The following is a 54,474-nucleotide window of genomic DNA, read 5'->3' on the forward strand; positions in this document are numbered from 1 at the left end:
CGCGGGCGCTGCGCAAGGGCACGCCCAACAAGATCATCGCCTACGAGCTGAACATGTGCGAGAGCACCGTGAAGGTGCACGTGCGCAACATCATGAAGAAGCTCAAGGCCAAGAACCGCACCGAGGTTGCCTACCTCACCAACCGATACTTCGGAATGGAAGACTAGGGGCGCGGCCCCCGACACCCTCTCCCGGCTCCGCGCGGAGCCGGGAAAGCCAGCCTTCGGCGAACGCCCCGGGCGGCGCCCTACACCGCATCCCCCTGCTCGACATCGAGCGAGAGGTGCGCCCGCAGGAGCACCTTGCGGTTCTCGTCCCGCACGACCGCGAGGTAGTCCTGGCGGTCCGAGGTGCTGCTCAGCCCTTGCGCGACGCGCGACACCACCCGCAGCAGTTTCTCGCGGGCCGCGGCCGCATCGGGCAGGTCGAAGCCTTCCGCGTCGCGCACGTGGCGCGTGCCGTCGTGCAGGTCGATGAAGAAGCGTGGCATTGCGCAGCGAACCCCCTGTGCCGTCGCCCCGTTCGGCCGGCGACAGCCGGCATGCCCGCGAATGCCCACCGCCCCCGCTCCCCCTTTCGACGGATCCGGACGCCGCCGCGCGGCCGCTTGCGCCTCGCGAATGAGGCGGTCGCAACGCGGCAGCCCGCGGGAGCGTTCCGGGCCCGATCGGCGATTCGGGAGCGCGCCGCCGCGCCGGATCGCGGGGCCCCGCGAGATGCGCGCGACGCGCCCCGACGTGTCACCGGCTCATGGATCCGGCCGGGGCTTGTCGGGGGCTGATCGCGAGCGATCCGCATTCGATGTGACCGTGAGCGAAGACCCGGAACGGCGGCGGTCTGGAACGTGGGCTCCGAGACGTTGATCCCGTGCCCGCAAAACCCAAGCCGGCCGCAAGCGGATCTGTTCATCCGGTGGGTCACCGGGCCGCGGAACCGGGATCGCAGCCGGGTCTGCCTCCAAACGGATATCCGCCCCACACGTGGTCCGCCCTGGATGCATGGCAGATATTGAATTTTGCATCTGGTATCCCAAGGGTGCGCTGCGATATATACCGCACTGCAAACGCTTTGGAGCCACCGCCGTGACCGTGATCCTCGCCTTCTCCGCCGTCGTTCTTGCTGCAGTTGCGAACGTCGCTCTCGTGATCGCGCTCGCCGATCGTTTCGACAACCGCGGCTTCCACATCGACGCGTCCGCCCCGGTCGCTGCCTGACAGCAGATCGCGGCCCACCGCTGAGGCGGTGGACTGTTCGGCCCGCCCGGCTCGCCGCGGCGGGCTTTTTCATGTCTCCGTTCCGGCTTCCTGCCGCTCGGCGAAGATCACGCCGCCTCGCGCCTCCCAATATCAATGTCGGTACGTGGGATCGTATCGGCGCCCGTCAGTCCGAGAGATCATTTCGGGATTCCAATCCGCGTGAACCGCCCTGAGCGATCTCCGGGAATGGGCTGTACGATCGGCTCGTGCGGGTGAGGCCGAGGCGCGTGCTGCGAAATCGAAGCTGAGCGAACTGACGCATCGCAGTCGCGCTTTTGTCTGTGTACGATGCAAGGCTTTCTCGGCCTAGCCTTCGCAATCGACCTCGATGCAGCGTCGAAACCCGCAGATCTTCTGTGCCTGAGTGCGGTGGGTTCAGCGAAAAGCCTCGTCCGACAATGAGGCTTCAATCAGGCTGGCGGAGGGAGCGGGATTCGAACCCGCGATACCGTTTCCGGTATACACACTTTCCAGGCGTGCGCCTTCAACCACTCGGCCACCCCTCCGTCCCGGGCGAGCCGGGCCGCGACGGAGCGGCGCTGCTGAGGCGCCGCGTTCGCGTCGGGTGGCGTGCTGTACGCGCGGTGCACGCGCTGTGCAAGGCGCCCGGCCCTCGCGGGGCCGAAAATTCGGGCTGCGGTGCCGTTCGGCGTTAGGATCGCGTCCCGCTACCGGCCGCATTGGCGGTGGTCGCGCGCCGTCGCGTGAGGGCGACGGCCAGGAGCGCGCCCACGACGGCGGCGCCGGCCTTGACGAGGAAGTCCGAGAGGCGGGCGTGCCGGGTCTCGGTGAGCATCTGCCCGAGTTCGAGCACGCCCGCGTAGGCGACGACGAGCGCGACGGCGAGGCGCCAGCGGCGCGGATAGGCGAGCGCCAGAAGGAGGCCGAGGAGGGCGTAGGCCGCCGCACGCTCGACGGTGGCGCCCGCCACCACGGGCCTCCACCCGATCGGGGCGAGCGTGACGAGCACCAGCCCGGCCGCGACGGACCAGGCGCTGAGACGGAGGATGCGCTGCATGCGCGGGTCCTCGCCCGCGCGCTCGGCCGGGTCAAGCGCGCTGCGTTTGCGCATCCGCGGAGGCCCGCGTCCGACCCTCTGAAAAACGGCGGCGGGCGAAAAAAGGGGTTGAGTCCGTTCCGGGAGCCGCCTATAGAACCGCCCATCGTCGGACGCCGCGCCGGACGACGACAGACACCGCGGAACGCCAGCGTCGCGGTGGAAAAGTGGGGCCTTAGCTCAGCTGGGAGAGCGCTTCCATGGCATGGAAGAGGTCATCGGTTCGATCCCGTTAGGCTCCACCATTTCCCTCCTTTGAGGGATGTTCGACCGCAGAGGGCCGCGTTCGGCTGCTGCGTCAGGCTTTACCCATCGCAACCTCAGAGATCTCGCTGCCGCTCGCGCGAAGACTTGAGCGCGCGCCGCCTGTGCTTGCGCCGGACAGGGCCGCCTGACTCGCTCGGGTGACCGCTCCGCTCCTGAGCGCGCATCTGCCGCCTTGCGTGCGCGGGTCCAAGCGGCGCAGAACGACGCGCGACGGCCGGGCGCGAGGCTCGGCCGATCGGAAGGCTGCGCCTGCCCATGTTCCGTCCGCCCGTCCCCGCCGCAGCGCCGCGCGTGCCTGGACGCCGGCGGCGGGCATCACTATGGCGGTGCGGTGCGCTGGCCTCGCGTCTGCGCCGGCCACGCGCGGGCGCGCTTTCGTGCTGGATGATGATACTGGTCCCGGTTCTCGCAGCGCCCGCTCAGGCCGAGGCGCCCCTCCGGAGGACCGCAGAGGGACCGGCCGCGATGATCGAGACCCTGCGCGCCCGCATCCTGGCCGGCCACAGCGCCACCGCGGTCCTGGAGGCCTGGTGCGCCGAGCAGGGCCTCGCCGACGATCCCCGCCTCGTGGCGCGGCGGCTGCCCGGGCCGGACAAGCCCCTCAGCGCGGCCCAGCGTGTTCGCCTCGCGATCGGGGCGGACGAGCCCGTGCGCTACCGGCGCGTGCGCCTGCTCTGCGGCCCGCACGTGCTGTCCGAGGCGGACAACTGGTACGTCCCGGCCCGGCTGACGCGGGAGATGAACGCCGCCCTGGAGGAGACCGACGCGCCCTTTGGGCGGGTCGTCCGCCCGCTGGCGCCGACCCGCCGCAACCTCGACCTGCGGATGCTCTGGCGGGCGACGCCCGGCGCCTGGCCGGCGCCCGGCGAGCCCCTGTTCGCGGTGGATGCCGTCCTCACCACCGCGGACGGCCTCCCCTTCTGCGAGGTCTCGGAGACCTACACGGGCGCGGCCTTGTCGAGCCGGGCGCCCTGAAACCGGGGCGGGGCCGCCCCGGCTTGCCGAGGGTGCGACCGCGGCGATATCCCGGACCCGGCGCCGAAGGCGCCCAGGGGTCGATACGGGAGGAACGAACATGACCGGGAAGGCAATCGCGGGCCGCCTGTGCGGCGCCGTCATGATGCTCGTCTGCGCCGGCGCCGCGCAGGCGCAGAAGGGGGGCGACCCCGCGGGCCTGTGGCTCACCGAGACGGGGGATTCCAAGGTGCGGCTCGCCCGCTGCGGCGCGGGCTATTGCGGCACCATCGCGAGCACCTCGGGCAAGGGCCTCGACAGCAACAACCCGGACCCGAACCTGCGTGGCCGCAGCGTGGTCGGCGTGCAGATCGTCAACGCGGCCCGGCAGACCGCCGACGGCTACGAGGGCACCCTCTACAACCCGAAGGACGGGAAGACCTATTCGGGCACCCTCAAGCTCACGGGCCCGGCGACGCTGGAGGTCGCGGGCTGCGTCATGAGCGTGTTCTGCAAGCGCCAGACCTGGAAGCGCACGAACTGAGCGCCCGCCGGCCCCCTTGAGGGGCCGGCATCCTAGGCCGCCGGCGGTCGGGCGCCGCCCGTCAGGCGGCCGCCTCCAGCGCCCCGACGATCGCGTCGAGGGCCGCCTGGGCGCCCTGCCCGTTCGGGCCGCCGGCCTGGGCCATGTCGCGGCGGCCGCCGCCGCCCTTGCCGCCGAGGTGCTCGGCGCCGGCCCGCACGAGGCCGACCGCGTCGTAGCGGCCGGTCAGGTCCTCGGTGACGCCGACCACGAGCCCGGCCTTGCCGTCGCCCGCCACACCCACGATGGCGACGATGCCGGACCCGAGGCGCTGCTTGCCCTCGTCGGCGAGGCTCTTGAGGTCGCGCATCTCGACGCCCTCGACGACGCGGGCCATCAGCTTCACGCCGTTCACCTCGCGGGCGCCGTCGCCGCCCGCCGCCGGGCCGCCCATGGCGAGCTTCTTCCGGGCGTCGGCGAGCTCCCGCTCCAGGCGGCGGCGGTCCTCCAGCAGGGTGGCGAGGCGCTCCGGCGCCTCGGAGACCGGCGCCTTGAGGAGACCCGCCAGGGCCCCCAGCGTCCGCGCCTCCTCGGCCCGGTGGCGGCGCGCGGCGTTCGCGGTCATCGCCTCAAGGCGCCGGACGCCCGACGCGACGGCGCTCTCGCCCACCACGGTGATGAGCCCGATGTCGCCCGTGCGGGCCGCATGGGTGCCGCCGCAGAGCTCGATCGAGAAGTTCGGCAGGCGCCCACCCTCGGTCTCGGCACCGGCCTCGTCCACGGGCCGGCCCATCGAGACGACGCGCACCTCCTCGCCGTACTTCTCGCCGAACAGCGCGCGGGCGCCGGACTCGATCGCCTCGTCCACCGCCATCAGCTTCGTCACGACGGGGGCGTTCTGCAGCAGCACCGCGTTGGCGATGTCCTCGACGCGGCGAATCTCCGCCTCGTCCATGGGCTTGGGGTGGCTGAAGTCGAAGCGCAGGCGGTCGGGCGAGACGAGCGAGCCCTTCTGCGCCACGTGGTCGCCGAGCACCTGGCGCAGGGCCTCGTGCAGCAGGTGGGTCGCCGAGTGGTTGGCCCGGATGGCACCGCGGCGGGCGTGGTCGACGCGCAGCTCCACCGCCTGGCCGACGGACAGGCGCCCCTCCGCGACGGTGACGTGATGCACGAACAGGTCGCCGAGCTTCTTCTCGGTCGCGGTCACCCGGGCCTTGAGGCCGGCGGCCGAGACCAGCCCGGTATCGCCGACCTGGCCGCCGGATTCCGCGTAGAACGGCGTCTGGTTGACGAGGGCGAGCCCGCTCTCGCCGGGCCCGAGCGCCTCGACCTCCGCGCCCTCGCGGATGAGGGCCGTGACGATGCCCTCGGCCGTCTCGGTCTCGTAGCCGAGGAACTCGGTGGCGCCGACTCGCTCCTTGATGCCGAACCACACGGTCTCGGTGGCGGCCTCGCCCGAGCCGGACCAGGCCGCGCGGGCGGCCTGCCGCTGGCGCTCCATCGCCGAGGCGAAGGCCGCGGTGTCGACGCCGATGCCCCGCGCTTTGAGGGCGTCCTGCGTCAGGTCGAGGGGGAAGCCGTAGGTGTCGTAGAGCGTGAAGGCGGTCTCGCCCGAGAGATTCTGGCCCGCCGCGAGGTCGCGGCTCTCCGCGTCGAGGATGGCGAGCCCCCGCTCCAGGGTGCGGCGGAAGCGGGTCTCCTCCAGGCGCAGGGTCTCCGAGATCAGGCTCTCGGCCCGCATCAGCTCCGGGTAGGCCTGGCCCATCTCGCGTACCAGCGTCGGCACGAGGCGGTACATCACGGGCTCGCGCGAGCCCAGAAGCTCCAGGTGGCGCATGGCGCGCCGCATGATGCGCCGCAGGACGTAGCCGCGGCCCTCGTTGCCGGGCAGCACCCCGTCCGCCACCAGGAAGGCGGCGGCGCGCAGGTGGTCGGCGATGACCCGGTAGGAGGCGACGCTGCCGGGCTCCGGCGGGCGGCCGACCGCGTGGCTGACCGCGTCGATCAGGGCGCGGAACAGGTCGGTCTCGTAGTTCGAGGTGACGCCCTGGAGGATCGCCGCCATGCGCTCGAGGCCCATGCCGGTGTCGATGGACGGCCGCGGCAGGACGAGGCGGTTGCCCGGCTCGACCTGCTCGTACTGCATGAAGACGAGGTTCCAGAACTCGAGGAAGCGGTCGCCGTCCTCGTCGGGGGAGCCGGGCGGGCCGCCCTGCAGCGCCGGCCCCTGGTCGATGAAGATCTCCGAGCAGGGGCCGCAGGGCCCGGTGTCGCCCATCTGCCAGAAGTTGTCGGAGGTGCCGATGCGGATGATCCGGTCGTCGCGGAAGCCCGCGATCTTGCGCCAGAGCTCGGCCGCCTCGTCGTCGTCGGCGTAGACCGTCACCAGCAGGCGGTCGGGCTTGAGGCCGAACTCCCGGGTGATCAGATTCCAGGCCAGCTCGATCGCCCGCGGCTTGAAGTAGTCGCCGAAGGAGAAATTCCCCAGCATCTCGAAGAAGGTGTGGTGGCGCGCCGTGTAACCGACGTTGTCGAGGTCGTTGTGCTTGCCGCCGGCGCGGACGCACTTCTGGGCCGTCGTCGCGGTGGTGTAGGGCCGCTTCTCGACCCCCGTGAAGACGTTCTTGAACTGCACCATGCCCGCGTTCGTGAACATCAGCGTCGGGTCGTTCTTGGGCACGAGCGAGGACGAGGGCAGCACCGCGTGGCCGGCCTGGGCGAAGTAGTCGAGGAAGGTCGACCGGATCTCGTTGACGCCGCTCATCGAAGGTGACTCGTCTGTCCTGGTCTCGGGTCGCCGCGCGCCCGCGTGCGGCGCGGCTTTAGAAAGCTCACGCCCTCTTAAGGAGCGGCGCGGCGCAAGTCACGGGTGGTTTCTCTGCGCACCCGCCCCGGCAGGTTACGCCACCGGGGCCGGGTCGACCCGGCCCCGGTAGGACAGCGCCTCGGCGAGGTGGAGCCGGCGGACCTGGGGCTCCCCGTCGAGGTCGGCGAGCGTGCGGGCGACGCGGAGCGTCCGGTGGAAGCCGCGGGCGCTGAGGCGCATGGTCTCGGCGGCGTGGCGGACGAGCGCCGTCCCGTCCGCGTCCGGCGCCGCGACCGCCTCGATCACCCCGGCCGGACAGGTGGCGTTGGTGGTGGCCGGCGGCAGGCCGCGGGCCTCGTAGCGCCTGGCCTGCGCGGTCCGCGCGGCGGCGACCCGGGCGGCGGCCTCGCGCGAGCCTTCGCGGGGCGGCGGCAGGATGAGGTCGGCGGCCGTCACCGCCGCCACCTCGACGCGCAGGTCGATCCGGTCGAGGAGCGGCCCCGAGATCCGCGCGCCGTACTGCGCCATGCAGCGGGCGTTCGGGCCGCGGCGGCAGGCGTAGCCCGGCTCCAGCGCCTGCCCGCAGCGGCAGGGGTTCATGGCCGCGACGAGCTGGAAGCGGGCCGGGTAGGTGATGCGGTGGTTGGCCCGCGCGATCATCACCGCGCCGGTCTCCAGGGGCTGCCGAAGGGAATCGAGCACCTGCGGCGTGAACTCCGGCAGCTCGTCGAGGAACAGCACGCCGCCATGCGCGAGCGACACCTCGCCCGGCCGCGCCCCGGCCCCGCCGCCGACGAGGGCCGCCATCGAGGTTGAGTGGTGCGGCGCCCGGAAGGGGCGCCGGTCGGACAGGGCGCCCTCCTTGAGGAGGCCCGCCACCGATTGGACCATGGAGACGTCGAGGAGTTCGCGCGGGGTCAGCGGGGGCAGGATGGAGGGCAGGCGCGCGGCGAGCATCGACTTGCCGGCGCCGGGGGGGCCGTTGAACAGCAGGTTGTGGGCGCCGGCCGCGGCGATCTCCAGGGCGCGCTTGGCCCCCTCCTGGCCCTTCACGTCGGCGAGGTCTGGCAGGGGCGCGCCGGGCGCGGCCACCGCCGGCACCGGCCGGGCCATCACCTGGCTGCCCTTGAAGTGGTTGGCGAGCTGCACGAGGGAGCGCGGGGCGAGCACGTCGAGGTCGCCGCCGGCCCAGGCCGCCTCGGGCCCGCTCGCGGCCGGGCAGATCAGCCCGAGCCCGCGCGCCTGCGCGGCCATGGCGGTGGGCAGCACGCCGCTCACCGGCGTGATCGAGCCGTCGAGGGCGAGCTCGCCGACCACGCAGTAGCCCGCGAGCGCGTCCGCCGGCACGGCCCCGATCGCCGCCATCACCCCGAGGGCGATCGGCAGGTCGTAGTGCGAGCCCTCCTTGGGCAGGTCGGCGGGCGCGAGGTTCACGGTGATGCGCTTGGCCGGGAGGGCGAGGCCGGAGGCGATCAGGGCGCCGCGCACGCGCTCGCGGGATTCGGCGACGGCCTTGTCGGGCAGGCCGACGACGCTGAACATCACTGCTCCGGGGATGATCTGCACCTGCACGTCGACGGCGCGCGCCTCGATCCCCTCGAAGGCGACGGTGGCGACCCGGGTGACCATGGGATGGGGATCCTCGCTAGGGCGGAAATCCTAGGCGCGGAACCTTGCCGGCACAACGGGAACCAGGGCGGACCTCGCCTGTTCATCGGCCGTCCCCTCAACCACGCCGAGAAGGAAGCCGCCATGCGCCTCACGATGCCCCTCGCCGCCCTCGCCCTCGCCCTGCCCCTGTCCGGCGCCGCCTACGCGGACGAGAAGCTTCCGCCGGACCAGCAGGCCAAGGTCGAGGCCATGCTCAAGCAGGAGGGCTTCACCAAGTGGAAGGAGATCGAGCTCGACGACGGCATGATCGAGGTGGACGACGCCGTCGACGCGCAGGGCAAGCAGTTCGACCTGAAGCTCGACCCGAAGACGCTCGCCATCGTCAAGCGCAAGGCCGAGTAGGCCCGCCGGGCCGGCTTGCGTTCGCGGGAGCGCCCGGCCATATAGGCCGCGGGAGGTTGGCGAGGGACGTTTCACTCGCCAACCGGGTCAGGTCCGGAAGGAAGCAGCCCTAACGAGACCGAGCGGGTCTTTGTCCAGCCTCCCACCTCCCGCGGCCTCCCCGGGCCCTGCATCACCGAACGCGGCTCACTCCGACGATCGCATGGACGCGACCTCCGGCACGCAGGACGACGAGCCGGGGTTTCCGGGCCTTTCGCAGCAGGCCGCCGCGGCGCCCTACCGGGTGCTCGCCCGCAAGTACCGCCCCCAGACCTTCGACGACCTGATCGGCCAGGGCGCCATGGTGCGCACCCTGGCGAACGCCTTCGCGGCCAAGCGCATCCCGCAGGCCTGGATGCTCACCGGCGTGCGCGGCGTCGGCAAGACCACCACCGCCCGGATCCTGGCGCGCGGCCTCAACTACGCCCGCGCGGGGGAGGCCGACGGCGGCCCCACCATCGCCATGCCGGAGCTCGGCCAGCACTGCCAGGCCATCATGGAATCCCGGCACATGGACGTGCTGGAGATGGATGCCGCCTCGCATACCGGCATCGACGACGTGCGCGGCATCATCGACGGCATCCGCTACGCCCCGGTCTCGGCCCGCTACAAGGTCTACATCGTCGACGAGGTCCACATGCTCTCCGAGAAGGCGTTCAACGCCTTCCTGAAGACGCTGGAGGAGCCGCCGCCCCACGCGAAGTTCGTGTTCGCGACGACCGAGATCCGCAAGGTGCCGGTCACCATCCTGTCCCGCTGCCAGCGCTTCGACCTGCGCCGGGTGGAGGCCGAGACCCTCTCCGCCCACCTGCGCCGGATCTGCGCGGCCGAGCGCGTCGAGGCCGAGGACGAGGCGCTCGCCGCGCTGACCCGCGCCGCCGAGGGCTCGGTGCGCGATGCGCTCTCGCTCCTCGACCAGGCCATCGCCCACGGAGCCGGCGCGGTCACCGCGGCGGGCGTGCGCGACATGCTCGGTCTCGCGGACCGGGCCCGGATCGTCGACCTGTTCGAGGCCGTGATGCGCGGGGACGTGCCCGCGAGCTTCTCGGAGCTGCGCAGCCAGTACGATTCGGGGGCCGACCCCTCGGTGGTCCTGTCCGATCTCGCGGGCTTCACCCACCTCGTCACACGCCTGAAGCTGGTGCCCGAGGCGGCCGCCGCGGACCCGACGCTCAGCGAGGTCGAGCGGACCCGGGGCACCGCGTTCGCCGGCCGGCTCGGCGTGCGCGCGCTCTCGCGAGCCTGGCAGATCCTGCTGAAGGCCATTCCCGAGGTCCAGGCCGCGACCCGGCCCCTCGCGGCCGCCGAGATGGCGCTCGTGCGCCTCGCCTACGCGTCCGACCTGCCGACCCCCGACGAGGCCCTGCGCCAGCTCCGCGGCGAGGCCCTGACCGCTGCGGCACCGGAGCCGCCGGCCCTCGCCCGCCCCCCGCTCCCGCCGGTTCCGAGCCTGGGTGCGGCCGAAGGAGAGCGGGCCGAGATTCCCCGCCCGGCCCTCGCCGTCGCGGCGCCGGCGCAAGCGAGGGCGGCCGCCTCGCCGGCTCTGGCGGCGGCTCCCGAGGCGTCTCGTGCGCCGTCCCTCGCTCCACCCCCGGCCGCCGTCCGTGCCGAACCGGCGGGCCCGCGGCTCGCGCGCTTCGAGGACGTCGTGGCCCTCGCCGATGCCCGCCGCGACATCGGGCTCAAGACCGCGCTGGAGCGCGAGGTCCACCTCGTGCGCTTCGAGGAGGGCCGCATCGAGTTCCGCCTCGCCGAGGGCGGCCGCGCTGCGCTGGCAAACGATCTCGCCCGGGCGCTCGACGCCTGGACGGGCCGGCGCTGGATCGTCGCGCTCTCGAAGGAGGCCGGCGCACCGACGCTGGAGAATCGTGCCCGCGCCGCCACCGAGAGCCGCCGGCAGGACGCCGCCGCCCACCCGCTGGTGCGGGAGGTGCTGACCCGGTTCCCCGGCGCGCAGATCGTCGACGTGCGCGACAAGGCGCCCGACGAGCCCACTCCGACCGCGGAGACCGAGATCCTCGGGGAGGCCGACGCCGCGCAGGTCGAGGCGGCCGAGGACGACGAGGCGTAGCGGCGGGGCGCCCGCATCGCTATCTCAGGGCCGACACGCGAACTCCTCGAGCCGGGACGGAACCGTCATGCGCGACATCATGGGCATCATGAAGCAGGCTCAGGCCATGCAGGAGAAGATGGCCAACCTGCAGAGCGAGCTCGACGCCGTCGAGGTCTCGGGCGCCTCGGGCGGCGGCGCCGTGCGGGTTACCATGACGGCCAAGGGCCTCGTGAAGGGTGTGGCCATCGACCCCGACCTGATGGTGGCCGACGAGCGCGAGATCCTCGAGGACCTGATCGTGGCGGCGATGAACGACGCCCGCGCCAAGGCCGAGCAGACCGCGCAGGAGCGGATGGCCGAGCTGACCAAGGGCCTGCCGCTGCCGCCCGGCATGAAGCTTCCCTTCTGAGGGCCGGCGGATCCGTTGTGGCCGCCGCTTTTCGCCCGTAAAGCTTGAGCGTGCCGCTCGATCCGCCTTCCATCCCCGTCCCGGCGACGGGCTTCCCCGCGACAGCCGCAACGACGCGGCGGGGGCTGACGCCCCTCGTCGTCGGCTTCCTCCTGCTGATCGGCATCGTCGCGGGCACCGGCGGCCTCGTCGCGATGCAGCGGCAGGGCATCGCGGATGTCCGGCGCAGCGTCGAGCTGCGGGGCGGCGTGACCAGCCTGTTCTCGGCCGTCCAGGACGCCGAGACCGGGCAGCGCGGCTACCTGCTCACCGACTCGGAGACCTACCTGCAGCCCTACGAGGAGGCGCTGGGGCGCATCGAGCGGGGCCTCCACACCATCGCGGACGCGGTTGCGGACGATCCCGACCGGACCGCCGAGGTGACGGCCCTCGGTGCGGCGATCGAGGCGAAGCTCGACGAGCTGCGCCGGACCATCGCGCTGAAGCGGACGGGCGATTCGGAGGGTGCGCGCGAGCTCGTGCGCGCCGGCGAGGGCAAGCGCCTGATGGACCTCGTGCGCGAGCGGGCGACGACGCTCCGCGCCGAGATCTCCCGGGCCCTGCGCGAGCGCCAGGAGCGCGCCGCCCGCATGGCGACCCGCGTGCAGCTGGCGGTGGCCGCCGCGGCGCTGCTGACGCTCGCGCTGGGGGCCTACACGATCCGGCAGGCCCGCGGGCGGAACCGCCGGCTCGCCGCCGCCAACGAGACCCTGGCGGCGACCCACCAGGCCCTCCTCGACACGGTGGCGGGGCGCGAGCGCCTGGAGGAGCGCCTGCGCCAGTCCCAGAAGATGGAGGCGCTGGGCCAGCTCACCGGGGGCCTCGCCCACGACTTCAACAACATGCTGGCGATCATCACCGGCAACCTCAGCCTGATCGAGCGCGCCCTCGCCCGGGGCGACGCGAAGGTGGAGCGCTACCTCGCGCAGGCGCTGGACGGGGCGGGCCGGGCCGCCGCCCTCACGCACCGCCTGCTCGCCTTCGCGCGCAACCAGCCGCTCAACCCGGAGCCGATCGACTGCAACCGGCTCGTGCCGAACCTCTCGGAGATCCTGCGCCGGACGCTCGGCGAGACCATCCGCGTGGAGACGGTCCTGTCCGGGGGGCTCTGGACGGCGCGGATCGATGCCAACCAGCTCGAGAACGCGCTCCTCAACCTCGCCGTCAACGCCCGGGACGCCATGCCCGAGGGGGGGCGCCTCACCATCGAGACCGCCAACACCCACCTCGACGACGACTACGCCGCGGAGCACGACGGGGTGCCGGCCGGGCAGTACGTCATGCTCGCCCTCACCGATACGGGTGCGGGGATGCGTCCGGAGATCGCCGCCCGCGCCTTCGACCCGTTCTTCACCACCAAGGCCCCCGGGTCCGGCACCGGCCTCGGCCTCAGCCAAGTCTACGGCTTCGTGCGCCAGTCCGGCGGCCACGTGAAGATTTACAGCGAGGTTGGCCAGGGCACGACGGTGAAGCTCTACCTGCCCCGCCACCGGGGCGAGCCCGCGCCCGCCGACGCGCCGGCCGGCGCGGGTGCGGCGCTGCCCCAGGGACGGCCCGAGGAGGTGATCCTCGTGGTCGAGGACGACGACGGCGTGCGGGTGATGGCGGCGAGCGCGCTCGCGGACCTCGGCTACACCGTGCTGCAGGCGAGCGGCGCGGCCGCCGGGCTCGCCGCGATCGAGGCGCATCCCGAGATCGCGCTCCTGTTCACCGACGTCGTGATGCCCGAGCGCAGCGGGCGCGACCTCGCCGACGCGGCGCGCCGCCTGCGGCCGGGCCTGCGCGTCCTCTACACAACCGGCTACACGCGTAACGCCATCGTCCACAACGGCATCGTCGATGCCGAGGTGCAGCTCATCGGCAAGCCCTACGGCGTCGAGCGGCTCGCCCGGAAAGTGCGCCAGGTCCTCGACGCGCCCGCCTGACCGGCTTGTCGATCCGAGCGCTCGACGGCCCTCCTCCCCGAACGGACATCCCCCGCACGACCTCATCCTGAGGCGGCCGCGCGAGCGGCCCTCGAAGGAGGGCTCCAGCTCTCGCGCGATCCCTGGAGGCCTCCTTCGAGGCCCCCTACGGGGGCACCTCAGGATGAGGTGTGAGGGTGGGATCGGCCGCCCAAAAAGGCCTTGAAGCGGCTCCCGCCTGCGGCCGCGCCTCACGGGAGGCGCGGCCCGCCGTGGTGGCGGCTCAGGCGGCGATCGCCTGGGCGGTCGGCTCGGCGGCCCGCACGTCGGCGTCGACGTGCGCCTCGAAGCGCTTGAAGTTCTCGCGGAACATCCCGACGAGCCGGGTCGCGGTCTCGGCGAACAGCGCCTTGTTGGCCCAGGTCGCGACGGGGTTGAGGACGTGCTGCTCGACGCCCGGCACCGAGACCGGCACCGCGAAGCCGAAATAGGGGTCGCGGCGGAACTCGGCCTGCGCGAGCGAGCCGTCGAGGGCCGCGGTCAGCAGGCGGCGCGTCACCCGGATCGGCATGCGCCGCCCCGTGCCGACGCCGCCCCCGGTCCAGCCGGTGTTGACGAGCCAGCAATCGGCGCCGTGCTCGGCGATGAGGTCGCGCAGCATGTTGCCGTAGGTGCTCGGGTGGCGCGGCATGAAGGGCGCGCCGAAGCAGGTCGAGAAGGTCGCCTCGGGCCCCGCGAGGCCCCGCTCGGTGCCGGCCACCTTGGCGGTGTAGCCCGAGAGGAAGTGGTACATCGCCTCGGCGCCCGTGAGCTTGGCGATCGGCGGCATCACCCCGAAGGCGTCGCAGGTGAGCATCACCACGGTCTTCGGGTGCCCGGCCCGGCCGGTCGCGCTCGCGTTGGCGATGAAGTCGAGCGGGTAGGCGCAGCGGGTGTTCTCGGTGAGCGAGGCGTCGTCGAAGTCGGGGATCCGGCTCTCGGGATCGATCACCACGTTCTCCATCACCGTGCCGAAGCGCTCGGTGGTGGCGTAAATCTCCGGCTCGGCGTTGCGCGAGAGGCGGATCGTCTTGGCGTAGCAGCCGCCCTCGAAGTTGAAGATCCCGTCCTTCGACCAGCCGTGCTCGTCGTCGCCGAGGAGCTTGCGCGAGGAATCGTTGGAGAGCGTGGTCTTGCCGGTGCCGGACAGCCCGAAGAACAGGGCCGAGCTGCCCTCGGCGTCGAGGGCGGCGTTGGCCGAGCAGTGCATCGGCATCACGCCGCGGCCGGGCAGGATGTAGTTCAGGTAGGTGAAGACGGATTTCTTCATCTCGCCCGCGTAGGCCGTGCCGCCGATCAGCACGATCTTCCGGCTGAAGTCGATCGCGATCACCGTCTTCGACCGGCAGCCGTGGCGGGCGGGCTCGGCCTGGAAGCTCGGCAGGTCGATGATGGTCATGTCCGGCACGTAGCCGGCGAGCTCGGCGCGCTCGGGCCGGATCAGCAGGTTGCGGATGAACAGGGAGTGCCAGGCGAACTCCGCGAAGACGCGGGCCTTCACGCGATGGGCCGGGTCGGCGCCGCCGTAGAGGTCCTGCGCGAACAGCTCGCGGCCCTCGGCGTGGGCGAGGAAGTCCTGGTAGAGGGTCTCGAACTGCTCGGGCGTGATCGCGCCGTTGTTCTCCCACCAGACCTGCCCCTCGGTCGAGGCGTCGCGCACCACGAACTTGTCCTTGGGCGAGCGGCCGGTGTGGCTGCCGGTGGTCGCGACGAGCGCGCCGCCGCGGGCGAGCCGGGCCTCGCCGCGGGCGAGGGATTCCTCGTAGAGGCGCGGCGCCTCGAGGTTCCAGTGGACGGCCTTCAGGTTGCGCAGGCCGATCGCCTCGGCCCCGTGGCCCGCGTTGTAGTCGCCGATGTTGCTCAAGACCGTCTCCTCCGGGCACCTGATCGCGCCGCTGCTGCCGTCCCTGGGATGCGTCCGCGCGGTCGTTCAGGTCCGCCGCGCGCAGGTTCTCCGCGTCCCTTCCACCCTTGGTTATGCGGCGAAGGACGAGCGTCAATTGGACTTGCGGTCGATGGGGAGACTCGGAACCGGCCTCTGTCAGGCTCCGCCGCGGGGTAAGCTCAGCCGAATGGGGGATCGCGCCGGACGTCTGCCTTCGCGGCGGCGCGTGCGCGCAGGCCGGCGCGCGGCGGCGCGGGCAGCCCTATCTAGGGGTGAGCCGTCCGCGGCGCTTCGCCCGCGCCCCGTTCCCCGCTATGGCGGACCGGTTGCCCCACACGAGCCCGCAGGAGCCCGATGCCCCAAGCCGTCGCCGGTCCCGAGATCGAGCGCCTGATCCAGCTCCTCGCCCGCATGCCGGGGCTCGGGCCCCGCTCGGCCCGGCGCGCGGCGCTCCAGCTCATCAAGAAGCGCGAGGCGCTGCTCGCGCCGCTGGCCGAGGCGATGCGCGTGGCGGCCGAGCGGATCGTGGTCTGCACGAGCTGCGGCAACCTCGATACGCAGGAGCCTTGCACGATCTGCCGCGACGCCGCCCGCGACCCCTCGGTGCTCGTCGTCGTCGAGGATGTCTCGGATCTCTGGGCGCTGGAGCGTTCGGGCGCCGTGCAGGCGCGCTACCACGTCCTCGGCGGCGTGCTCTCGGCGCTCGACGGCGTCAGGCCCGAGCACCTCAACATCGCCCGCCTCGTGGAGCGGGCGGGCGACCCGGCCGTCAAGGAGGTCATCCTGGCGCTGAACGCCACCGTCGACGGGCAGACGACCGCCCACTACGTCACCGAATCCCTGAAGCCCCTGGGCCTCCGGATCACCCGCCTCGCCCACGGCGTGCCGGTGGGCGGCGAGCTCGACTACCTCGACGAGGGCACGCTGACCGCGGCCATCCGCAGCCGGACGGTGTTCTGAGCGGGCCGGGCGACCATTTGACCCGCGCCCCCGCCGCATCCTATTGGCTGCCTCGCAGACCCGTGACCTAGACCCGCTCGCCCATGGCCATCCGCCCCCTCGTCATCCTCCCCGACGCGCGCCTGCGCCTCCCCTCCGAGCCGGTCGGCCCGGTGACCGCGGAGATCCGGACGCTCGCGGCGGACATGCTGGAGACCATGTACGACGCCCCCGGCGTCGGCCTCGCGGCGATTCAGATCGGCGTGGAGCGGCGGGTCGTCACCATCGACACCTCGAAGGACGATGCCGCCCGCACGCCCATCGTCTTCCTCGACCCCGAGATCGTCTGGGCCTCGGAGGAGAAGCGGGTCTACGACGAGGGCTGCCTCTCGATCCCCGACTACTACGCCGAGGTGGAGCGCCCCGACCGCGTGCGCGTGCGCTTCCGCGACCTCGACGGCCGGGAGCAGGAACTCGAGTGCGAGGGCCTCCTCGCCACCTGCATCCAGCACGAGATCGACCACCTCAACGGCGTGCTGTTCATCGATCACCTGTCGAAGCTCAAGCGCGACCGCGTCGTGAAGAAGTTCGCCAAGGCGGCCAAGCGCGGCGAAGCGGCCTGAGGGCGCCGCCGCGATGCGCGTCGTCTTCATGGGAACGCCCGATTTCGCGGTGCCGACGCTGGCCCGCCTCGCGGCGGACGGGCACGCGATCGCGGCGGTCTACACCCGCGCGCCCGCCAGGAGCGGCCGCGGCATGGCCCTGCGCCCCTCCCCCGTCCAGGCCGAGGCCGACCGGCTCGGCGTGCCGGTGCTGACGCCCGCGAGCCTCAGGGACGAGGCCGCCGCGGAGACCTTCCGCGGCCACGGGGCGGACGTGACGGTGGTCGTCGCCTACGGGATGCTGCTGCCCCGGCCGATCCTCGATGCGCCGCGCCACGGCTGCCTGAACCTGCACGGGTCTCTCCTGCCCCGCTGGCGCGGCGCCGCCCCGATCCAGCGGGCCGTTATGGCCGGCGACGCGGAGAGCGGCGTCGGCGTGATGCGCATGGAGGCGGGCCTCGACACCGGGCCTGTCGCCCTGGAGGCGCGGGTGCCGATCGTCCCCGGCATGACCGCCGGCGCGCTGCACGATGCCCTGATGCCGATCGGGGCCGAGCTGATGGCCCGGGCCCTGCGGGACCTCGCCTCCGGCACCCTCGCCTTCACGCCCCAGCCCGAGGCCGGCGTCGTCTACGCGCAGAAGATCACCAACGACGAGGCCCGGATCGACTGGGCCCGGCCGGCCCGGGCCGTGGCCAACCACGTCAACGGCCTCTCGCCCTTCCCCGGCGCCTTCTTCGAGGCCGATCTCGGCAAGGGCCTGGAGCGCGTGAAGGTGCTGCGGGCCGTGGACGTCCCGGAAGGCTCCGCCGTCCCCGGCACGCTCCTCGACGAAGCCGGCACGGTCGCCTGTGCGGAGGGCGCCGTGCGGCTCCTGGAGCTGCGCCGGGCCGGCCGGGGCGGCTCGGCGGACGGCCCGGAGTTCCTGCGGGGCGCCCGGCTCCGGCCCGGCACCCGCCTCGGCTGATGCCACGCTACCGGCTCGTCATCGAGTACGACGGCGGACCGTTCTGCGGCTGGCAGCGCCAGGCCGAGGATCCGACCGTGCAGGGCGCGATCGAGGATGCGGTGACCCGCTTCTCCGGTGAGGCGGCGCGCCTCACCTGCGCCGGGCGCACCGATGCGGGCGTGCACGCCACCCATCAGGTCGCCCATCTGGACCTCGCCAAGGCTTGGCGCGCCGACACGGTGCGAGACGCGCTGAACGCCCACCTGCGGCCGCGGCCGGTGGCGATCCTGTCGGCCGAGCAGGTCGGCCCGGATTTCGACGCCCGCCACTCCGCGATCCGGCGCCACTACCGCTACCGCATCCTCAACCGGCGCAGCCCCGCCGCCCTCACCCGCGCCGGGGTCTGGCACGTGCCCTGGCCCCTCGACGCCGAGCTGATGCACGCGGCGGCGCAGCGGCTCGTGGGGCGCCACGACTTCACGGCCTTCCGGGCCGCCGAGTGCCAGGCGAACAGCCCCGTCCGGACCCTGGAGCAGCTCGACGTCGCCCGGGCGCCGATGGGGTTCATGGACGAGATCGTGGTAGCGACTTCGGCCCGATCCTTCCTGCACCATCAGGTCCGCGCCATGGTCGGCACCCTGATGCTGGCGGGCAGCCGCCGCCTCGGGCCCGACGACGTGGCGGAGATCCTCGCGACCCGGGCCAAGCACCGCTGCGGCCCGCTGGCCCCGGCCTGCGGCCTGACCTTCGTGGGCGTCGACTACGGGTCTCTAGAATAAACTCTAGATTGACAAAGCCCGTACTACCACCACTCTAACTTCCGATTTTGCCCTGCGTCAGGGCATCTGAAGTTGCGAGGATGGCGGGATGACCGCGCCCTGGATATCAGCCGAGAACCTGAACTGGCTCCTCGCGACCCTCTGTCTCCTGGTGCCGGCGCTGGTCTTCATCGCCATCCGAGGCACCGTGAAGGTCCACCGCCAGGGCATCGTCCGCGACCTGGCGACGGTGTTCCAGGTCTCGAAGAAGGGGGAGGCCACCGACGGGGACGGCCCCATACCGTCCTTCGAGTTCGTGAAGTACAAGTACTTCCTCGGCCGGCCGCGGGACGGTCAGGAGCGAAACCAGGAAGATTTCTCCGCGATCGACTGGGCGAGCGGCCTGCTGCCCCTCGTGGTGGTCCTGATCCTGGCCGGATACCTCGTCTCCCGCAGCTTCGAGGCCGATCTCCTGAACTACCTTCTCGGCACCGCATGCGCTTCCGCGGATGACATCTGCGCGTGGCAACAGGTGCGCTCCGCCCTGTTCGTCTCGCTGCTCGCGGCCTTCGCGGGTGGCTACATCTTCATGATCCGCAGCTTCTTCCGGGCGATCAACAACTTCGATCTTGGGCCGGGCTCGTTCGTCGGCGCCGCCATCAATCTCATCGCCGGCGGCGCCCTGATGACGATCCTGGTCTTCGGCTTCGACATCGTCACCCACGCGACGCGCTCCGGCGGCTGGTTCGGAGGCCTGCTCCTCGCCCTCGGCTACGCGGTCGGACAGCTGCCCGAGAGCGCGAGCCGGATGGTGACGGACCGCAGCAGGCTCGCGCACGTCAAGCGCTACAATCCCAGGATCTACCGCGAGATCAGCGCCACGCCGGTCGATATCGTCGACGGGATCGACAGCGAGATCCGCGACCGGCTCGCCGATCATCACATCCGGTCGACCCAGAACCTGGCGACCGCCAACCCGCTCATGCTGTTCGTGGAGACGCCCTACGGCGTCTACCAGATCATGGATTGGGTCGCGCAGGCGCAGCTCTGCTGCTCCGTCGGGCCGGACAAGCTCCTGCTCCTCTGGCGCCTCGGCATCCGCACATTGTTCGACCTGGAGCGCGCCGCGCTCGACGACCGCTGCAGAAGCCCCGAGCTTCTGCGCGCGATCGGAGCGATCCTGTTCGCGGATGAAGTGCGAGCAGATGAAGCAGGGGCGACTACCAAGCACGCCCGCGACATCCACCCGGACATGGTGGTCGCGTCCATTCAGGTGAAGCTCGACGACCCGCACGTGCATCGTCTCAGGCAACTCTTCATCCTGGTCGGCGAGCGGCTCGGCAAGGCCAATCGGCGCTTCTCCGCGAGCCCACCGGGAGAAACACCGGGAGAGCGTGCGGAGGGCCCGCGGGGCGAGGCGTCGGACGAGCCGGCGGATCAGGCCGCCGCGGCCGAGGCGAAGTAGGTGTCCAGCACCCGGCGGTAGATCGCGGTCAGGCGTTCGAGGTCGGCCACGGCCACGCATTCGTCGACCTGATGCATGGTCTCGCCGACGAGGCCGAACTCGATCACCGGGCAGGCATCCTTGATGAATCGGGCATCCGAGGTGCCGCCGGTGGTGGAGAGAGTCGGGGAAAGCCCCGTCTCCGCCGCGATGGCGGCGCTGACGAGGTCCGTGAAGGCGTCGGGCCGCGTCAGGAAGGCGGGGGCGTTGGAGGGCTGCAGGTCCAGGGTGTAGCGCACGGCGTTGCCGGCGGCGCGCTCCAGTCGGCGGCGGATCTCGGCTCCGAGGCTTTCGGCGGTCCAACCCTCGTTGAAGCGGATGTTGAACACCGCGCGCGCATCGGCCGGGATCACGTTGCTGGCCGGGTTGCCGACGTCGATCGTCGTGAATTCGAGGTTAGAGGCGTCGAAGTGCTGGGTGCCGCCGTCGAGCGGCTCGACGCCGAGGGCGGTGGCGAGGCGCAGCATCCCGGGAATCGGGTTCTCGGCCCGGTGCGGGTAGGCGACGTGGCCCTGGCGGCCGTGGACGATGAGCCGGCCCGTCAGCGAGCCGCGCCGGCCGATCTTGATCATCTCGCCGAGGCGGCTCGGGTTCGTCGGCTCGCCGAGCAGGCAATGGTCGAAGCGCTCGCCGCGCGCCCGGGCCCAGTCGAGGAGCTTGACGGTGCCGTTGACGGCGGGCCCCTCCTCGTCGCCCGTGATCATGAAACCGATCGAGCCCCCGAAGGCGGGGCCGCGGGCCGCCAGGAAGCCGAGGGCGGCGGCCAGGAAGCACGCGATGCCGCCCTTCATGTCGACGGCGCCCCGGCCGTAGAGCAGGCCGTCCGCGACCGTGCCCGCGAAAGGTCCGTGCCGCCACGCCTCCGCATCGCCCGGCGGCACCACGTCCGTGTGCCCGGCAAACAGCAGGCAGGGGCCCTCCTCGCCGATGCGGGCGTAAAGGTTCTCGATGTCGGGCGTGCCGTCTTCCGAAAAGACCGGCCGCTCCACTGCGAAGCCCGCGCCCTCCAGGATGCCGGCGAGGTAGCCGAGCGCCCCCCCCTCCTCCGGCGTCACCGAGGGGCAGCGGATCAGGCCCTGCGCGAGGGCGAGCGGGGACGGGTCCTGCACGGCGGCAACCTTCGGGCGGCGGGCAACGCCGACCGCGCATAGGCGGCCGGGCCCCGATGTGCAAATCCTCACCTTCCGGGCCCGGCCGGAAGGGTCTATCTGCCGGGGCATGGCACTCACCGGCGACGAGATCGAACGCTACGCCCGCCACCTCGTCCTCCCCGAGGTGGGCGGCCCCGGCCAGGGGCGGCTGAAGGCGGCCCGGGTGCTGGTCGTCGGCGCGGGCGGCCTCGGGGCCCCCCTGATCCAGTACCTCGCGGCCGCCGGCCTCGGCACGATCGGGATCGTCGACGACGACGCCGTGTCCCTCTCGAACCTGCAGCGCCAGGTCATCCACGGGACGCCGGATATCGGCCGGCCGAAGGTCGCGAGCGCCGCCGACGCGGTGGCGCGGCTGAACCCGCACGTCGCGGTGGAGCGCCACCCGCACCGCCTCACGGAGGAGAATGCGCAGGCGCTGATCGGGGCCTACGACCTCGTCGCGGACGGCTCGGACAACTTCGCGACCCGCTACGCGGTCTCGGATGCCTGCTACCGCGCCGGGAGGCCGCTCGTCACGGCGGCGCTGGGGCGCTTCGACGGGACGCTGACGACGATCCGCGCCCACGAGGCCGGCCCGGACGGACGGCCGAACCCGACCTACCGCTGCCTGTTCCCCCACCCGCCGCCGCCCGGCACCGTGGCGCCCTGCGCCGAGGCCGGGGTGCTCGGCGCGCTCGCGGGCGTGATGGGCTCCCTGATGGCCCTCGAAGTCATCCGGGCGGTCACCGGGTTCGGCGAACCGCTCGTCGGGCGCCTCCTGATGGTCGACACCCGCTCGATGCGGTTCGAGACGCTGGCCTACGGCTGGGACCCGGCAAACCCGCTCAGCGGGACGGAGGGATCGCCCGACGCCTGATCCGGGCCGATACCGGGCGCGGGCGTCGTCAGACGGCGGACGCCGGGCCGCGGCACGAGGTCGGGCGGCTGCTTGAGGCCCGAGGCCCAGCCGAGCCGCCGGAAGGCGAGCAGCAGGCGCCACCCGAGGTCCGATTGGCCCGGCTCGATGCCGAGGCGCGCGGATTGCGGCCAGGCGTGGTGCGTGGCGTGCCATGCCTCGCCGAAGGTGATCAGGGCCGCGGCCGGCAGGTCGTGCCCCTGCACGGCCTCCCCCTCGACGATCCAGCCCTGAGGGCCGTCCCGATGGGTCAGGTGAACGACGAGCCAGTGCCCCGTCAGCGAGACCGCGATCCGCACCGGCACCCCCCAGACGAGCCAGGGCAGGCCGCCGACCGCGTAGAACAGCAGGGCCCAGGGGATCTGCTGGGCCATCCAGGTCGCCTCCAGCCAGCGGTAGAAGCGGTCCTCGGCCAGCCGCGGCTCGGGCACGAAGCGCGGCGGCCGCGCCAGCACCAGCCGCATGTGCATCTGCATCCAGGCGTCCCGCAGCAGCGGAAGGCGGTTGGCGTGCAGATCGTGGCACGCGGGCTGCCGCTGCGCCCAGTCGCGCATGTCGTGCAGCCGCACCATGCCGAGCGGTCCGGCCATGCCCACCAGCGTGCCGAGATAGACGAGGCCGTACTCGAGGCCGCGCCGCGCCTCGAAGCTCCGGTGCACCAGCAGCCTGTGCATGCCGAGCGAGTGGCCCGCGCAGAGCGTCACGGCGGTGGTGACGAGGAAGAGCAGGACGGCACCGGGCGAGACGAACCAGGGACCGAGCACGATGGCCGAGAGGGTCATGCCGCCGACCCAGAGACTCTTCGCCGGGGCCCATTCGACCAAGCCATCGAGGCCCGACGTCTCGGCATCGGCGATCATGCGCTCGGTCGAAGAGTGCTGCAACATCCCCTCCTGTTAATTAGCAAATTAACTAAATAACAGGAGGCGTTTGTCAAGGTTCGGATGGTCGCCTACACACCACACATGCAGCGCGTCTTCGAAGCCCTGGCCTCGGCTCCCCGCCGGAAGATCCTGGCGCTCCTCGCTCACGCCGAGCTCAGCGCCGGTGAGATCGCCGCGCGCTTCGACATGACCAAGCCGTCGATCTCGCAGCACCTCGCGGTGCTGGAAGCAGCCGGGCTCGTCGCGAGCGAGAAGCGGGGGCAGTTCGTCTATTACCGTCAGGTCAGCGAGAACCTGATCAGCACGCTGACCGGGTTCGTGCAGGAAGTCTGCCCGGTGTCGCGGCCGCTCCGCCGCGAGAGCGCCGCGCGCGGGATCGCGGATTCGCCGACCGCGCACTCGGTCAGGGGATCGGCGCCCGATCCAGGCAGCACTTCTTGAACTTCAGCCCCGAGCCGCACGGGCAGGGATCGTTGCGGCCGACATCCTTGAACGGGTTGCGCACGGGCTCGCCCGCGCCCTCCGCCGTCCAGGCGAGGTCCGCGATCGGATCGTCCAGGGTGCCGAGGCCGCGGGCCTCGCGGTCGCGCGGGTCGGCGGGCTTGCGGACGGCGCGCTGCAGGGTCTCCCGGAACCAGGCGGGGTCGCTGAACTCTCCGGTGAGGCGGCCGTCCCGGCGGGCGGCCTCCGCACGCGGTGCGAGGTCCTTCAGGCCGAGGAGCGCGATGGTCTCCTCCCAGCCGATCCAGGCCGATCCGCCCTCCACCGCCTTGCGGCCGTCGTCGAAGCGCACGAGCAGGGCGGCGACGGCCTCGCGCGGGATCCGGCCCTCGTGCGTGAGGTGGGTGAGCGCGGCGAAGACCGCGTTGCGGGCCTCGTCGTCCGCGCTGCTGTCGAGGAGGACGGCGAAGAGGGGCTCGACCTCGCCGTCGTAGAGGGCGGCCACCACCCGGTGCAGGGTGGCGGTGATGGCGTCGCCGAGGATGCCGTCGAGAGCCTCCGGGTCCTGGCGGAGCAGCCGGAGCACGGGCGGCAGCGCGCGCGTGTCCCGGGCTGCCGCCAGGACGTGGAGGCCCCAGAACAGCAGGTTCGCGTCCGCGTCCGACACCGCGTCCGGGTCGTCCGCGGCCGTGTCCAGCACGGCGAGCGTCGCCTCGGCGATGGTCGACGGGTCCGCGACCGCCCGCTCCAGGGCAGCCCGCGGCAGGTGCTCGGCCTGCCGGAGGATCGCGATCAGGTCCGCATCGCTCACGCCGGGTCAGCTCCGCAGGCCGGCACCGGTCTTGCGGGCGACCTCGGCGACGATCCGCGCGCTCACCGCCTCGATGTCGGCGTCGGTGAGGGTCCGGTCGGTTGGCTGCAGGCGCACCGCGATGGCCACCGACTTCGAGCCCTCCGGGATCCCGACGCCCTCGTAGAGATCGAAGACCTCGATGCCGGCGATGAGCTTGCGCTCGGCGGCCTGCGCGGCCTTCACGATCTCGCCCGCCGCGACGTCGCGCGCTACCACGAAGGCGAAGTCCCGCGAGACGGGCTGGAAGTCCGAGAGGGCGAGGGCCGGCTTGACCTTCGTGGGCTTGTGCTTCGGGAGCGGAAGGGCATCGAGCACGATCTCGAAGGCCACCAGCGTGCCCTTGAGGTCGAGGGCCTTCATCACCCGCGGATGCACCTCGCCGAAGGCGCCGACCGGGTTCTTCGGGCCGAACTGAAGGGTGCCGGAGCGGCCCGGATGCAGCCAGGCCGGGCCGCCGGCTGCGACCTGGAGGCCGCCCGTCGGCACGCCGAGGCTGGCGAGGAGCGCCAGCGCGTCCGCCTTGGCATCGAAGGCGTCAACGGTCGCCGACGACCCGTTCCAGTGCCGGCCGCCGCCGGCGAGCCCGGCGCTACCCCGCCGCACGGCGGCCGCCCGGATGGTCTGCCCCTCCGGCTCGTCGCTCGCAAAGCACTGGCCGACCTCGAACAGGGCGACGTCGGGCGCGCCCCGGTCGGCGTTGCGCTGCGCGGCCCGGAGGAGGCCCGGCACCAGGCTCGGGCGCATGTCGGAGAGGTCCGCCGCGATGGGGTTGGCGAGCGCGAGGTCCGCCCCGCCGCCGCCGAACAGCTCGGCGTCCGCGTGGGGGATGAAGGACCACGTGACGGCCTCGAGGAGGCCCCGGGTGGCGAGCGCCCGCTTGGCCGCCCGGGTCCGGCGCTGGATCACCGTCAGCACGGGCTTGGCCACCGCCGCGTCGAGGCGCGGCAGGGGCTTCGGCTCGATGCGATCGAGGCCGGCGATGCGGATGATCTCCTCGACGAGATCCGCCTTGCCCTCGATGTCGGGCCGCCAGGAGGGCGATCGGACCTGCACGCGGTCGCCGGTCCCGTCGATGTCGAAGCCGAGCGTCTCCAGCGTCGCCGTCATCTCGGCGCGGGAGAGCTCCAGCCCCGCCAGGCGGCGCACCTCGGTCCAGGGGAAGTCGATGACGTGTTCCGTCTCCGGCGGCTCGCCCGCGACGACCGCCTCGCTCGGGCTGCCGCCGCAGAGGTCGAGCACGAGGCGCGTGGCGAGGTCGAGCCCCGGCAGGGCGAAGGCGGGGTCGACGCCGCGCTCGAAGCGGTAGCGCGCGTCGGTGACGATGCCGAGGCGCCGGCCGGTCTGGGCGATGTTGCGCGGGTCCCAGAGGGCCGCCTCGATCAGGACGTCGGTGGTGTCCGCGTCGCAGCCGGAGGCCGCGCCGCCGATGATGCCGGCGAGCGACTCGACGCCGGCCTCGTCGGCGATCACCACCATCTCGTCGGTCAGCGCGTAGGTGCGCCCGTCGAGGGCCGCGAGCGATTCCCCGTCGCGGGCCCGGCGCACGACGAGGCCGCCCCGCACCTTGCCGGCGTCGAAGACGTGGAGCGGGCGGCCGCGATCGAAGGTGAGGTAGTTCGTGATATCCACGAGCGCGTTGATCGGGCGCAGGCCGATGGCACGCAGGCGCGCCTGCATCCAGGCGGGCGACAACCCGTTGCGCACGCCCCGGACGAGCCGAAGCGCGAAGAGCGGGCAGAGCGCGCGGTCCTCCGCCGGCAGGTCGATGGCGAGGCGCACCGGGCACGCCCCCTCCCCGCTCAGCGGCGGCAGCGGCAGGCTCTTCAGGGTGCCGATGCCGGTCGCGGCGAGGTCGCGGGCAATGCCGTGGATCGAGGTGCAATCCGGACGGTTCGGCGTCAGGTTGATCTCGACGACCGGGTCGTCGAGGCCCGCGTAGAGCGCGTAAGGCTGGCCCACCGGGGCGTCGGCGGGCAGGTCGAGGATGCCGTCGTGGTCGTCGCCGAGGCCGAGCTCGGCGCCCGAGCAGAGCATGCCGCGGCTCTCCACGCCCCGGATGGTGCCGACCGACAGGGTGATGTTCTTGCCCGGCACGTAGGTGCCGGGCGGGGCGAACACCGACAGCATCCCCGCGCGGGCGTTCGGGGCGCCGCAGACCACCTGCACGGGCTGCCCGTCGCCGGCATCGACGGAGCAGACGCGCAGCCGGTCGGCGTTGGGATGCTGCTCGGCCGTGAGCACCTTCGCGACCACGTAGGGCGCGAGCGCCGCCGCCTTGTCCTCGATGCCCTCGACCTCGAGCCCGATGCGGGTGAGCGTCTCGGCGACGGTGTCGAGGGACGCCTCGGTGTCGAGGTGGTCTCTGAGCCAGGAGAGGGTGAATTTCATTTTACAGTCCGGATCTTCAGGAGGGTCGCGTCCGCCCGATCAGGCGCGCGGCCAAGAGTTTGCGTTCCGAGACATCCAGGCGGCCTAGGAGCTGGATCGCGGATTCGGCTTGCTCGATCAGGTCTTCCGTCTCGCGTCGCGTGGTCCGGAACCCGGGATCGTAATCGGCGTCGTGACGAAGCTTCTGCAGGAGGCGGAAAATCTCGCCGAGCCGTCTGACGTCATCGCTCGTTCCGGCGGTCGTTCTCGCGATCTCGAAAACCCGTCTCGCTGCGGCGTGATCAAGGGAGCGGTAGATCAACCGAAACGGAGGCCAGGGTGCCCAGGCTCCGACGAGCTCGCGACCGCAGAACTCCGCAAGCGCATGGAACAGAGCATAGTAGGCGGTCGAGATTGCTCGCGCGAGGGACTCCTTGCGAGGCCTGCCGCCGTCCCGGCCAGCGAGTTCGCGCGCGATCGCGAGAAGCTCCTGATGCATCTACGCCGCTCCGGACCGCTCTTCCTCGGCGTAGCGCAGACGCAGGTACGGGAACCGGACTTCGCCGGCTTCGAGCAGGGCGTGACTGAGTTCGTGGAGGGCGTTGGAAGCAACCAGTCCACCTAGCGGATTGACGTTTGGTTTCATGAAAGCGTCGATGAACAGCGCTGTGGTCTCCAAGCCGTCCTCTTCCACCCGAACCTCGATGCGGTCGAGCCTACGACGCCCCAGCGACGGCGCAAGGATCCGATGAGCAATCTTTTCGATCTCGGCATTTGTCACGACGGAAGCTCCACACGCGACCCCGAAAAGCAGACCTTATGCTATCCCGTCAGCCCGCCCACCAGGCTCGGCACGTCGAGGGGCCGGAAGCCGTAATGGTCGAGCCAGCGCACGTCCGCCTCGAAGAACGGGCGCAGGTCCGGCATGCCGTACTTCAGCATGGCGATGCGGTCGATGCCGACCCCGAAGGCGAAACCCTGCACGCTGTCCGGGTCGAGGCCGCAATTGCGCAGGACGTTCGGATGCACCATGCCGCAGCCGAGGATCTCCAGCCAGTCCGTGCCCTCGCCGAAGCGGATCTCGCCGCCCTTGCGCGAGCACTGGATGTCGACCTCGGCGGAGGGCTCCGTGAAGGGGAAGAACGAGGGGCGGAAGCGCATCTTCACGCCCTCCACCTCGAAGAACGCCTTGCAGAACTCCTCCAGCACCCACTTCAGGTTGGCGATGTTGGCCGAACGGTCGATGACGAGGCCCTCGACCTGATGAAACATCGGCGTGTGGGTCTGGTCGGAATCGTGGCGGTAGGTCCGGCCCGGGATGATCACGCGGATCGGCGGCTCCTGCGCGCGCATCGTGCGGATCTGGACGGGCGAGGTGTGGGTGCGCAGCACCTTGCGCTGCCCGCGGCTGTCGGGCCGCAGGAAGAAGGTGTCGTGCATCTCGCGCGCCGGGTGCCCGGGCGGGAAGTTGAGCGCCGTGAAGTTCAGCTCGTCCGTCTCGACGTCCGGACCCTCCGCCACCGAGAAGCCCATGTCGGCGAAGATCGCGGTGATCTCGTCGATCACCTGGCTGATCGGGTGGATGCGCCCGCGCGCCTCCGGCGCCTCCCGGAGCGGCAGCGTGACGTCGACGCGCTCGGCGGCGAGCCTGGCCTCGAGGGCCGCCTCGCCCAGCGCCGCCCGCTTCTGCGCCAGGGCATCCTGCACCCGGTCGCGCAGCCCGTTGATGAGGGGCCCCCGCTCCTTGCGCTCCTCGGGCGACATCGCGCCGAGGGTCTTCAGCAGGTCGGAGATGGTGCCCTTCTTGCCGAGCGCGGCGACCCGCACGGTCTCCAGGGCCGGCTCGTCCGCGGCGGCCTCGACCTGGCCGAGGAGGTCGCGCTCGAGAATGGCGAGATCGGTCATCGCAGTCCCTCAGGCCGGCGAGCCCTTCGGAAACGCGGGCTCTGACATGACGAGGGCGCGGCGCATCTGCTGCGCCGCGCCCTCCGAACGGACGTCCCCGGTGGGCGCCGCGTGTGTCCGGAGGTCCTCAGGCCGCCTTGGCGGCCGGCAGGGCGGACTTCGCCTTCTCGACCACGGCCGCGAAGCTCGCAGGCTCGTGGATCGCGAGCTCCGAGAGGGCCTTGCGGTCCACCTCGATGCCGGACTTGGCGAGCCCGTCGATGAAGCGCGAGTAAGTCAGGCCGTGCTCGCGGACGGCGGCGTTGAGCCGCTGGATCCAGAGGGCGCGGAAGGTGCGCTTCTTGTTCTTGCGGTCGCGGTAGGCATACTGCATGCCCTTCTCGACCGCCTGCTTGGCGATGCGGATGGTGTTCTTGCGACGGCCATAATAGCCCTTCGCAGCCTTCAGGACCTTCTTGTGCTTCGCGTGACTGGTCACGCCGCGCTTGACGCGGGCCATGGGATATCTCCTGGATCAGAAAAAGCAGTGTCGGCGGGTGTGCGAAGACTTACCGCGCGTTGGGCAGGAAGTACTTCTTCACGTTGGCGGCATCGCCCTCGAACAGGGTGGTGGTGCCGCGCAGGTTGCGGATCTGCTTCGTCGTCCGCTTGATCATCCCGTGGCGCTTGCCGGCCTGGGCGTAGAGGACCTTGCCGGTCCCCGTGATCTTGAAGCGCTTCTTGGCGCCCGACTTGGTCTTCAGCTTGGGCATTTGGCTCTCCGCTGCGCATGCACCGACCGGCCGGGCCGGACCGGATGATGCGCTCGTTGGATGCTTCTGGGAGCAACAGAACCCGCCACGGCAGCCCTCACTGGCCGGGCGGTTCGACGCGGGCGGCTTATGACAGAAACGCCGGCCCGCTTCAATGCCCCCCGGACGCACTGGTGAAAGCGGCTGCGCGCGGCGTGCGCAGGCTGCACAGCGGACGGGCACCGGCCGCTGAAAGCTTAATCCCAGATGAACAAGACTGAAGAACGGGTTTTGCGGGGATATCTCGCCGGGCGCAGGGGTGAACCGTTACTTCGCCGGCTCTTCCGGAACCATAACCTTGGCTGTCCGTTTCGTTCATGTCCCACTCAGGCCGGGTCGGGTTAGATCCCCGAAACGTTGGACCTCACAGGAGACTTTTCGTGCGCATTGCCCAGATTGCCCCGCTCTCGGAGGCCGTGCCCCCGAAGTTCTACGGTGGCACCGAGCGCGTCGTGTCCTGGATCACCGAAGAGCTCGTCCGGCAGGGACACGACGTCACCCTCTTCGCGAGCGGCGATTCGGAGACCTCGGCGAAGCTCGCGGCCTGCACGCCCGAGGGCCTGCGCCTGCTCGGCTACCGGGACCACACGGCGAGCCACCTCGCGATGCTGCACAACGTGCACAAGCGGGCGCACGAGTTCGACATCCTCCACTTCCACATCGATCTTCTGCAGTATCCGATGTTCGAGGATCTCTACCACAAGTGCGTGACCACCATGCACGGTCGCCTCGACGTGCCGGATTTCATGCCGGTCTACCGTACCTTCACGGGGATGCCTCTGGTGTCGATCTCCGACAACCAGCGCGAGCCGATGCCGCCGAACGTCAACTGGGCGTCGACGATCCATCACGGCCTGCCCCGTGAGAACTGCCCCTACTATCCGGAGGCCAAGGGCGGCTACCTCGCCTTCCTGGGCCGGATCTCGCCGGAGAAGCGGCCCGACCGCGCCATCGAGATGGCGATCCGCTCGGGCACCCCGCTGAAGATCGCCGCCAAGGTCGACAAGGCCGACCAGGAGTACTGGGACGAGGTGATCGAGCCGATGATCCACCACCCGCTGGTGGAGTATATCGGCGAGATCAACGAGGAGCAGAAGAAGGACTTCCTCGGCAACGCCCTCGCGCTCGCCTTCCCGATCGACTGGCCGGAGCCCTTCGGCCTGGTGATGATCGAGGCGATGTCGGCCGGCACGCCGGTGATCGCGTTCCGCAACGGCTCCGTGCCCGAGGTGATCGCCGACGGCGTCAGCGGCGTCCTCTGCCGCGACATGGACGAGGCGGTGGCGGCCGTCGACACGGTGAAGCGGATGAGCCGCGCCGGCGTGCGCCGCCACTTCGAGAGCCAGTTCACCGCCGAATGCATGGTGAAGAAGTATGTCGCGGTCTACGAGCAGCTGCTGGCGTCTCACCACGAGGTGATCAAGCTCCCGGCCGCCGCCTTCGCCCCGCACTACGGCGAGCTGAACGGCTCGGGTCGTCCCTCGCTCTCGGCCGCCGCCATGCCGGCCTGAGGAGCTGCGGGCCGAGGGTCTCCGGCCCGAGGCTTGCAGGCCGTCGGGGACTGGGCGGACGGCGCGACGCCGTCTCGCAACCCTGGCGGGTCGTCGCAAGTTCGCCTAACTGAAACGGTCTGAAAGGGCCGCCGCGTCGCGCGACAGCGATCCGGCGGCCCTTTCGATTCGTGTCCTCGACGAATTCGTGCCCTCGAAGAACCGGAGAAGCGCAGCATGGCGGCGGACGACATGACGGCGAAGGCGCACGCCCACGGTGCGCAGGCGCGCCCGGTGCACGGGTTCCAGGATGCCGACGAGGTCCTCCCGCAGTACCACATCGAGGCCCAGACCTCGCTGGTGGAGCGCCCGCTGCGCTCGCTCAAGTTCGGCGAGGCCTTCGCGGTGCTCGACTCCTACGGCGACATCGGCGTGCTGCCGGGCCCGGAGGGTCTCTACTTCCAGGACACGCGCTACCTCTCGCGGCTGGAGTTCCTGATCGAGGACCAGCGGCCCCTCCTGCTCTCCTCCGTGATGCAGGACGACAACGGCGCGCTCAGCGTCGACATGACGACTCCCGACATCCGGATCGATGCGCAGGACGAGACCTCGATCCCCCGCGAGGTGATCGCCCTGGAGCGCACCAAGTTCCTGTTCCGCGGCGCCTGCTACGATCGCATCGGCCTGCGCTCCTACGATTCGCGCCACCGCGACCTGCGCATCACCCTGACCTTCGACGCGGATTTCCGCGACCTGTTCGAGGTGCGCGGCACGGACCGCAAGCAGCGCGGAAAGCGCAGCGTGCAGGTCGCCAGCGGCTCCGAGGTGCAGTTCCGCTACGTCGGCCTCGACGAGGTGGTGCGCACCACGAGCCTGCATTTCGGGCCGAAGCCGCATCAGCTCGAGCCGGGGCGCGCCGAGTTCCGGGTCTCCCTGCCGCCGGGCGGTCGCGCCTCGCTGTTCGTGCGGGTCGTCTGCGAATCGCACCGCGCCTTCACGAGCGCGCCGGCCGCCGAGAAGGTCGGGGAGGACGTGGCGATGCGCCTGTCGGCCGCCGCCGGCAGCACCGCGGAGCGCCCGCCCAAGGGACTGGCCGAGGGCGTCGTCTTCGCCCGCGCCTACCGGGACGCCCGCCGCGACCTGCGCCAGCTCACCGCCGGCATCACCACGATCATCTCCTCGAACGACCAGTTCAACGAGGCGGCCTGCCGGGCCACCGCCGACCTCTACATGCTGGCGAGCCGGACGCCCGAGGGCATCTACCCCTTCGCGGGCATCCCCTGGTACTCCACGGTGTTCGGGCGCGACGGCATCATCACCGCCATGATGGCGCTCTGGGTCGATCCGAACTTCGCCAAGGGCGTGCTGCGCTACCTCGCGCTCACCCAGGCCAAGGCCGTCGACCCGGCCGCCGACGCCCAGCCCGGCAAGGTGCTGCACGAGACGCGCCGCGGAGAGATGGCGATGCTCGGCGAGGTGCCGTTCCGCCACTACTACGGCACGATCGACGGCACGCCGCTCTTCGTGATGCTGGCCTGGGAGTACTACGCCGTCACGGGCGACCGGGACACCATCGCGCATATCTGGCCGGCGCTGGAGCTCGCCCTGGCCTGGATGAACGATTACGGCGACCGCGACGGGGACGGCTTCGTCGAGTACGCCCGCGACACCGACAAGGGGCTGGAGAACCAGGGCTGGAAGGACAGCCACGATTCGATCTTCCACACCAACGGGCAGCTCGCGAAGGGCCCGATCGCGCTGTGCGAAGTGCAGGGCTACGTCTACGCCGCCAAGAACGGCATGGCGAAGCTCGCCGCGATGCTCGGGCACGACCCCCTGGCCGAGCGCCTGACGCACGAGGCCCGCGCCCTGCGCGAAGCCTTCGACGCGGCCTTCTGGAACGAGGAGATCGGCACCTACGCCCTCGCCCTCGACGGCGAGAAGCAGCAATGCGCGGTGCGCTCGTCCAACGCCGGGCACGCGCTCTTTACCGGGATCGCGCTGCCGGAGCGCGCCGCGCAGGTCGCCGCCACGCTGCTCTCGAAGGACGGGTTCAACGGCTGGGGCGTGCGCACGATCGCCCGTGGCGAGGCGCGCTACAACCCGATGTCGTACCACAACGGCTCGATCTGGCCGCACGACAACGCCATCATCGCGCTGGGGCTCGCCCGCTACGACCTGAAGGCTGAGGCCTCGCGGATCTTCCAGGGCATGTTCGATACGGCCCTCTACCAGGACCAGAAGCGCCTGCCCGAGCTGTTCTGCGGCTTCATGCGCCGCCGCCAGCGCGGGCCCGTGGCCTACCCCGTCGCCTGCTCGCCGCAGGCCTGGGCCGCGGCGGCGCCCTTCGCCTTCCTGGCGGCCTGCCTCGGGCTGGAGATGGACCACGCCCGCAACCGCATCCGCTTCCGCAACCCGACCCTGCCGGCCTTCCTCGACGGCGTCTCGATCTTCAACCTGAAGCTCGGGTCGTCGCGGGTCGACCTGCGCCTGCACCGCCACGAGGACGACGTGACCGTCGCGGTGCTCCGGCGAAGGGGCGACGCGCAGGTGGCGCTGCTGAAGTAGGCGCTGGGCGCGACGGACCGGGCTCCCGCGCCTGCCCGGGTGTCCGCATCCGCGGGAGAGCGCCTAAAGGCCGAGCCGGCGGCGCCAGCCCAGGAGGCCGCGCGGGCCCTGGGTGGCGGCACGCAGGCGCTCGATCCGCTCGCCCGAGCGGGCGGCCAGCAGGTCGGTGTTGCAGCCGTGCTCAATCAGGTTGGCGTGCAGGAACGCCTGCACGCCCATCTCGCGCACCGAGCGCAGGGCGCCGTGGCGCCAGACGTGCAACTCCGAAAAGGTGTCGAGCAGCCATTCGAGGAAGCGGCGCGGGCTCCGGTCGAACGAGGCGATCTGGCACCAGGAGTTGAACTCCAGCATCACCAGCGGGGCGAACCGGTCGAGGGTCTCCCCCGCCCCGGCGAGCGCCTCCTGCTCGAAGCCCTCGATGTCCATCTTGATGAAGTCGAGGCGCGTCAGGCCGCGTTCCGCCACGAGACCGTCGATCCGCCGGAGCGGCACCGGCACGCCGGCGGAGCCGGCGAGGTCCGCGCCGGTCACCACGTAGCCGAAGGTCGAGTTGTCGAAGAACGACACGCTCCCGTCCTCGGCCCCGACCGCGCAGTGGATGGGGCGGATGATCGAGGCGCCGTGTTCGAAGACGTTCTGCCGGAGCGCCGCGAAGTTCCGCGGCGCCGCCTCGACGGCGTAGATGCGCCCACGCACCGCGACGTCGGCGGCGAGGAGCGCGGTCAGGCCGATATTGGCGCCGACATCGAGCGTCACCGAATCGGGATCGAGGACCGCCCGGCACAGCTGGCGGAAGTGGCGGACACCGCGGCCGCCGCTGGTGTAGCGCGTGAACATCCAGTCGCCGGCGGGCGCGTGGATCACCCGCATCCGCCCGCCGAGGGGCACGCGGCGCGTCAGGAAGGCGTCGGTCACGGCAGCACGCGATGGGTCTCTGCGCCGCCTCCGGACGAGGCGGCGCGGCTCTGATCCCGGGTCACCGCGCGGCGCTCAGCGCGGCGCGAGGATCATGATCATCTGCCGGCCTTCGAGCATCGGCTCGCTCTCGACCTTGGCGATCTCGGCGGTCTCCGACTTCACGCGCTCGAGCAGGCGCAGGCCGATATCCTGGTGGGCCATCTCGCGACCGCGGAAGCGCAGGGTCACCTTGACCTTGTCGCCCTCCTCGAAGAAGCGGTGCACGGCCTTCATCTTGACGTCGTAATCGTGCTTGTCGATGCCGGGGCGGAGCTTGATCTCCTTCACCTCGACGGTCTTCTGCCGCTTGCGCGCCTCGTTCTGCTTCTTCTGCTCGTTGAAGCGGAAGCGGCCGTAATCGAGGAACTTGCAGACCGGCGGCGTCGAGTTCGGCGCGATCTCGACGAGATCGAGGCCCGCTTCCTCGGCCATCTGGAGGGCGTCGAAGAAGGGCACGATGCCACGGTTCTGACCGGCATCGTCGATGAGCTGGACCTCGCGAACGCCGCGGATGTCGCGATTCGCGCGCGGCCCGTCCTTCTGCGGGGCCGGCATGGCTCTCATAGGTCTACGAATGGCTGTAATCTCCTGAAGCAACGACGAAACGGCAGCCCGAGGCAGCGCCCTACGCGCTGTCCTGACCGCCGAACGCTCCGGCCTATCCCGGATGCCGCACCTTGGCCGAACCGTGCGACAAGTCAACACGCGTCGGGCCTCTCGGTTCGGGCACCACCCTGACGGACGCGGCGAAGCAGGACCCTGAGATGTGGCCGGACGGCCCCTCCGGCAAGGGCGGCGCGCCGTCCCCGCCCTTCAACGGGCTGAACGTGCGGCCAGGAGGTCGCGGTAGACGTCCAGCGTGTCGGAGGCCATGCGCTCGAGCGAGAAATGGGCCTCCACGTGGGCGCGGCAGCGCCGGCCCAGCGCATCGCGGGCGCTCGCCCCGAGGGTGAGCGCCTCGGTGAGGGCCGCGGCGAGCGCCGCCGCATCGCCGGCCGGCACCCGCCACCCGGTCCGCTGGGCCGCCGGCACGTCCGGCGGGCTCAGGACGGTCTCGGGCACGGCGCCCAAATCCGACACCACGACCGGGGTGCCGAGCGCCTGCGCTTCGACGGCGGAGCGCCCGAAGGCCTCGGGCTCGACGGAGGGGACGGCGACCACGGACGCGGCCCGGAAGGCCGCCGGCATGTCCGTGCAGTGGCCGACGCGGCGCACGATGCCGTCGAGCCCGCGGGCGGCGACCAGCGCGTCGAGCTCGCGCTCGTAGGCCGCCCGGCCCTGCGGGTCGCCGGCCAGCACGATGGCGAGGTCGCCGACGCCGCGCTCGCGCATCTGCGCCGCCGCCTCGATCAGGATGCGCTGCCCCTTCCAGGCCGTGAGGCGGGCGGCGAGCAGCACCACGCGCTCGTGGGGCGCGACGCCCCAGGCGCGGCGCAGCGCCTCGACGCGCCCGGAGCCCACCGCGAGGGGACTGAACGCGGACAGGTCCGTGCCGCGGTGGATCACCCGCACCCGGTCCCCCGCCTGATCGGCGTGGAGCGAGCGGATCAGGTCCGCCGTGTAGTGGGAGTTGGCGATGACCACGTCGCCGCGGGCCATCACCGAGTTGTAGAGCACCTTCACGCCGGTCCGGCCCGAGTAGCTGCCGTGATAGGTCGTCACGAAGGGCAGGCCGAGCCGGCGGGCCGCGCCCAGCGCCACCCAGGCCGGCGCCCGCGAGCGGGCATGGATGATCCGCACGCCCTCGCGCCGGCACAGGGTCGCGAGGCGGCCGACGTTGAGCGCCATGCGCAGCGGGTTCTTCGAGGCGGCGGGGAACGGCACCCAGGCCCCCCCCTTCGCCTGCAGCTCGCCGACGAGCCGCCCGCCCTCCGTCGCCACCAGCGCGCGCGCGCCGGCCGCGGCGAGGGCCGCCGCGACGTCCACCGTCGTTCGCTCCGCGCCGCCGGCATCGAGCTCGGGGATGATCTGGAGAATCGTGGCACCGCTCAGCGGCCCCACCTCCGCGGGAAAGCCCACCGCGGGCCGCGCGTCGCCGTTCATCGCGAAGCCCTCCGCTGCCCGTGCGGCCGGGCCTGTGCGGGCTCGCCGTGCCCCTTCGAATGTCCGATCATGGCCCCAGGATCGATGCCGCGCTTTACGGACGGGTAAACGAAACCTGAGCGCGGCGCGTTCAAGTCGAGGCAACGCGGCGACCGGCGAGGCGCATCATGACGGACGGACAGGGCGAGGGCCCGGACTTCATCGAGGTCGGGCACGGGGCGGAGGGCCGGCGCATCGCCGTGCGGATCCGGGACGGTGCGGGTCCGGCCGTGGTCTGGCTCGGCGGCTTCCGGTCCGACATGAACGCCACCAAGGCGTTGGCGGTCGACGAATGGGCCGCCGCCGCGGGGCGTCGCTGCGTGCGCTTCGACTATGCGGGGCACGGCGCCTCGGAGGGCGACTTCGCGTCGTCCACGATATCCACATGGCTGCAGGACGCGGAGGCGGTGCTGGACGCCTTCGCGGGCGAGCGCCCGATCCTCGTCGGGTCCTCGATGGGCGGCTGGGTCGCCTGCCTCGCCGCGCGCAACCGGCTCGGCCGCGGGCAGGCACCGGCCGGCGGGCTCGTGCTGATCGCGCCGGCCCTCGACTTCACCGAGGCGCTGATGTGGGATGCGTTTCCGGAGGAGGTCCGCGAGACCCTGCGGCGCGACGGCGTCTGGATGCGCCCCACCGCCTACGCGCCGGAGCCTGACCCGATCACCCTGGCGCTGATCGAGGACGGGCGCCGCAACCTGCTGCTCGGGCAGCCCTTCGATCCCGGCTGTCCGGTGCACATCCTGCAGGGCATGCGGGACGCCGACGTTCCGCCGAACCATGCCCTGCGGATCGTCGGCCGCCTGCCCGCCGCCGGGACGGTCCTCACCCTCATCGCCGATGGGGACCACCGCCTGTCGCGCCCGCAGGACATCGCCCGGCTGGTGGCCGCGGTGGCGGAGATGGGCTGACGCGCGAACGGCGCCCCTGGAGGCGCCGCCGGAGAGATCACACCGCCGACCGATCAGTGCAGGCTGACGGTGTGGAGATCGTGGGCCATGGCGTTCGCCACGATCACGTCGCGCGAGTCCGCGAGCAGGATCGGCGCGCCGCTCGCCGAGAGCAGGGCGAACAGGTCGAGGCCCGGGCTCAGGTCCGGCGCCTGCGGGAAGAGCCGCTTGACGTCGTCGGAGCGGATCGGACGCACGTAGGCGAGATGTCCCTCGCCCAGAGCCGCGAGATCCGCGGGGTTGAAATCGGCCGGGTCGAGATCGGCCGGCGTCAGGGGGCTCGTGTTCAATTCGGTCATCAGTGCCCTCCTTCGAGGCAGAGCGTGGGGTCGGCGGAGTGTCCCGTGGCGACGGCCGACTGGGGAAAAACGGACGGCCTCAGTCCCGGGCCGCGATGGCGATCTTCCGGATGATCCGCTCCGGCTCCGGCCGGGCGAGATCGATCGACAGCAGGCCGTTCGACAGGTCCGCGCCGAGCACCTCCATCCCGTCCGCGAGCAGGAAGGCCCGCTGGAACTGGCGCGCCGCGATGCCGCGGTGGAGGAACTGCCGCTCGCGCTCCTCGACCTGGCGGCCGCGGACCACGAGCTGGTTCTCCTCCAGCATCACGTCGAGCTGGTCGCGGGTGAAGCCCGCCACCGCGAGGGTGATGCGGAGCCGCTCGGGCTCCTGCTCGGTGCGCTGCAGCCGCTCGATGTTGTAGGGCGGATACCCGTCGTTCGCGGCCTTCGAGACGCGGTCGAGCGCCTGCTCGATCTCGTCGAAGCCCAGCAGGAACGGATGTCCGAACGGAGATGGACGCGTCATCGTCTGTGTCGTCCCCTTGCGAAGCCCCGAGCGTCAGGCACTTCGTGCAGGTACCGGATGGGTCGGGACCCGCCTGCGGCAGCATCCCGTGCCGGCGTCCCGCGCCGGCTCACCGGATATGGATGGCGGCCCCGACCCCATCAAGGGCCGGCTCCAGCCGCCGTGCGGGCGCGACCCGCGGCACAAACGACCGGTTCTGGGGCACAGGCATCTCCGGGTAGATCCAGCAACTGAGGCGGGATGATTAGGCAATAGTCCCCGGCCCCCGCTCACATCTTCGAGTAACAGTTTGGAACTGCTCTGAAATTCAGGGCAGCCCTTGATTGTCGGGCAGGTCCCGGGATACTCCGGCGCCACGTCCTGCTGCCGCGGTGAGACCGGCCGGCGCCGCTGCGCCTGGCTGGTTCGGCACGTCCGGATTGCCCGGACAAGGCGGATCGCCCGGACAAGGGACGTGGACACGAGACGTGGACATCACGCACGCGGACGGTTCGCGAGCCGTCCGGGCGAAGGTTGAGGCGAACCGCTTCGGGGCGCCGCGCATGGGAGCAATGGGGGCGAGATGCAGGACGCGCAGGTGAAGCAGGCTCGACGCTGGATCGCCCTCGGGGCGGGGTTCGCCGGCGTGGCCCTGGCGGCCACCGCGGCGCCCGCGCAGGACGCCGCCAAGGCGCCCCCGCTGAAGATCCAGCTGAACCGCCTTGAGCCGGCCGACGAGTCCTGCCGCTTCTACCTGCAGGTCGACAACACCAGGGGCCCGGCCCTGAAGGTGCTCAAGGTCTCGATCTTCGCCTTCGACACGGACGGCATCGCGCAGCGCAACTTGGCGGTGCCGCTGGGCCCGATGCCGAAGAACAAGACCAGCATGAAGATCTTCGCGTTCAACGGGCTGCCCTGCCAGAAGATCGGCCGCGTCCTCCTCGACGACGTCCAGGCCTGCGAGGGCGACGAGCCCGGGGTGACCCGCGAGAGCTGCCTCGACCGGCTCGAGACCGAAACCAAGGCGGGCGTGCCCTTCGACCGCTGACTGGGCGACCCGCCCGCTGCCACCGGCCGCGCCCGCGCGACCGCCGACGTCACCTTCCGCTCAGGGAGCCCCAGATGGATCCGACCTCCGCCGGCCCGATCGACGCCACCCACGACTTCTCGTTCCTCGGCCTGTTCCTCCAGGCCGATCCCATCGTGAAGGGGGTGATGATCCTGCTGGTCGTCGCCTCCATCGCCTGCTGGACGGTGGTGTTCGAGAAGCTCGTGCGCCTCGCCGCCGCCAAGCGCCACGCGAAGGCCTTCGAGACCCTGGTGCGCTCGGGCGGCAAGCTGGAGACCGACCGCAAGGGCATCTCGGGCCACATCGTCAACGCCGCGATCGACGCCTGGCGCGACCAGGATCCGACCGAGACCCGCGCCGAGCGCCGGGAGCGCATCGAGCGGGCCATGCGGGCCGCGCTCGGGCTCGAGGTGAAGCGCCTGCAGGGCGGCCTGCCGCTCCTCGCGACCGCCGGCTCGACCGCGCCCTTCGTGGGCCTGTTCGGCACCGTCTGGGGCATCATGAACTCGTTCTCGTCGATCGCGAAGAGCCAGGACACGTCGCTCGCCGTCGTGGCGCCCGGCATCGCCGAGGCCCTGTTCGCCACGGCGATCGGCCTCGTCGTCGCGATCCCCGCGGTGATGGCCTACAACAAGCTGTCGAGCGACGTCGGCCGCATCCAGGGGGCCTTCGTCGCCTGCATCGGCGTGCTCGGCAACCGCCTCGCCCGCGACCGCAGCGCCCAGCCGCGCGCGGCCGCCGCCGAGTAGCCGCGGACCCCGCGACCTTCCCCTGACACCGGCGGCCGGCCGCCCGCGTGAGCGCCGCCGCCCTCTAGCCCGGAGGATGCCAGCCATGGCCATGGGATCGATCCGTGCGAGTGCCGACGACGAGGACGGCCTCGACACCACGCCGATGTCCGAGATCAACGTTACGCCGATGGTCGACGTGATGCTGGTGCTGCTGATCATCTTCATGGTCGCGGCACCGCTGATGACCACAGGCGTGCCGGTGCAGCTGCCGAAGACCAGCGCCGCGAAGGTCGCGCAGGCCAAGAAGCCGCTGGAGGTGACGATCGACAAGGACGGCAACCCGTCGATCGCCAAGGAGATCTTCACGCAGGCGACGCTGATGCCGCGCCTGCGCGAGCTCGCCGCGCTTGACCCGAACCAGGTGATGCTGGTGCGCGGCGACCGCGACGTGCCCTACGGCAAGATCATGGAGGTGATGGGCCTCGTGGGCCAGGCGGGCTTCACCAAGGTCTCGCTCATCGCCCAGTCACCGGGAGCCTCCGCGCCGGGCGCCGCCGCGCCGGCCCCCGCCCCGGCGCCGGGAGCCGCGCAGTAGACCCATGAGCGTTTCCCTCACGACCGGCGCGCCCGGGCGCGGCCCTTCCGGGCTCGTCGTCGCCTTCCTGGTCGCCCTCGCCCTCCACGGCCTGGCGCTGCTCGGCATCGCGTACCTTCGCCTCACGCCGCCCGCGCCGACGGGCGAGAACACCATCAGCATCGACCTCGCCCCGCAGATGACGGAGGCGCAGCCGGATTCGATCGCCGAGCAGCAGGCGACGCTGCAGACGCCCCCCGAGGCCGAGCCCGTCGAGAAGCCCGAGGAGGCCGAGCCCGTGAAGCCGCCGGAGACCGCTGAGGTGGTCCCGGAGGAGCAGGTCGCCGAGAAGCCGCCCGAGACCGAGGCCGTCACGCCGCCCGACGCCCGCGCCGAGGTCGTTCCGGAGGCGCGGCCCATCGAGCCGGAAAGCCAGGTGATCACCTCCACGGCCGAGCAGGCCGAGCCGCTCGCCCCGCCGCCGCCCGCGGTCGCGGAGCCGGCCAAGCCCGTCGAGCCCGAGAAGCCGAAGGTCGACCTCGCCAAGCTGAAGGCCGAGCGCGAGGCGAAGCTGAAGGCGATCCGCGAGGCGAAGCGCCGCGAGGAGCTGCAGGAGCAGCGTCGCGAGGAGGTCCGGGAGGCGAAGCTGAAGGCGGCGCGCGAGCGGGCGAAGGCCGAGGTGGCCCGCCAGGGCGCCGAACGGGCCTCGGCCGCGGCCTCGCGGCAGGCGAGCACCGGCCGCGCCTCGGCCGGCAACGACCCGAGCGCCATGCGCCAGTGGCAGGGCATGCTCAGCAGCGCCATCCACGGCCGCATGAACCGCAACGCGGCCCTCGGCACCGCCGGCGGGGTCGCCACGGTGCGCTTCACGGTGGCCCGCTCCGGGCAGGTGACGAGCGCCGGCCTCGCGAGCAGCAGCGGCGTCGGACAGATCGATAGCGCGGCGCTCGCCGCCGTCCGCGGGTCCCTGCCCGCGGCGCCCCCCGGCGTATCGCTGTCGAGCCTCTCGGTCACGATTCCGCTACGCTTCACCGTCGCCCGCTGACGCCGCGATACGCGGTCACGAAAGTTTCAATCCGTCGCCCGGAACCGCCCGAACCTCGGCCTGTTGCGGTCGCAACGGCTGAGGTTCCGCTCCGGCGCCAGACCTCGCGTTCAATTCGAGGACGTGGAGACGGCGATGGACGGGACGGTGGCGGCTTCTGCCGGCGGGCGGACGCGAACCCCTTCCGCGCGGGCGCTGAAGGGCCTCGACGCCCTGAACTTCTTCCTGGCCGACGTCCGAGACGGCCTCGGCCCCTACCTCGCCATCTACCTGCTCGCCGTCCGCGGCCCCGAGCAGGGCTGGAACGAGGCGACGATCGGCCTCGTCATCACGCTGTCGGGGATCGCCGGCCTGATCGCCCAGACGCCCGCGGGCGCGCTCATCGACCGGACCCGGCAGAAGCGCCTCGTCGTGATCGCGGCCGCCGTCGCGGTGACGCTGAGCTGCCTCATCCTGCCGTTCATCTCGAACTTCTACCTCGTTGCCGCCACGCAATCGGTCGCCGGCATCGCCGGCGCGGTGTTCCCGCCCGCCCTCGCCGCGATCACGCTGGGCGTCGTCGGCCCGAAGATGTTCGCCAAGCGCATCGGCCGCAACGAGGGCTTCAACCACGCCGGCAACGCCGTCTCGGCGGCGATCGCCGGGGGCGCCGCCTACTTCTTCGGGCCGATCGTCGTGTTCTGGCTGATGGCGATCCTGGCCGCGGCCTCCATCGGTGCCATGCTGCTCATTCCCGCCGACGCCATCGACGACGACCTCGCCCGCGGGCTCGACCACGCCGAGGACGCCGGCAGCGAGCAGCCCTCCGGCCTGACGGCGCTGCTGCAGAACAAGGTGCTGCTCCTGTTCGCGGTGCTCTGCGCCGCCTTCCACCTTGCCAACGCGGCGATGCTGCCGAGCGTCGGCCAGCTCCTCACCAAGATCTCCGGCAAGGACCACGCGACCTCGCTGATCGCCGTCTGCATCGTCGCCGCGCAGTGCGTGATGGTGCCGGTCGCGATGTTCGTCGGCGCGCGGGCGGACGCCATCGGCCGCAAGCCGATCTTCCTGACGGCCTTCGGCGTCCTGGCGATCCGCGGGGTGCTCTACACCTTCTCGGACAACCCGTTCTGGCTCGTCGGCGTGCAACTCCTCGACGGGATCGGCGCCGGCATCTACGGGGCGCTCTTTCCGATCGTCGTGGCGGATCTCACCCGCGGCACCGGCCGGTTCAACGTCGCCCAGGGCGCGGTGGCCACGGCGCAGGGGGTCGGTGCCTCCTTCAGCGCGACGCTCGCCGGGGTGCTCATCGTCGCGGCGGGGTTCTCGACGGCCTTCCTGGCGCTGGCGGTGATCTCCGCCGCGAGCTTTCTCGCGTACCTGTTCCTGATGCCCGAGACGCGCGGCTTCGATCCCGCGCGCTCGACGAGCCTCGGCAACGGGCCCGGCGCGATGCCGGCGGCCGCCGGAGCCTGATCCGCCAAGCCGTCCGACCTCCAGCAAGGAACGACCCCGATGTCCGTGCCGTCCGCGGAGAGCCCCGTTGCGCGCCCGCAGGCGCCGTTCGTCTTCTTCCACATTGGCGACCCGCACCTCGATCGGCGGCGCGGTGCCAACCTTGCGGACCTCGAGAAGATACTGGACCAGATTGCCCGGATCTCGCCGCGGCCCGACGATTTCGCGGACTTCATCTACCTGCCCGGCGACCTCGCGGAGGACGGGAAGGCCAGGCAGTACGCGTTGCTCGCGAAAGCCCTCCGGTCGGCCCCGCTGCCGGTCCACCTCATCCCGGGCGACCACGACCGGCAGCACGGGACGATGACGGCTTTCGACCGGTTCTTCCGCTCGGTGATGGGCGCGTCGCGGATCACGCAGGGCCGCCAGCGCCACCCGCCGTGCGGTACCGCGGACATCATCGACCAGTACTACTACGCGGCGACGATCAACGGCGTGCGCTGCCTGTTCGTGGACATGGTCAGCGCCGGATACGGACGGAAGGGCTTCGGCCTCGACTTTCGCATGGGCACCGCGCAGCGCGACTGGCTCGACCGCGAGCTCGCGGCATGCCTCGACCGGAGCGGCGCGCCGCAGACGCCCTGCGCGGTCTTCATGCACACCTATCCGGCCGACCTGAAGGGCGGCGAGGCGGAGCCGGTGGCGGGGGCGATCCGGCAGGGCCACGTCCGGATCGTGGAGATGGGCCACACCCACTACAACGAGCTCGCCCATGACGGCCGCACCCTCTACGCCGCCGCCCGCTCCGTCGGACAGAACGAGGACGGCTCGGTCGGCTACGCGGTGGCGGCGATCGACGGGCCCGTGACGAGCTGGCGCTTCCGCGCCCTCGATCGGACCTGGCCGTTCGTGATGATCACGAGCCCCGCCGACCGCAGGATCGCGACGGCGCCGCTGGCACCGGGGTCCAACATCACCGTGAGGGCCCTTGTGTTGTCGAAACGCGCGCCCGCCCTCGTGCGCTGCCGCGTCGACGACGGCCTCTGGGTGCCGATGGTGCGGTCCGGGCGCGTCTGGGTCGCGAGCGTGCCGTGGCCCGAGGATGCCCGCCGCCTCGCCGTTCAGGCAGCCGACGCCCGCTGGGACGGCGAGGGGCCGGACCACATGGACATCGACGAGATCGAGCCGGTCCGCCGAACCTGGCATCCCGTGCCGGCGCGCGGGCCGTTCGGGACCGACGCGTTCCGCCTCGGCTCGTGGCTGCGCAAGGGCGTGCGCGGGGATCAGCTGGGACCGAACCGCAACGGGCGCGCCTGGTAGGCGCCGAGCAGGGGAGCAGACGACACCATGGGCGCGCTGATGCTGTCACCAAACATCGTCACGTGGGCGATCGCGGCCGTTGCGACCCTCGGGGTGATCGTGCGGCCGCTCGGCTGGCCCGAGGCGATCTGGGCCGTGGCCGGCGCCGCGGCCCTGGTCCTGTTCGGCCTGCTGCCCACCGGTGCCGCGCTGGAGGGCATCCGCAAGGGAACGGACGTCTACCTGTTCCTGATCGGCATGATGCTGCTCGCGGAGATCGCCCGGAAGGAGGGGCTGTTCGACTGGCTGGCCGGTGTCGCGGTGCGTCGGGCGAAGGGTTCGGCCGTGCGCCTGTTCACCCTCGTCTACCTCGTCGGCACGGTCGTGACGGTGTTCCTCTCGAACGACGCCTGCGCTGTGGTGCTGACGCCCGCCGTCTACGCGGCCGCGAATGCCGCTCGCGCGGAGCCCCTGCCCTACCTGTTCATCTGCGCCTTCATCGCCAACGCAGCGAGCTTCGTCCTCCCGATCTCGAACCCGGCGAACCTCGTGGTGTTCGCCGAGCACATGCCGCCGCTCGCCACCTGGCTGCGCATCTTCGCCCTGCCCTCCCTCCTCGCGGTGCTGGCGACCTACGCGGTGCTGCTCCTGACTCAGCGCAGCGCCCTGGCGAGCCAGGACGTCGCCGCCGAGGTCGAGACCAAGGCGCTCTCCGGTGGCGGCAAGCTCGCGGGCGTCGGCATCCTGGCAACCGGCGCCGTGCTGATCGGCGCCTCGGCGCTCGGCCTCGAGCTCGGCCTGCCGACCTTCGTGGCGGGCGTCGCCACGACCCTCCTCGTCGTCCTCGTGAGCCGGGGCGGCCTCGGGGAGATCCTGCGCGACGTGTCCTGGGGCGTGCTGCCCCTGGTCGCCGGCCTGTTCGTTCTCGTGGAAGCCCTGGAGAAGACCGGCGTCCTGCGCATGCTCGCCGATCTCCTCAAGGCACAGGCCTCGGCGGCGCCCGACGCCACGGCCTGGGGCGGAGGCCTCCTCGTCGCCGTGGTGACCAACCTCGTCAACAACCTGCCGGCGGGCCTGCTGGCGGGCGCGGCCGTGCAGGCCGCCGACGTCTCGCAGCGGATCGCGGGCGCGATCCTGATCGGCGTGGATCTCGGACCGAACCTGTCCGTCACGGGCTCGCTCGCCACCATCCTGTGGCTCACCGCGATCCGGCGGGAGGGACAGGATGTCGGCGCATGGCGCTTCCTCAAGCTCGGCTGCCTCGTGACGCCGCCCGCCCTCGTGCTGGCGCTGGCCGCCCTCCTGCTGCAGCCCTGGTGAGACTGGAAACGTCGTGAACGCCGCCCTCCTCTACCCTTTCATCCTCGTCGCCGGCGCCCTGCAGGCGCTCGGCAACTCCATGAACGCGCGGCTGCGCGGCTCGCTCGTCAACCCGTGGCTCGCCGCGGCGACCTCCTTCGCGCCGATCGTCTTCGTGTTCGTCACGTTGTTCTTGGTGATGCCGCTGCCGCTTCCCACGGCGGAGAGCCTCGCCGCGATGCCCTGGTACGCGCCGCTGGGCGGTCTTGCCGGCGCGGTGGCGGTGTTCGGGGGCCTCGCCCTCGTCGACAAGGTCGGGGCTGGTCCGTTCAACGGGCTGCTCATTACCGGCAATATCCTGACCTCGCTCGCCATCGATGCCTTCGGGTTGTTCGGTATGCGGGGCGGCGGCTTCAAGGCCCTGCCCTGGCTCGGCGGCCTTCTGATGGTCGGGGGCATCGTCCTGATCGCCCGGGGAAGCCGCAGCGAGCCGAACGAGGAGGGCGGCCACGGCATCGACGGCAAGCTGCTCTACCCCGCCGTGCTCGCGGCAGGTGCGCTACAGGCGCTCGGCGTCGTGCTGAACGCGCAGCTGCGGGGCGCCCTCGTCAATCCCTGGCTCGCGGCCGCCGTCTCGTTCATGCCGATCCTGTTCGTGTTCCTGACGGTGTTCGCGGTGCGGCCGACGCCGCTGCCCAGGCGCGAGGACCTGGCTGGGATGCCCTGGTGGGCGCCGCTCGGCGGGATCGCGGGCGCGGTGGCGGTGTTCGGCGGCCTGCTCTTCGTCGATACGGTCGGCGCCGGCGCGTTCAACGGCCTGCTGATCACGGCGAACCTCCTCACCTCGATCGCCATCGACCATTTCGGCTGGCTCGGCATGCCGGTCTGCCGGGCGGGACGCGAGCGGGCCGCCGGCGCCGGCCTCATGGTGCTCGGAATCGTGCTGATCTCGGTGTTCTGACCTGTCGCTCCGTGGGGATGACAGGCGTTGGCATTCGCCATGGCGCGCACGAGCGTGCTAGAGACATGGGACCCGGCCGGGCGCGATCCGCGCGCCCGAGCGTAGAGTCCCGTCCGGCGGCCTCCTCGTCCCTCCCTCAGAGCCGTCGGACACGCCTCCATCCCGCGAGGCAGCGCGGCATGTAAGCCGCACCCCGGCGCCCGCACACGGGCGCCGGAAGAAAGGAATGCCATGAGCCAGAACAGCGACGCCGACACCGAGACCGAGGCCCGGACCCGTGCCGAGGAGCGGGCCGAGCGCGCGGAGCGGGCCGAGCGCATGCAGCGCGAGGGTGCCCAGGCGATGGCGGACCACCTCGCCTCCATCAAGGCGGTCGACGAGCGTACGGTCCGGCTGCGCGCCCTGCGCCTCGCCAAGGAGGCCGCCGATGCCGAGGCTGCGGCCCTCGCCAAGGCCGCCGCGCCCGTCAAGAAGACACGGAAGAAGAGCTGAGTGCCCACAGGCCTAACCCGTAGGAGTCCGTTCATGGCCCAGACCCGCCGCCCCAGCGACCCGCGGCAGGCCGCCGAGGCCCTGTTCAAGTCCGTGACCACGAAGCCCGTCGCACCGGCGCCGGCGCCGAGAGCGCCGGCCGCCACGCCCGGCGTGCGCGAGAGCGTGACGCTGCGCCTCGACAGCGCCGTGCTGGAGCATTTCCAGAAGGACGGGCCCGGCTGGCAGGACCGCATCAACGAGGCGCTCAAGCGCGTCGCCGGCCTCTAGGGGCGCCCCGGACCGCCGTCCGTCTCAGGGACGGCGGCTCCGGCGCAGGCGGTTCACCTCCCGGTCGAGGGCCCCGAGAAAAGCCGAGCGGTCCCGGGCCGAGAAGGCCGCGGGCCCGCCCGTGATCGCGCCGGCTTCGCGCAGATCCTGCATCAGGTTGCGCGTCGCGAGGGCGAGGCCGACCGACGCGTCCGTGAAGGCCTTCCCGTTCGGCGCGAGGGCGACGGCCCCGGCCTTCACGCAGCGGCTGGCGAGCGGCACGTCCGCCGTGATCACGATGGCGCCGGGGCCGACCCGCTCGGCGATCCAGTCGTCCGCCGCGTCGAGCCCATCGCCCACAACGATCCGCTCGATCCACGGCTCCCGCGGCAGGTTGAGGAAGCTGTTGGCGACCACCCGGACGTGCAGCCCGTACCGGGCCGCGACCCGGTAGACCTCGTCCTTCACCGGGCAGGCATCGGCGTCGACGTAGATCGTCAGGGCTTGGTCCATCAGCGCTTCGGAATGAGCCGGGCCGTGAAGCCCAGCGAGAGGAACAGGATGCCGAGGGCGAACTGGCCCTTCTCGATGTAGCCGCCGATCGAGATCACGATGGCATGCCCCAGGATCAGGAGGCCGACGATCGGCAGGCCGAAGCGGACCGCGAGCCGCAGCGGCCGTAGCCACGCGCGCCGTTCCGGCTCGGCCGGCCTCACCGCTGGGTCCCGGCCACCGCGCGCATCGGCAGCCGTGCGCGGGCGGTGTCCACGACGTCCGGCAACGCCCCGACCTCGAGGGTCGCCACCGACAGCGGCTGGCCCCGGCCCCGCACCATGTGGGCGCCCAGCGAACGCGCCCGGATCCCGGCCGGCAGCGCCGGCAGGCGGGCGAGGAGGTCCTCGGAGATCAGGATCTCGGTCTGGAGCGGACGGCACAGGGCTTCGATCCGTGCGGTCACGTTCACGGCGTCCCCGAAATAGGCGATCTTGTGCCGGTCGACGCCGACTTCCGCGGTGACGACCGAGCCGCCGTGCAGCGCGGCGCGCAGGCGCGGCACGGTACCGAAGCGCGCGCGCCAGGCATCGGCCTGCGCCTCCAGCCGGTCCAGCACGTCGAACACGCAGGACACGCAGCGCGCGTCCTTCAGCCCGCGCTCCATCGGCCACGTCACCATCGCGAGGTCACCGATGTAGTCGTCGATCGAGCCGGCGTTGCGGCGGACGGGCTCGGCGAGGGTCGCGAAGACCGCGCTGAGGTATTCCTGCGCGCGCAGGTCGCCGTGCGTCTCCGCGAAGGCCGTCGACCCGACGACGTCGAGGAACAGGAAGATGCGCTCCTCGGCCACGGGCTTGTGGTAGCGCCCGATCAGGAAGTTCACGAAGACCTCCCCGCCGATGAGGTCGCGCATGCGCACCACGAAGACGAGGAGCGCCGAGACGGCGAGCGAGTAGGCGAGCACGCGCGGCGTGATCTTCACGGCGACCGCGAGGCTGTCGGTGGTGAGGCCGAGGGCCCAGACGACGAGGCCGCCGGTGGCGATGCCGGCGGAGATCATCAGGACGTAGAGCAGTTCCGCCGCCGGCACGTAGACCATCGCGGGCAGGCGCCGCATGCGGGCCTGGAGGCCGGCGAGAATCAGCCCGCGATCGAAGGCCAGCACCGTCACGCCCACCGCGAGCCCGTAGGTCAACCCGGCGAGCGGCGTCGCGCCGCCGACGAACACCACGTTGTAGAGGAGGCCCGCCCCGCCGCAGGCGAGCAGGATGATCAGCCAGAACCAGCGGTGCTGCGGCAGCATCAGCCGGCCCTCGCCCCTGCTCCGCGGCGGGCTGCGCGGAGATCGAACTGGCGGGCGATGCTCACGACGGCGACCTCGGGCCGGAATCCGGCGCCGCGGCCGGCGCCGGCCCATTGCTCATTCCCCCATGATGGCGCGAATAAGGCGCGGTGCGCGCGACTCGCCCCAGGGTGGCAGGGATCGCCGCGCAGCCTAGCTCAGCGCGAGTTCGCGAACGACACGCCAGGGAGTGAGCGTCCATGCAGACACGCGGCTTCGGTTCGACCGGCACGCAGGTCTCGGTGATCGGCCAGGGCACCTGGCGCATCGACGGCGCGGATCGCGCCGACGCGGTGGCGACGCTGCGGGCCGGCATCGATGCCGGCATGACCCACATCGACACCGCCGAAATGTACGGCGACGCGGAGGCGATCGTCGGCGAGGCGCTGGCGGGCCTGCGCGAGGAGGTCTTCCTGGTCTCGAAGGTGGTGCCCGGCAACGCGACCCGTCGCGGCGTGGTGCGGGCCTGCGAGCAGTCCCTGCGCCGGATGCGGACGGACCGCCTGGACAGCTACCTGCTGCACTGGCCCGGCAGCCATCCGCTGGAGGAGACGATCGCCGGCTTCGAGGACCTGCGGCGGGCCGGCAAGATCCTGTCCTGGGGGGTCAGCAACTTCGACGTCGCGGATCTCGAGGCCGCCCTGCGCATCGCCGGGCCGTATCGGATCGCCTGCAACCAGGTTCTCTACCACCTCGGCGAACGGGCCATCGAGCATGCGGTCATGCCCTGGTGCGCGGCCAACGGCGTCGCGGTCGTCGGCTACTCGCCCTTCGGCAGCGGCGACTTTCCGGATGCGGCGAGCGGCGGTGGCCGCCTGCTGCAGGAGATCGCGGAGCGGCGGGGGACGACGGCCTACGCGGTGACGCTCGCCTTCCTGACGCGCGGCGACGGCACCTTCACGATTCCGAAGACCGGGCGGCCGAGCCGAGCCGTCCAGAACGCCGCTGCCGGCGACCTGCGGCTCGATGCCGGAGAGATCGCGGCCCTCGACGCGCAGTTTCCCCGCGGCCCGAAACCGCGCGGCCTGCCGATGCTGTGAGGCGCGCGGCCTCAGGCGACCCGCCGGCCCGCCTGTTCCGTCGCGCAGGGCTCCTCGCTGGTGCGGACCCGGTTTCGCCCCGCCTCCTTCGCCCGGTAGAGCGCGGCATCGGCCGCGGCGTAGAGCGCGTCCGTCACCGCGGTGCCGTTCGGCCGCGCCGCCGCGACGCCGGCGCTCACGGTCGCGATGCCGCCGACGTCCGGCGCCTGCGGGATCCGGAGGTCGACGACGGCCCGACGGATACGGTCGGCGATCGTGCGAGCCTGCCCGATATCGCTGCGCGGCAGCAGCACCGCGAACTCCTCGCCGCCGATCCGGCACGGCACCGCCTCGATCGTGCGGGCCTGCTCGCGCAGGCAGGCCGCGATCCTGCGCAGGACGTCGTCGCCGTGCCCGTGGCCGAAATGGTCGTTCAACCGCTTGAAGTGGTCGACGTCGATGAGGATCAGCGAGAGCGGGGCGTCGATCCGCGCGAGGCGGTGCCACTCGCGGGCCAGCACGACGTCGTAGCAGCGGCGGTTCGCCAGGTCGGTCAGGCTGTCGGTCAGCGCCAAGGTCTCGAGATCCGCGTTCGCCGCCCGGGACTCGCGCGCTGCATCCGCCCGGCGCCGCACCTCGCGCTGCAGCAGGAGGGTGAGGCCGAGGGTGACGATGCAGAGGCCGAGGATCAGGATGCCCGCGATGATCGCCTTCGGCAGCCAGGCGGCGCGGATGCTCGACGCGCTCACGGCGATGTCGACGAGGAGCGGCAGGCTGTCGAGATGCGCGAAGGCGTAGAGGCGCTCGCGCCCGTCGATCGCCGAATGGGCGACGAAGCTGCCGCGCCGGGACTCCTTGAAGCGCCGGTACGTCTCGCCGTGCGCGATGTTGAGCCCGATCTTCTCGGGCAGGTAGGGCTCGCGGGCGATGAGCGTGCCATCCGCCTGGAACAGGTTGACGGCGCTGCCCTCGTCGATCCGCAGGGCGCCGAACAGTGCCTGGAAGTAGCTGACGTAGATCGCGCCGCTGACGATGCCGCCGAAGCTGCCGTCCGGACGCGTGATCCGCCGGCTCAGCGAGAGGATCATCCGGCCGGTGGTGCGGGAGATGCGCGGCCCGTCGATCACCAGGCCGGCATCCGGCTGGTCCCGGTGCCTGCGGAAGCCGGGGGTATCGGAGAGGTTCGGGAAGCTGCGGATCGCCGGGTTAGACCCGATCCGGACGGCGCCGGTCTCGTCCGTCACTAGCATGGCGCCGAGTCCCGGAGCGCTCGCGGAATCGTCGAACAGGATGATGCGGCGCAGAGACTCGTCGAGCACCGCGATATCCGCCCGCGGCGCACGGGTCGCTGCCGCCTTCAACGACAGGTCGTACATCTGCACGTTGCGACTGACGATCTGCTCGATCAGCATCACGAGGTTCGTGGCGCTGCGCTCCGCCTGGCGTAGCGCGCCATCGTGCAGATCGACGACGAGGTACACGCCGAGCGCCCCGAGACCCGCCGTCACGCCGACGCCGAGGCAGGCGATCAGGCGCGAGGCACGGTCGTGGAGGTGCGCCGTCGCGCGGCCGATCCAGCTCGGGGGCATGCAGCCATCATCCGTGATAGGAGCTTGCCGACACCTTGCGCGCAATGGGTGTGCCGAAGCCTAGCGGACAGCCTTAACCGGCGGTTTCACGCCGCCATGCCTAACGGGGATTCAACGAGCGGTCGTCATCGCCGGGCAGGTGCTACCGCAGACCCTTATTCGCCGATGCCGAACAGCTTTTCGAGGAAGTTGCGATCGTCCTGGGCAGCCGCCGTGCGGCCGCGCTGTGCCGCCTGCGGACGGGGAGGCGCCGGTTGGGGGGCCTCGCCCACGAGCTGGCCCAGGATGCCGCCGAGGCCCGTCGGCGGGGCCGGCGCGGTCGAGGCCGTCGTCTCCGGCGCCTTGCGCCAGCGGTTCATACCCGGCAACGGGACGGGCGTCTGCCCCTTCAGGGCGGTGGTCATGTAGGCTTTCCAGATTTCGACCGGCAGGGTGCCGCCGGATGCCTTTTTGGTCGGCTCCCCGTCGTCGTTCCCGAGCCAGATCCCGGTGACGAGCGTCCCCGAGTAGCCAATGAACCAGGCGTCCCGGAAATCCTGGCTGGTGCCCGTCTTGCCGGCGAGGTCCCAGCCCGGGATATCGCCCTTCTTGGCGGTGCCGATCACGAAGGTCTCGTGCATCATGGCGTTCATCATCCCGACCGCGTTCGGGTCGATCACCCGGCCGAGACCGCCCTCGCCGCGCTTGTAGAGCAGCTTGCCGTCCGTGCCCTTCACGCTGGCGACCACGTAGGGGATGACGCCGGTGCCGCCGTTCGCGAAGGCGCCGTAGGCGCCGACCATCTCGAGGGGCGTCACCTCTGACGTTCCGAGCGCGATCGATCCGTTGGCCTGGAGCGGCGAGGAGATGCCGAGGCGCTGGGCGGTCTGCACCACCGCCTTCGGGCCGACCTCCTGGCCAAGACGGACCGCGACCGTGTTGAGGGAGAGCGCGAGCGCCGTGCGCAGCGTGACGGCGCCCTCGTACTGGTGGGAATAGTTCTCCGGCTGCCAGGAGCCGATCTTGATCGGCGCATCCTCGCGCACGGTGTCGGGCGTCGCGCCGCGCTCGACCGCCGCGAGGTAGACGAAGGGCTTGAACGACGAGCCCGGCTGGCGCTTGGCGGTCGTCGCCCGGTTGAACTGGCTCTGCGCGTAGTCGCGGCCGCCGATGAGCGCGCGGATCGCGCCGTCCGGCCGCATCGAGACGAGGGCGCCCTGGCCGACGTTGTAGCGGCCGCCCTTGGCGTTCAGCTCGTCGACCAGGGCCTTCTCGGCCGCGGCCTGCAGGCTCGGATCGACGGTCGTCTGAACCACGATGTCCGCGTCGAACTTGCCGACGAAGTCGTCCAGCACGTCCATCACGAGGTCGGCCACGTAATTCGCCGAGCCGCCGCCGCGGCTGCTCGCCGGGCGGGCCGGCTGGGCGAGCGCCACCTTGGCATCCTGGGGCTTGGCGAAGCCGAGCTCCTGCATCGCGGCGAGCACCTGCGCGGCGCGCGCCTGCGCGGCCGGGAGGTTGCGGTTCGGCGCGAGGCGCGAGGGCGCCTGGACGAGGCCGCCGAGCATCGCGGCCTCCGCGAGGCTGACCGCCTTCGCGGGCTTGCCGAAGTAGCGCTGGGCCGCAGCCTCGACGCCGTAGGCGCCGGCGCCGAAGTAGACCCGGTTGAGGTAGAGTTCGAGAATCTCGTCCTTGGTGTACTTGTGCTCCAGCCAGAGGGCGAGGATCGCCTCCTGGATCTTGCGCGAGGCGGAGCGCTCGGGCGTCAGGAACAGGTTCTTGGCGAGCTGCTGCGTCAGCGTCGAGCCGCCCTGCGCCACGCCGCGGCGCGTCAGGTTCTGGGCGACCGCGCGGGCGATGCCGACCGGATCGATGCCCATGTGCGAATAGAAGCGCCGGTCCTCGATCGCCACGAAGGCGCGCGGCAGGTAGGGGGGCAGCTCCTTGATGCTCACCACCCGGCCGCCGGTCTCGCCGCGGTTTGCGAGCAGCGAGCCGTCGCCGGCCAGGATCGCGATGTTCGGCGGCCGCTTGGGCACGGCGAGCTGGTCGATCGGCGGCAGCTGCGAGGCGTGGTAGGCGATGAGGCCGGCGAGCCCGATCACCGCCCACAGGCCGAGAACGATGCCCGCGTAGACGAGCTTGCCCAGGAACGAGGATCCGCGCCGGGCCTTGCGCCGCGGCAGGGCTCCGCGGCCGCCGCCCGTAGCTGCCTTGCCGGCCTTCGGCTTGCCGCCCTTGCCCTGCCCGCTCCGCTGCGCCACGCCGCCTCCCGCCCGATCCTCGCGGGAGAGCCGGACGTCGAGGCTGCCCCTGGCTCCGCCGCGGCCTTCCGGCACGTCGAAGTTCGGCTCCTCCCGGCTGGCCCGTCCGCGTCCGCTCGCCATGCATCCCGTCTCGATCGCTGGGCAGGACGGAGCGGCAGGCCGCCCGCGGGGCGCGAAGCCGGCTCCGTGAGGGCCCGGTTCGGCACGCTAAATGCGGCGGGTTTAAGGGTTCTTAACCCACGCCCTTAGGGTGGCATTCACCGCAACCGGGGAGCGAGAGCCCTCGCTCCGGCCCTGGGACGCCGGCCGCTCAATGCGACCGACGGGCGCCGCGACGGTCCCGCGTCATCCGGGTGGCGGCGTGGAAGTCGTCCGGCTTCGTCCGCACCCAATCCACGAAGCGGCCGATCTCGGGATCCGCCCGCAGGGCCTCGACGTCGGCGAGGCGGCGAGCGATTTCGGCCTCGCTGTAGCGGGCATGGATCGCCGAGTGGCAGATCTGATGCAGCCGCACCGT

At 71.7% G+C, this 54,474-nt stretch carries 54 protein-coding genes, 2 tRNA genes and 1 other RNA gene (1 of these 57 only partly in view); 31 read left to right on the forward strand and 26 right to left on the reverse strand.

The genetic code is table 11. The features are described 5' to 3' along the window. On the forward strand, nt 1-167 hold a 167-nt coding region (locus ACLBXP_RS08085; RefSeq protein WP_447667426.1), incomplete at its 5' end, for a LuxR C-terminal-related transcriptional regulator. Between the two features lie 80 nt (nt 168-247). On the opposite strand, the gene ACLBXP_RS08090 is transcribed toward ACLBXP_RS08085, so the two are convergent. Beyond that, nucleotides 248-490: a DUF6894 family protein gene (locus ACLBXP_RS08090; RefSeq protein ID WP_447667120.1), complete on the reverse strand. Its 243-nt coding sequence runs from the start codon at nt 488-490 to the stop codon at nt 248-250. 592 nt (nt 491-1,082) lie between these two features. Between ACLBXP_RS08090 and ACLBXP_RS08095 the strand changes: the two genes are divergently transcribed. Then, nucleotides 1,083-1,214, forward strand: coding sequence for a hypothetical protein (locus tag ACLBXP_RS08095; RefSeq protein ID WP_447667121.1), 132 nt, complete (start codon nt 1,083-1,085; stop codon nt 1,212-1,214). A gap of 458 nt (nt 1,215-1,672) precedes the next feature. Here the strand turns inward: ACLBXP_RS08095 and ACLBXP_RS08100 are convergent. Both ACLBXP_RS08100 and ACLBXP_RS08105 read right to left on the reverse strand, forming a co-directional pair. Then, nucleotides 1,673-1,762 (reverse strand) — tRNA-Ser (locus ACLBXP_RS08100). Nucleotides 1,763-1,908: 146 nt separating this feature from the next. Further along, complete coding sequence (locus ACLBXP_RS08105) at nt 1,909-2,274, reverse strand: VanZ family protein (protein ID WP_447667122.1); 366 nt, start codon at nt 2,272-2,274, stop codon at nt 1,909-1,911. A gap of 208 nt (nt 2,275-2,482) precedes the next feature. Between ACLBXP_RS08105 and ACLBXP_RS08110 the strand changes: the two genes are divergently transcribed. The 3 genes from ACLBXP_RS08110 (at nt 2,483) to ACLBXP_RS08120 (ending at nt 4,078) form a co-directional block, all read left to right on the forward strand. Beyond that, nucleotides 2,483-2,558: transfer RNA gene (locus tag ACLBXP_RS08110), tRNA-Ala, on the forward strand. A gap of 406 nt (nt 2,559-2,964) precedes the next feature. Beyond that, on the forward strand, nt 2,965-3,555 hold the full coding sequence (locus ACLBXP_RS08115) for a hypothetical protein (RefSeq protein ID WP_447667123.1): 591 nt from the start codon (nt 2,965-2,967) through the stop codon (nt 3,553-3,555). Nucleotides 3,556-3,655: 100 nt separating this feature from the next. After that, nucleotides 3,656-4,078 (forward strand): DUF2147 domain-containing protein, encoded by a 423-nt coding sequence (locus tag ACLBXP_RS08120; protein WP_447667124.1) that lies wholly within the window; start codon nt 3,656-3,658, stop codon nt 4,076-4,078. 61 nt (nt 4,079-4,139) lie between these two features. Here ACLBXP_RS08120 and alaS read toward each other — a convergent pair whose 3' ends face one another. Both alaS and ACLBXP_RS08130 read right to left on the reverse strand, forming a co-directional pair. After that, entirely contained in the window at nt 4,140-6,821 is a 2,682-nt protein-coding gene (gene alaS / locus ACLBXP_RS08125) for an alanine--tRNA ligase (RefSeq protein ID WP_447667125.1), read from the reverse strand. A gap of 135 nt (nt 6,822-6,956) precedes the next feature. Continuing rightward, on the reverse strand, nt 6,957-8,492 hold the full coding sequence (locus tag ACLBXP_RS08130) for a YifB family Mg chelatase-like AAA ATPase (RefSeq protein WP_447667126.1): 1,536 nt from the start codon (nt 8,490-8,492) through the stop codon (nt 6,957-6,959). A 123-nt stretch (nt 8,493-8,615) separates the two neighbouring features. Between ACLBXP_RS08130 and ACLBXP_RS08135 the strand changes: the two genes are divergently transcribed. From ACLBXP_RS08135 to ACLBXP_RS08155, 5 genes are all read left to right on the forward strand, one after another. Further along, complete coding sequence (locus tag ACLBXP_RS08135; protein WP_447667127.1) at nt 8,616-8,876, forward strand: PepSY domain-containing protein; 261 nt, start codon at nt 8,616-8,618, stop codon at nt 8,874-8,876. Between the two features lie 50 nt (nt 8,877-8,926). Continuing rightward, an RNA gene (gene ffs / locus ACLBXP_RS08140) (signal recognition particle sRNA small type) lies at nt 8,927-9,023 on the forward strand. A gap of 55 nt (nt 9,024-9,078) precedes the next feature. After that, nucleotides 9,079-10,986 carry a DNA polymerase III subunit gamma/tau gene (locus ACLBXP_RS08145; RefSeq protein WP_447667128.1) on the forward strand — a complete coding sequence of 636 codons (1,908 nt, stop codon included), beginning with the start codon at nt 9,079-9,081 and terminating at the stop codon, nt 10,984-10,986. A gap of 67 nt (nt 10,987-11,053) precedes the next feature. Next, a complete protein-coding gene (locus ACLBXP_RS08150) occupies nt 11,054-11,377 on the forward strand; it encodes a YbaB/EbfC family nucleoid-associated protein (RefSeq protein ID WP_447667129.1) in 324 nt (107 codons plus the stop codon). A 50-nt stretch (nt 11,378-11,427) separates the two neighbouring features. After that, a complete protein-coding gene (locus ACLBXP_RS08155) occupies nt 11,428-13,341 on the forward strand; it encodes a CHASE3 domain-containing protein (protein ID WP_447667130.1) in 1,914 nt (637 codons plus the stop codon). Between the two features lie 262 nt (nt 13,342-13,603). On the opposite strand, the gene ACLBXP_RS08160 is transcribed toward ACLBXP_RS08155, so the two are convergent. Beyond that, nucleotides 13,604-15,223 carry a phosphoenolpyruvate carboxykinase gene (locus tag ACLBXP_RS08160; RefSeq protein ID WP_447667131.1) on the reverse strand — a complete coding sequence of 540 codons (1,620 nt, stop codon included), beginning with the start codon at nt 15,221-15,223 and terminating at the stop codon, nt 13,604-13,606. A gap of 375 nt (nt 15,224-15,598) precedes the next feature. Here ACLBXP_RS08160 and recR point away from each other — a divergent pair, with 375 nt between their 5' ends. The 5 genes from recR to ACLBXP_RS08185 all read left to right on the forward strand — a co-directional run bounded on the left by recR (nt 15,599) and on the right by ACLBXP_RS08185 (nt 19,957). Beyond that, complete coding sequence (recR, locus tag ACLBXP_RS08165; RefSeq protein WP_447667132.1) at nt 15,599-16,204, forward strand: recombination mediator RecR; 606 nt, start codon at nt 15,599-15,601, stop codon at nt 16,202-16,204. An 83-nt stretch (nt 16,205-16,287) separates the two neighbouring features. Next, nucleotides 16,288-16,806 (forward strand): peptide deformylase, encoded by a 519-nt coding sequence (def, locus tag ACLBXP_RS08170; protein WP_447667133.1) that lies wholly within the window; start codon nt 16,288-16,290, stop codon nt 16,804-16,806. A 13-nt stretch (nt 16,807-16,819) separates the two neighbouring features. Further along, the gene (fmt, locus tag ACLBXP_RS08175) at nt 16,820-17,752 is read left to right on the forward strand and encodes a methionyl-tRNA formyltransferase (RefSeq protein WP_447667134.1); all 933 of its coding nucleotides are present in this window, start codon (nt 16,820-16,822) and stop codon (nt 17,750-17,752) included. Continuing rightward, nucleotides 17,752-18,513, forward strand: a complete 762-nt coding sequence (gene truA, locus ACLBXP_RS08180) for a tRNA pseudouridine(38-40) synthase TruA (RefSeq protein ID WP_447667135.1) — start codon at nt 17,752-17,754, stop codon at nt 18,511-18,513. The genes fmt and truA overlap by 1 nt, the downstream gene beginning before the upstream one ends. 88 nt (nt 18,514-18,601) lie before the next feature. Next, nucleotides 18,602-19,957 carry a hypothetical protein gene (locus tag ACLBXP_RS08185; protein WP_447667136.1) on the forward strand — a complete coding sequence of 452 codons (1,356 nt, stop codon included), beginning with the start codon at nt 18,602-18,604 and terminating at the stop codon, nt 19,955-19,957. Here ACLBXP_RS08185 and dapE read toward each other — a convergent pair. Further along, nucleotides 19,930-21,105 (reverse strand): succinyl-diaminopimelate desuccinylase, encoded by a 1,176-nt coding sequence (gene dapE, locus ACLBXP_RS08190; RefSeq protein ID WP_447667137.1) that lies wholly within the window; start codon nt 21,103-21,105, stop codon nt 19,930-19,932. The two genes, ACLBXP_RS08185 and dapE, sit on opposite strands and share 28 nt — an antisense overlap. A 109-nt stretch (nt 21,106-21,214) precedes the next feature. Here dapE and ACLBXP_RS08195 point away from each other — a divergent pair, with 109 nt between their 5' ends. Then, nucleotides 21,215-22,003 (forward strand): HesA/MoeB/ThiF family protein, encoded by a 789-nt coding sequence (locus ACLBXP_RS08195; protein ID WP_447667138.1) that lies wholly within the window; start codon nt 21,215-21,217, stop codon nt 22,001-22,003. Here ACLBXP_RS08195 and ACLBXP_RS08200 read toward each other — a convergent pair. Further along, the gene (locus ACLBXP_RS08200) at nt 21,946-22,929 is read right to left on the reverse strand and encodes an acyl-CoA desaturase (RefSeq protein ID WP_447667139.1); all 984 of its coding nucleotides are present in this window, start codon (nt 22,927-22,929) and stop codon (nt 21,946-21,948) included. The genes ACLBXP_RS08195 and ACLBXP_RS08200 overlap by 58 nt on opposite strands. A gap of 78 nt (nt 22,930-23,007) precedes the next feature. On the opposite strand from ACLBXP_RS08200, the gene ACLBXP_RS08205 reads away from it, so the two are divergent. Then, nucleotides 23,008-23,367: a metalloregulator ArsR/SmtB family transcription factor gene (locus ACLBXP_RS08205; protein WP_447667427.1), complete on the forward strand. Its 360-nt coding sequence runs from the start codon at nt 23,008-23,010 to the stop codon at nt 23,365-23,367. On the opposite strand, the gene ACLBXP_RS08210 is transcribed toward ACLBXP_RS08205, so the two are convergent. The 7 genes from ACLBXP_RS08210 to rpmI form a co-directional block, all read right to left on the reverse strand. Further along, nucleotides 23,330-24,178, reverse strand: coding sequence for a DUF1186 domain-containing protein (locus ACLBXP_RS08210; protein WP_447667140.1), 849 nt, complete (start codon nt 24,176-24,178; stop codon nt 23,330-23,332). The two genes, ACLBXP_RS08205 and ACLBXP_RS08210, sit on opposite strands and share 38 nt — an antisense overlap. A 6-nt stretch (nt 24,179-24,184) precedes the next feature. Then, on the reverse strand, nt 24,185-26,608 hold the full coding sequence (pheT, locus tag ACLBXP_RS08215) for a phenylalanine--tRNA ligase subunit beta (protein ID WP_447667141.1): 2,424 nt from the start codon (nt 26,606-26,608) through the stop codon (nt 24,185-24,187). A gap of 16 nt (nt 26,609-26,624) precedes the next feature. Beyond that, nucleotides 26,625-27,086 (reverse strand): HEPN domain-containing protein, encoded by a 462-nt coding sequence (locus ACLBXP_RS08220; protein ID WP_447667142.1) that lies wholly within the window; start codon nt 27,084-27,086, stop codon nt 26,625-26,627. Next, nucleotides 27,087-27,368 carry a hypothetical protein gene (locus ACLBXP_RS08225; protein ID WP_447667143.1) on the reverse strand — a complete coding sequence of 94 codons (282 nt, stop codon included), beginning with the start codon at nt 27,366-27,368 and terminating at the stop codon, nt 27,087-27,089. It abuts the gene before it with no gap. Between the two features lie 41 nt (nt 27,369-27,409). Next, complete coding sequence (gene pheS, locus ACLBXP_RS08230) at nt 27,410-28,492, reverse strand: phenylalanine--tRNA ligase subunit alpha (RefSeq protein WP_447667144.1); 1,083 nt, start codon at nt 28,490-28,492, stop codon at nt 27,410-27,412. 127 nt (nt 28,493-28,619) lie between these two features. Then, on the reverse strand, nt 28,620-28,991 hold the full coding sequence (gene rplT, locus ACLBXP_RS08235) for a 50S ribosomal protein L20 (RefSeq protein ID WP_447667145.1): 372 nt from the start codon (nt 28,989-28,991) through the stop codon (nt 28,620-28,622). Nucleotides 28,992-29,040: 49 nt separating this feature from the next. Continuing rightward, nucleotides 29,041-29,244 carry a 50S ribosomal protein L35 gene (gene rpmI / locus ACLBXP_RS08240; RefSeq protein ID WP_447667146.1) on the reverse strand — a complete coding sequence of 68 codons (204 nt, stop codon included), beginning with the start codon at nt 29,242-29,244 and terminating at the stop codon, nt 29,041-29,043. A 419-nt stretch (nt 29,245-29,663) separates the two neighbouring features. On the opposite strand from rpmI, the gene ACLBXP_RS08245 reads away from it, so the two are divergent. Then, entirely contained in the window at nt 29,664-30,794 is a 1,131-nt protein-coding gene (locus ACLBXP_RS08245) for a glycosyltransferase family 4 protein (RefSeq protein ID WP_447667147.1), read from the forward strand. 216 nt (nt 30,795-31,010) lie between these two features. Next, nucleotides 31,011-33,341, forward strand: coding sequence for an amylo-alpha-1,6-glucosidase (locus ACLBXP_RS08250; protein ID WP_447667148.1), 2,331 nt, complete (start codon nt 31,011-31,013; stop codon nt 33,339-33,341). A 63-nt stretch (nt 33,342-33,404) separates the two neighbouring features. On the opposite strand, the gene ACLBXP_RS08255 is transcribed toward ACLBXP_RS08250, so the two are convergent. The 3 genes from ACLBXP_RS08255 to ACLBXP_RS08265 form a co-directional block, all read right to left on the reverse strand. Then, nucleotides 33,405-34,256: an FkbM family methyltransferase gene (locus ACLBXP_RS08255; RefSeq protein ID WP_447667149.1), complete on the reverse strand. Its 852-nt coding sequence runs from the start codon at nt 34,254-34,256 to the stop codon at nt 33,405-33,407. A gap of 75 nt (nt 34,257-34,331) precedes the next feature. Beyond that, nucleotides 34,332-34,853, reverse strand: a complete 522-nt coding sequence (gene infC / locus ACLBXP_RS08260; RefSeq protein WP_447667150.1) for a translation initiation factor IF-3 — start codon at nt 34,851-34,853, stop codon at nt 34,332-34,334. Between the two features lie 258 nt (nt 34,854-35,111). Further along, on the reverse strand, nt 35,112-36,341 hold the full coding sequence (locus tag ACLBXP_RS08265; protein ID WP_447667151.1) for a glycosyltransferase family 4 protein: 1,230 nt from the start codon (nt 36,339-36,341) through the stop codon (nt 35,112-35,114). Nucleotides 36,342-36,508: 167 nt separating this feature from the next. Between ACLBXP_RS08265 and ACLBXP_RS08270 the strand changes: the two genes are divergently transcribed. Further along, nucleotides 36,509-37,288 carry an alpha/beta hydrolase gene (locus tag ACLBXP_RS08270; protein WP_447667152.1) on the forward strand — a complete coding sequence of 260 codons (780 nt, stop codon included), beginning with the start codon at nt 36,509-36,511 and terminating at the stop codon, nt 37,286-37,288. 53 nt (nt 37,289-37,341) lie between these two features. On the opposite strand, the gene ACLBXP_RS08275 is transcribed toward ACLBXP_RS08270, so the two are convergent. Together ACLBXP_RS08275 and ACLBXP_RS08280 are read right to left on the reverse strand one after the other, a co-directional pair. Then, nucleotides 37,342-37,626: a BQ00720 family protein gene (locus ACLBXP_RS08275; RefSeq protein ID WP_447667153.1), complete on the reverse strand. Its 285-nt coding sequence runs from the start codon at nt 37,624-37,626 to the stop codon at nt 37,342-37,344. Nucleotides 37,627-37,705: 79 nt separating this feature from the next. Beyond that, a complete protein-coding gene (locus ACLBXP_RS08280) occupies nt 37,706-38,134 on the reverse strand; it encodes an Hsp20 family protein (RefSeq protein WP_447667154.1) in 429 nt (142 codons plus the stop codon). A 562-nt stretch (nt 38,135-38,696) separates the two neighbouring features. Here ACLBXP_RS08280 and ACLBXP_RS08285 point away from each other — a divergent pair. The 10 genes from ACLBXP_RS08285 to ACLBXP_RS08330 all read left to right on the forward strand — a co-directional run bounded on the left by ACLBXP_RS08285 (nt 38,697) and on the right by ACLBXP_RS08330 (nt 47,287). Beyond that, complete coding sequence (locus tag ACLBXP_RS08285; RefSeq protein WP_447667155.1) at nt 38,697-39,161, forward strand: Tat pathway signal protein; 465 nt, start codon at nt 38,697-38,699, stop codon at nt 39,159-39,161. A 74-nt stretch (nt 39,162-39,235) separates the two neighbouring features. Continuing rightward, nucleotides 39,236-39,931 carry a MotA/TolQ/ExbB proton channel family protein gene (locus ACLBXP_RS08290; RefSeq protein WP_447667156.1) on the forward strand — a complete coding sequence of 232 codons (696 nt, stop codon included), beginning with the start codon at nt 39,236-39,238 and terminating at the stop codon, nt 39,929-39,931. Nucleotides 39,932-40,016: 85 nt separating this feature from the next. Beyond that, nucleotides 40,017-40,508: a protein TolR gene (gene tolR / locus ACLBXP_RS08295; protein ID WP_447667157.1), complete on the forward strand. Its 492-nt coding sequence runs from the start codon at nt 40,017-40,019 to the stop codon at nt 40,506-40,508. A 4-nt stretch (nt 40,509-40,512) separates the two neighbouring features. Further along, nucleotides 40,513-41,532 (forward strand): cell envelope integrity protein TolA, encoded by a 1,020-nt coding sequence (gene tolA, locus ACLBXP_RS08300; RefSeq protein ID WP_447667158.1) that lies wholly within the window; start codon nt 40,513-40,515, stop codon nt 41,530-41,532. 135 nt (nt 41,533-41,667) lie between these two features. Continuing rightward, complete coding sequence (locus tag ACLBXP_RS08305; RefSeq protein ID WP_447667159.1) at nt 41,668-42,987, forward strand: MFS transporter; 1,320 nt, start codon at nt 41,668-41,670, stop codon at nt 42,985-42,987. A 39-nt stretch (nt 42,988-43,026) separates the two neighbouring features. Further along, complete coding sequence (locus tag ACLBXP_RS08310; protein ID WP_447667160.1) at nt 43,027-44,286, forward strand: metallophosphoesterase family protein; 1,260 nt, start codon at nt 43,027-43,029, stop codon at nt 44,284-44,286. Between the two features lie 27 nt (nt 44,287-44,313). Next, entirely contained in the window at nt 44,314-45,585 is a 1,272-nt protein-coding gene (locus ACLBXP_RS08315) for an arsenic transporter (protein ID WP_447667161.1), read from the forward strand. Nucleotides 45,586-45,598: 13 nt separating this feature from the next. Then, nucleotides 45,599-46,525, forward strand: coding sequence for a DMT family transporter (locus ACLBXP_RS08320; protein WP_447667162.1), 927 nt, complete (start codon nt 45,599-45,601; stop codon nt 46,523-46,525). Nucleotides 46,526-46,756: 231 nt separating this feature from the next. Beyond that, nucleotides 46,757-47,017 carry a hypothetical protein gene (locus ACLBXP_RS08325; protein WP_447667163.1) on the forward strand — a complete coding sequence of 87 codons (261 nt, stop codon included), beginning with the start codon at nt 46,757-46,759 and terminating at the stop codon, nt 47,015-47,017. A 33-nt stretch (nt 47,018-47,050) separates the two neighbouring features. Beyond that, nucleotides 47,051-47,287 carry a BrnA antitoxin family protein gene (locus tag ACLBXP_RS08330; RefSeq protein WP_447667164.1) on the forward strand — a complete coding sequence of 79 codons (237 nt, stop codon included), beginning with the start codon at nt 47,051-47,053 and terminating at the stop codon, nt 47,285-47,287. Nucleotides 47,288-47,311: 24 nt separating this feature from the next. On the opposite strand, the gene ACLBXP_RS08335 is transcribed toward ACLBXP_RS08330, so the two are convergent. Genes ACLBXP_RS08335 through ACLBXP_RS08345 form a run of 3 tightly spaced genes read right to left on the reverse strand, consistent with a single transcriptional unit; the run spans nt 47,312 to nt 49,064 of the window. Then, nucleotides 47,312-47,779 (reverse strand): YaiI/YqxD family protein, encoded by a 468-nt coding sequence (locus ACLBXP_RS08335; protein WP_447667165.1) that lies wholly within the window; start codon nt 47,777-47,779, stop codon nt 47,312-47,314. After that, on the reverse strand, nt 47,779-47,982 hold the full coding sequence (locus tag ACLBXP_RS08340; protein WP_447667166.1) for a hypothetical protein: 204 nt from the start codon (nt 47,980-47,982) through the stop codon (nt 47,779-47,781). Before ACLBXP_RS08340 ends, ACLBXP_RS08335 begins: the two co-directional genes overlap by 1 nt. After that, a complete protein-coding gene (locus ACLBXP_RS08345) occupies nt 47,979-49,064 on the reverse strand; it encodes an adenylate/guanylate cyclase domain-containing protein (RefSeq protein ID WP_447667167.1) in 1,086 nt (361 codons plus the stop codon). The genes ACLBXP_RS08340 and ACLBXP_RS08345 overlap by 4 nt, the downstream gene beginning before the upstream one ends. Before the next feature lie 239 nt (nt 49,065-49,303). Between ACLBXP_RS08345 and ACLBXP_RS08350 the strand changes: the two genes are divergently transcribed. After that, nucleotides 49,304-50,143, forward strand: a complete 840-nt coding sequence (locus ACLBXP_RS08350; protein ID WP_447667168.1) for an aldo/keto reductase — start codon at nt 49,304-49,306, stop codon at nt 50,141-50,143. A gap of 11 nt (nt 50,144-50,154) precedes the next feature. On the opposite strand, the gene ACLBXP_RS08355 is transcribed toward ACLBXP_RS08350, so the two are convergent. The 3 genes from ACLBXP_RS08355 to ACLBXP_RS08365 form a co-directional block, all read right to left on the reverse strand. Continuing rightward, on the reverse strand, nt 50,155-51,711 hold the full coding sequence (locus tag ACLBXP_RS08355; protein WP_447667169.1) for a sensor domain-containing diguanylate cyclase: 1,557 nt from the start codon (nt 51,709-51,711) through the stop codon (nt 50,155-50,157). 155 nt (nt 51,712-51,866) lie between these two features. Beyond that, the gene (locus ACLBXP_RS08360; protein ID WP_447667170.1) at nt 51,867-54,077 is read right to left on the reverse strand and encodes a transglycosylase domain-containing protein; all 2,211 of its coding nucleotides are present in this window, start codon (nt 54,075-54,077) and stop codon (nt 51,867-51,869) included. A gap of 190 nt (nt 54,078-54,267) precedes the next feature. Continuing rightward, nucleotides 54,268-54,474, reverse strand: the 3' portion of a protein-coding gene (locus tag ACLBXP_RS08365; RefSeq protein WP_447667171.1) for a restriction endonuclease. Its footprint extends 165 nt past the window's final position; only the last 207 of its 372 coding nucleotides appear in the window; its start codon lies off the right edge, out of view; the stop codon is at nt 54,268-54,270.

The sequence above is a fragment of the Methylobacterium sp. A54F genome (assembly GCF_053346035.1).

What these genes read in the sequence shown, in the direction of transcription:
- def (WP_447667133.1), top strand. Translation starts at nt 16,288, where the DNA reads ATGGCCATCCGCCCCCTCGTCATCCTCCCCGACGCGCGCCTGCGCCTC.
- ACLBXP_RS08150 (WP_447667129.1), top strand. Translation starts at nt 11,054, where the DNA reads ATGCGCGACATCATGGGCATCATGAAGCAGGCTCAGGCCATGCAGGAG.
- fmt (WP_447667134.1), top strand. Translation starts at nt 16,820, where the DNA reads ATGCGCGTCGTCTTCATGGGAACGCCCGATTTCGCGGTGCCGACGCTG.
- ACLBXP_RS08355 (WP_447667169.1), bottom strand. Translation starts at nt 51,711, where the DNA reads ATGCCCCCGAGCTGGATCGGCCGCGCGACGGCGCACCTCCACGACCGT.
- ACLBXP_RS08185 (WP_447667136.1), top strand. Translation starts at nt 18,602, where the DNA reads ATGACCGCGCCCTGGATATCAGCCGAGAACCTGAACTGGCTCCTCGCG.
- ACLBXP_RS08115 (WP_447667123.1), top strand. Translation starts at nt 2,965, where the DNA reads ATGATGATACTGGTCCCGGTTCTCGCAGCGCCCGCTCAGGCCGAGGCG.
- ACLBXP_RS08345 (WP_447667167.1), bottom strand. Translation starts at nt 49,064, where the DNA reads ATGCTGCCGCAGCACCGCTGGTTCTGGCTGATCATCCTGCTCGCCTGC.
- ACLBXP_RS08220 (WP_447667142.1), bottom strand. Translation starts at nt 27,086, where the DNA reads ATGCATCAGGAGCTTCTCGCGATCGCGCGCGAACTCGCTGGCCGGGAC.
- ACLBXP_RS08205 (WP_447667427.1), top strand. Translation starts at nt 23,008, where the DNA reads ATGCAGCGCGTCTTCGAAGCCCTGGCCTCGGCTCCCCGCCGGAAGATC.
- ACLBXP_RS08315 (WP_447667161.1), top strand. Translation starts at nt 44,314, where the DNA reads ATGGGCGCGCTGATGCTGTCACCAAACATCGTCACGTGGGCGATCGCG.
- ACLBXP_RS08120 (WP_447667124.1), top strand. Translation starts at nt 3,656, where the DNA reads ATGACCGGGAAGGCAATCGCGGGCCGCCTGTGCGGCGCCGTCATGATG.
- ACLBXP_RS08145 (WP_447667128.1), top strand. Translation starts at nt 9,079, where the DNA reads ATGGACGCGACCTCCGGCACGCAGGACGACGAGCCGGGGTTTCCGGGC.
- ACLBXP_RS08250 (WP_447667148.1), top strand. Translation starts at nt 31,011, where the DNA reads ATGGCGGCGGACGACATGACGGCGAAGGCGCACGCCCACGGTGCGCAG.
- ACLBXP_RS08265 (WP_447667151.1), bottom strand. Translation starts at nt 36,341, where the DNA reads ATGAACGGCGACGCGCGGCCCGCGGTGGGCTTTCCCGCGGAGGTGGGG.
- ACLBXP_RS08360 (WP_447667170.1), bottom strand. Translation starts at nt 54,077, where the DNA reads ATGGCGAGCGGACGCGGACGGGCCAGCCGGGAGGAGCCGAACTTCGAC.
- rplT (WP_447667145.1), bottom strand. Translation starts at nt 28,991, where the DNA reads ATGGCCCGCGTCAAGCGCGGCGTGACCAGTCACGCGAAGCACAAGAAG.
- alaS (WP_447667125.1), bottom strand. Translation starts at nt 6,821, where the DNA reads ATGAGCGGCGTCAACGAGATCCGGTCGACCTTCCTCGACTACTTCGCC.
- truA (WP_447667135.1), top strand. Translation starts at nt 17,752, where the DNA reads ATGCCACGCTACCGGCTCGTCATCGAGTACGACGGCGGACCGTTCTGC.
- ACLBXP_RS08325 (WP_447667163.1), top strand. Translation starts at nt 46,757, where the DNA reads ATGAGCCAGAACAGCGACGCCGACACCGAGACCGAGGCCCGGACCCGT.
- ACLBXP_RS08275 (WP_447667153.1), bottom strand. Translation starts at nt 37,626, where the DNA reads ATGACCGAATTGAACACGAGCCCCCTGACGCCGGCCGATCTCGACCCG.
- ACLBXP_RS08270 (WP_447667152.1), top strand. Translation starts at nt 36,509, where the DNA reads ATGACGGACGGACAGGGCGAGGGCCCGGACTTCATCGAGGTCGGGCAC.
- ACLBXP_RS08130 (WP_447667126.1), bottom strand. Translation starts at nt 8,492, where the DNA reads ATGGTCACCCGGGTCGCCACCGTCGCCTTCGAGGGGATCGAGGCGCGC.
- infC (WP_447667150.1), bottom strand. Translation starts at nt 34,853, where the DNA reads ATGCCGGCCCCGCAGAAGGACGGGCCGCGCGCGAATCGCGACATCCGC.
- ACLBXP_RS08135 (WP_447667127.1), top strand. Translation starts at nt 8,616, where the DNA reads ATGCGCCTCACGATGCCCCTCGCCGCCCTCGCCCTCGCCCTGCCCCTG.
- recR (WP_447667132.1), top strand. Translation starts at nt 15,599, where the DNA reads ATGCCCCAAGCCGTCGCCGGTCCCGAGATCGAGCGCCTGATCCAGCTC.
- ACLBXP_RS08310 (WP_447667160.1), top strand. Translation starts at nt 43,027, where the DNA reads ATGTCCGTGCCGTCCGCGGAGAGCCCCGTTGCGCGCCCGCAGGCGCCG.
- pheT (WP_447667141.1), bottom strand. Translation starts at nt 26,608, where the DNA reads ATGAAATTCACCCTCTCCTGGCTCAGAGACCACCTCGACACCGAGGCG.
- rpmI (WP_447667146.1), bottom strand. Translation starts at nt 29,244, where the DNA reads ATGCCCAAGCTGAAGACCAAGTCGGGCGCCAAGAAGCGCTTCAAGATC.
- ACLBXP_RS08350 (WP_447667168.1), top strand. Translation starts at nt 49,304, where the DNA reads ATGCAGACACGCGGCTTCGGTTCGACCGGCACGCAGGTCTCGGTGATC.
- ACLBXP_RS08090 (WP_447667120.1), bottom strand. Translation starts at nt 490, where the DNA reads ATGCCACGCTTCTTCATCGACCTGCACGACGGCACGCGCCACGTGCGC.
- ACLBXP_RS08305 (WP_447667159.1), top strand. Translation starts at nt 41,668, where the DNA reads ATGGACGGGACGGTGGCGGCTTCTGCCGGCGGGCGGACGCGAACCCCT.
- ACLBXP_RS08335 (WP_447667165.1), bottom strand. Translation starts at nt 47,779, where the DNA reads ATGGACCAAGCCCTGACGATCTACGTCGACGCCGATGCCTGCCCGGTG.
- ACLBXP_RS08195 (WP_447667138.1), top strand. Translation starts at nt 21,215, where the DNA reads ATGGCACTCACCGGCGACGAGATCGAACGCTACGCCCGCCACCTCGTC.
- tolA (WP_447667158.1), top strand. Translation starts at nt 40,513, where the DNA reads ATGAGCGTTTCCCTCACGACCGGCGCGCCCGGGCGCGGCCCTTCCGGG.
- ACLBXP_RS08290 (WP_447667156.1), top strand. Translation starts at nt 39,236, where the DNA reads ATGGATCCGACCTCCGCCGGCCCGATCGACGCCACCCACGACTTCTCG.
- tolR (WP_447667157.1), top strand. Translation starts at nt 40,017, where the DNA reads ATGGCCATGGGATCGATCCGTGCGAGTGCCGACGACGAGGACGGCCTC.
- pheS (WP_447667144.1), bottom strand. Translation starts at nt 28,492, where the DNA reads ATGACCGATCTCGCCATTCTCGAGCGCGACCTCCTCGGCCAGGTCGAG.
- ACLBXP_RS08280 (WP_447667154.1), bottom strand. Translation starts at nt 38,134, where the DNA reads ATGACGCGTCCATCTCCGTTCGGACATCCGTTCCTGCTGGGCTTCGAC.
- ACLBXP_RS08105 (WP_447667122.1), bottom strand. Translation starts at nt 2,274, where the DNA reads ATGCAGCGCATCCTCCGTCTCAGCGCCTGGTCCGTCGCGGCCGGGCTG.
- ACLBXP_RS08285 (WP_447667155.1), top strand. Translation starts at nt 38,697, where the DNA reads ATGCAGGACGCGCAGGTGAAGCAGGCTCGACGCTGGATCGCCCTCGGG.
- ACLBXP_RS08330 (WP_447667164.1), top strand. Translation starts at nt 47,051, where the DNA reads ATGGCCCAGACCCGCCGCCCCAGCGACCCGCGGCAGGCCGCCGAGGCC.
- ACLBXP_RS08200 (WP_447667139.1), bottom strand. Translation starts at nt 22,929, where the DNA reads ATGTTGCAGCACTCTTCGACCGAGCGCATGATCGCCGATGCCGAGACG.